Below are 55,831 nucleotides of genomic sequence, written 5' to 3' on the forward strand. Positions count from 1 at the left end.
GCGAGCTCATCGAGCTCGCCGTGCGCTACAAGGACCGGGTGAACGTCGAGGCGATCCGCTCGAGCGTCGACTGGCGCTCGACCCGCTCCCAGGTGAGCGTGCCCGGCGGCGCCGCCGGCGAGTGAGGGGGGCGGCCCTCGCCAGCGAGGGTATCGGGGAGCAGCCTCGAGGCGAGGTCGACCCGAAGGGCCGGCCGACCGCCTTCGGCCCCCTGCGCCCGCTCGGCGGTCGCCGGCTGGCGGCCGTCGGCGCCGGCGTGGTCGCGGGCGCGGGCGTCCTGGCGCTCTACTACGTGCTGTCGCGCCACCTCGTGCCCGGCACCTCCGACAGCGCCACCGTCGTCCTCGAGGGCAGCGCGATGGCGCACGGCAACGTGGCGCTCCACGGCTGGTCGCTCTCCCTGGACTCGTTCTGGCTGGTCGACGCCCTCTTCTACGCCCTCGGCGTGCTCGCCTTCGGCCTCGGCCCGGCGCTCATCCACCTCGTGCCGGCCGTCCTCGCCCTCCTCGCCGCGGCGAGCGCTGCGGCGCTCGCCGCGGCCGGCGAGCGCGGCGCCGCCGCGCTCGCCGGCGCGCTCACCACCGCGAGCCTCCTCGCCTTCCCGAGCCCGGAGCTCGCCTACTTCCTCCTCCAGGGCCCCTGGCACGTCGGCACGGCGCTGTTCTGCCTCGTCGCCTTCGCCGCCCTCGCCGAGGACCGCGTCTCGTGGCGCTCGCTCGTCGGCGTCGTCCTGCTCACCGCGGCGATGCTCGGCGACCTGTTCGCCCTCGAGCTCGGGGCGCTGCCCGTGCTCGCCGCCGGCCTCGCCCGCATGGCGCGCCACCGCCGCCTCCGGCCCGGCGCGAGCCAGGTCGGCGCCGCCGTCCTGAGCATCGGTCTCGCCGTGGGGGGACGGGCCGCCGCCGCGGCGGCCGGCGGCTTCCGCCTCGTCAACCGCAACGTCGTGCTCCAGCTCGGCCAGATCGAGACGAACGTCTCCTACCTCGCGAACCGCGTCCCGGCCCTCCTCGGCGTGAAGACCATGCCGATCGGCCCGCGCGCCAACGGCGCCGTCGCCTTCCAGGTGCTGCACGTCGCGGGCCTCGGCCTCGTGCTCGTCGCCGTCCTCGCCGCGCTCTGGCGCCTCGGGCGCGGCGTGCTCGTCGCGCCCCGCGCCGGCGAGGTGCAGCCGGGATCGTTCCTCGACGACTGCCTCGTGGTCGGCGTCCTCCTCGACCTCGTCCTCTTCGTCCTCGGCGCGGGGAGCGACAACCCCGAGTACGCGAAGTACCTCACGCCCGGCGTGGTCTTCGCCACGGTGCTCGCCGGCCGGACGGTGGCGCGCTTCGTCGCGGGCGGCGGCCTCGCCCGCCTCCCGCGTGCCCTCGGCGCCGGGCTCGTGACCGGCGCCGCCCTGCTCGTCGCCGCCTTCGCCGCCGAGTCCATCGCCGACATCGGCCCAGCCGCCGCCCAGCCGGCGGTCGGGCTCGGACGCTTCCTCGCCGCCCACCACCTCACGAGGGGGATCGGCGACTACTGGAGCGCGTCGATCGTCACCGTCGAGACGCACGGCGCGGTCGTCGTGCGGCCCGTCACGACCGGCTTCGACGAACGGCTCCACCGCTACGACCGCCAGTCCGCCGTCGACTGGTACCGCTCGCAGGCCTTCCAGTTCTTCGTCTACAACACGGCGAAGCCGTGGCGCCAGGTCAACGCGACCACCGCCGAGCGCACCTTCGGCGCGCCGGCGGCGACCTACGCGGTCGGCACCTACCGGGTCCTCGTCTGGAGGAAGCCCGTCAGCGTCGGGCTGTACGTGCCGACCTTCTCGAGCCCCCTCCAGTTCTACCTGCGCTAGCCGGGCGGCGCCGGGCGCACCGTCGCGTCGAGCGACCGGGTCCGCCTCGCCGTGGCAGCATCCCGCGATGGCCTTCGCCCCGGCGGCCGCCGAGCGCTCGCCCAGCGGCGCGATGCCGCCCGCGGCGCGAGCCGGCCAGCGCTTCCACCGCTTCGGCCCCCTCGCCGCGGTGGCGGCCGCCGTCGCCTGGGGCCTCGTCGAGCTGCGCGCCGAGACGATCGACGCGGCGTACCTCAACGACAGCTCGGTCCACGAGGAGATGGCGCGCTTCGCCGCCGCCCAGCTCGCGCACGGCCACCTCCCCCTCGAGCGCTGGTACCCCTACCTCGGTCTCGGCTCGCCGCAGTTCCTCCACTACCAGAGCCTCGGTCCGACGCTCATCGGCCTCGTCGGCCTCGCGCTCGGGGTCGACCGCGCCTTCCACTGGTCGGCCTACCTGCTCGTCGCCTGCTGGCCGCTCGCGATCTACTCGTCGGCGCGCCTTTTCGGCCTGGAGCGCTGGCAGGCCGCGGGCGCCTCGGTCGTCGCTCCCTTCGTCGTGAGCGCGACCGGCCTCGGCTACGAGCCGGCGAGCTACCTGTGGATCGGCTACGGCGTGTGGACCCAGCTCTGGGGCATGTGGGCCCTCCCGTTCGCCTGGGCCACGACGCTGCGAGCGCTGCGCGACACCCGCTTCGCGCTCGCGGCGGCCGTCGCCGTCACCATGACCATCGCGGCCCACTTCATGACCGGCTACCTCGCCGTCGCGCCCATCGTGTGCTGGCCCTTCCTCACCCCCTCCCGTCTCCCCGAGCGCCTTCGGCGCGCCCTGCTGCTCCTCGCCGGCTGCGCCGGCGTTGCGGCCTGGGTCGTCTACCCCGTGCTCCACTTCGCGCCGTGGGCCTCGCTCAACGAGTTCCTGCAGCACACCCCGGCAGCCGACTCCTACGGGGCCCGCCGGGTCCTCAACTGGCTGGCGGAGGGCGACCTGTTCGACTTCCGGCGCTGGCCGGTCGTGACGCCGCTCGTCGGCCTCGGGCTCCTCGCGAGCCTGCGGTCCTGGCGCGCCGACGAGCGCGGGCGCGCCCTCGTCGTCGCCTTCGCGCTGAGCCTCGTCCTCTTCTTCGGGCGCCCGACCCTCGGGCCGCTCCTCGTCCTCCTGCCGGGGGCGCGCGACCTCTTCCTGCGCCGCTTCCTCGTCGGCGTGCACCTCGCCGGGATCTACCTCGCCGGCATGGGCGCCGTGGCCCTCGTCGACGCGCTCCGTGCGCTCGCTCGGCGTGCGCCGGCTGCCCTCCGAGACCTCGGGGCGCGCCGAGGCGCGGCGCTCAGGCGGCGCGCCCTGCTCGCCGGGGCGGCCGTGGCCTGCCTCGCGCCGGCCTGGCGCCAGCTCCACGCCTACGAGTCGCTCGACGCCGCCGCGATCCGAGCGCAGGCGGCCGCCGAGCACGCCTCCCAGCGCGAGATCGGCCCGCTCCTCGCGCAGATCCGCGCCCGCGGCGGCGGGCGCACCTACGCCGGGCTGCCGACGAACTGGGGCGCCGACTTCCTCGTCGGCTTCGTCCCGGTGTTCAAGTACCTGGCGAACGAGGACATCGACGAGGTCGGCTACACGCTGCGCACCGCCTCGCTCATGACCGACCCCGAGGCCCACTTCGACGAGCTCGACCCGGCCGACTACCAGCTGTTCGGCGTGCGCTACCTCCTCCTCCCCGCGACGCGCACGCCGCCGGTGCGCGCCGAGCTCCTCGCGCGGCGCGGCCCGTACGCGCTGTGGACGATCCCGTCGATCGGCTACGTCCAGGTCGTCGACACCGTCGGGACGATCACGGCGAGCCGCTACGACCTCGGCGCCGCCACCGCGGCGTTCGTGCGCTCGGCCGGCGCCGCCCTCGACCGCTACCCGACGGTCGCCTTCGACGGGTCGGCGGCGGCCGCACCGACCTCCCCGGCGGGACGGCCCCTCACGGGCCCGCCCGGTGCCGTGCGCCGGGTCGACGCCGACCTGGCCGACGGCGTCGTGCGCGCCGAGGTCGTGGCGCGCCGGACCGCCGTCGTCCTCCTCAAGGCGTCCTACGACCCCGGCTGGCGAGCGACGGTCGACGGGGTGCCCGCTCGGCCCGAGATGGTGGCGCCGGCCCTCGTCGGCGTGCGCGTCGGGCCGGGCCGGCACGCGGTCGTGTTCCGCTACGTCGGCTACGGCGGCTACCCGGTCCTCTTCGGGCTGGCGCTCGCGACCCTCGCCCTCCTCGCCGCCGTGCCCCTCGCCCGGCGGCGCCTCGGCGCTCGGCGCCGCCCCCGGGCGCCTGGACCGCGGTCGCCCCCTCGGGCTGGTGTCCGCGGTGCCGGCAGAGGGTAGGGGTGTGCCGTGGAGGGCAGGTCGTCGCGTCGGGTGGCCGGCAGGGCCGCGTAGTGCGCTGCTTCGCCTCCTGGCAGCTCGCCCGCGACGAGGACCAGCCCTGGCCAGGTGGCGACTGGCACCACTGCCCGGGCGAGGCGGTGCGCGCCCGCATCCTGCCGGTGACGCCCGAGGTCATCGTCGTCCTGCACTTCTGCGCCGCGCACGACGAGCTCTTCGCGCGCGCCGGCGTGCTCCCCGGGCTCATCGCGGGCCCGCTCCACGACTGAGCGTTTTGTCCACCAAGCGCGTGATCCTTACGGATTTTATTAGGATTGTGTTAGCTCAGCTGCCCTAGTGCATGGCCGGCCGGAGGCGGGGGAATGCACCGACCATGGCCGCTGTCCCGACCGCCACCGTCCGAGCCCCCCGAGCCCGCTTCTCCGCCAGCTCCTGGCGCCTGCCGCCCGCCAGCCCCGGGATCCTCGTCGCCGTCGTGGCGAGCGATCCCCTCCTGCGCAGCGGGCTCGCCGAGCGCCTCGACGCCGAGCCGGAGCTGCGCGTCGCGGGCGTCGCAGGCGCAGCCGGGGCCATCGACCGCCTCGTCGAGGCGCACGAGGCCGCCGTCGTCGTCCTCGAGGTCGGCCGGGCCGCCGGGGCGGCACGCGAGGTGCTCGAGCTGCGGGCGCGCCGGCCCCTGGCGCGCGTCGTCGTGCTCCTCGGGCCGGGAGAGGTCGACCTCGACGCCGTCGTGCGCGCCGGCGCCTCCGGCCTCGTGCTGCACAGCGCCTCCGTCGGCGAGCTCGTCACCGCGCTGCGCTGGGCGGCACGCGGCGAGATGTGGGTCTCGCCGCCGCTCCTCGCCCGTCTCGTGCGCGCCGCGCGACACGAGGACGGCGGAGGGCGGCCCCCGGGGAGGCTCGCCCAGCTCACTCGGCGCGAGTTCGAGATGCTCCGGCTGCTCTCGCACGGCTGCGACAACCGGGAGGTCGCTCGCCGCCTCTTCCTGTCTCTCAACACGGTGCGCACCCACGCCCGCAACATCCAGCGCAAGCTCGGGGTGCACTCCAACCTGGCCGCCGTCGCCGTCGCCTTCGCCGAGGGCCTGCGCCCGGTCGAGGCGGCCAACGGCGACCTCGTGCTGCGTCGCACGACCTGAGCGTCGCCGGACCCCGGCAGCAGCGCGGCAGTCGCCCTCCGAGGGTCCGGTATCCTCCCGCCGTGGCCCGCCAGCCGAGCGCGCCGACGGTCGGCGCCCTCGTGGCACCGGACAGCTTCAAGGGGACCTTCAGCGCGATCGAGGTCGCCGAGGCGCTCGCCCGGGGCGTCGAGACGGCCACCGGCGAACCGGCAGACCGCTGCCCGCTCGCGGACGGCGGCGAGGGGACCGGCGACGTCCTCGCCTACCGCCTCGGCGGGCGGCGCGAGCCGGCGGCGGCCCACGATCCGCTCGGTCGCCGCCGACCCAGCTGGTTCACCCTCCTGCCGGACGGCACGGCCGTCGTCGAGGTCGCTGCCGCGAGCGGCCTCGCGCTCGTGGCGCCGAGCGAGCGCGACCCGCTCGCGGCGACGAGCCGCGGCACCGGCGAGCTGGTCGCCGCGGCGGCCAGCGCCGGGGCGGGCACGATCCTCGTGGCGTGCGGCGGCTCGGCGACCGTCGACGGCGGCGCCGGAGCGCTCGAGGGGATCGAGGAGCGCGGCGGGATCGGCCGGGCCCGCCTCGTGTGCCTGTGCGACGTGCGCACGCCGTGGGAGCGCGCGGCCGAGGTGTTCGGCCCGCAGAAGGGCGCCAGCCCCGCCGCGGTCGCCCTCCTCTCCCGCCGCCTCGACGAGCTCGCGGCCCGCCTCCCGCGCGACCCGCGCGGGCGGGCCATGACCGGGGCAGCCGGCGGGATCTCCGGAGCGCTCTGGGCCGCCTACGGCGCGGCCCTCGTGCCGGGCGCCCGCTACGTCATCGAGGCGCTGGACGTGCCGATGCGGCTGCGCCGGGCACGCTTCGCCATCGTCGGCGAGGGCCGCCTCGACGCCACGACGCTCGAGGGCAAGCTGGTCGAGGCGCTCGCCCGGCGGGCGGCCGTCGCCGGCGTCCCCGTCTTCGCCGCCGTCGGCGCGAACGCCCTCGACCCCGACGCCCTCGTCCGGCTCGGGCTGCGCTCGGTCGTCGAGGCGACGACGCTCGAGGCGCTGGAGCGCGCCGGCGCCGAGCTCGCCCGCCTCGGCCTCGAGGCGCCTCGGCGCCCTACAGCTCCTTCACGGCGGCGGTGAGCTCGGTGACGGACTGCTTCGCGTCGCCGAAGAGCATCGCCGTCTGCGGCTCGTAGAAGAGCGGGTTCTCGACGCCCGCGTAGCCGGTGGCCATCGACCGCTTCAGGACGACGACCGACCGGCTCGCGCTGGCGTCGAGGATGGGCATGCCGTAGATCGGGCTGTCCGGCTTGTTCTTCGCATCCGGGTTGACGACGTCGTTCGCCCCGATGACGAGGGTGACGTCGGTGCGCGGGAAGCGCTCGTTCGCCTCGTCGAGCTCGATGAGCTGCTCGTAGGGGGCGCCGGCTTCGGCCAGGAGCACGTTCATGTGCCCGGGCATGCGCCCGGCGACCGGGTGGATCGCGTACTCGACCTCGACGCCACGGTCCTCGAGCAGGCGGGCCAGCTCGACCACTGCGTGCTGTGCCTGGGCGACGGCCATGCCGTAGCCGGGGACGACGACGACCCGGTTGGCGTAGGCGAGCTGGACGGCGACGTCGTCGACGGAGGTGGCGCGCGCGACCCGCTCGCCGGCCTCGCCGGAGGCCGCCTCGAGCGCCACGCCGCCGAAGCCGCCGGCGACGATGGCGCGAATGGAGCGGTTCATCGCCACGGCCATCTCGTTCGTGAGGATCGAGCCCGACGCGCCGACGATCATGCCGGCGACGATGAGCGCGGTGCTGTTCAGCGCGACGCCCGTCGCTGCGGTCGACAGTCCCGTGAAGGCGTTCAGCAGGGAGATGACGACCGGCATGTCGGCGCCGCCGATCGGCAGCACGATCGCGTTGCCGAGGAGCGCCGCCGCGATGAGGAGCCCGAGCATGAGCCAGACGTCGCGCTGACCGGCGAGCACGCTGATGCCGCACCCGAGGGCAGCGAGGAACAGCAGGGCGTTCAGCGCCTCCTGCGGCCGGCCGAGGGTGATGGGCCGTCCCGGCAGGAGCCCCTGGAGCTTGCCGAACGCGATGTTCGAGCCCCAGAAGGAGATCGACCCGATGAGCGCGGCGAGCAGGCTGAAGCAGGCGACGTAGAGCGGGTCGCCGGCGTAGCCGCCGGACTTCCGGAACTCGACGAGCGAGATGAGGGCGACCGCCCCGCCGCCGACCCCGTTGAACAGCGCCACCATCTGGGGCATTGCCGTCATCTTCACGAGGCGGGCCGCCGGGGCGCCGACGAGGGCGCCGAGGACGATGCCGAGGGCGATCAACCACCACGAGCCGAGGTGCGGCACGAGCAAGGTGGCGACGAGCGCGATCGCCATGCCGAGGGCCGCGACCCGGTTGCCGAGCACGGCCGAGCGTGGGGCGCGCAGCCCCATCAGTCCGAAGATGAGCAGGGCGAAGGCGACGAGGTAGAGGAGCGAGACGTAGCCCGGCTCGTCGAAGAACGCCGACGCGAGCGTCACCGATCGCCCTCCTCCTCGGACCGGCGCGCCGAGCGGGACTTGAACATCTCGAGCATGCGGTCGGTGACAAGGAAGCCGCCGACGACGTTGATCGTGCCGAAGGCCAGGGCGACGACGAGGAGCACCTTGTTGAGCACGCCCGCGGCCCCGAGACCGAGCACGAGGATCGCTCCCATCATGACGATCCCGTGGATGGCGTTCGTGCCCGACATGAGCGGGGTGTGCAGCGAGCGCGGCACCTTGGAGATGACGAGGTAGCCGACGAAGCCGGCGAGCACGAGGATGGCGAGGTTCGTGAGGAACATCAGGAGTCCTCCCTCCGGCCGGGCCCACCCGCCACGCAGGCCTTCGCGACGATGTCGTCCGAGAAGTCCGGGGCGAAGGCGCCGCCCTCGCCGACGAGCAGCTCGAGCAGCGCGACGACGTTGCGCGCGTACAGCTGCGAGGCGTGCTCGGGGAGGCTGGCCGGGAGGTTGAGCGGGGCGGCGATCGTCACGCCGTCGCGCACGACGGTCTCGCCGGGCACGCTGAGCTCGCAGTTGCCGCCGGTCTCGCCGGCGAGGTCCACGACGACCGAGCCCGGCCGCATCCCCCTGCAGGCATCCGCCGTGACGAGCTTCGGCGCGGGCCGGCCCGGTACGAGCGCCGTCGTGATGACGACGTCGAAGCGCTTGATCGCCTCGCCGAGCGCCTGCTGCTGCGCGGCGCGCTCCTCCTCGGTGAGCTGGCGGGCGTAGCCGCCCTCGCCGGCGGCCTCGATGCCGAGGTCGAGCCACCCCGCCCCGAGCGAGCGGACCTGCTCTGCCACCTCCGGACGCACGTCGTAGCCGGTGGTCTGGGCGCCGAGCCGGCGCGCCGTCGCGAGCGCCTGCAGCCCGGCGACGCCCGCCCCGAGCACGAGCACCCTCGCCGGCGGGACGGTCCCCGCGGCGGTGACGAGCATCGGGAAGAAGCGCGGCAGCAGCTCGGCACCGATGAGCGCGGCGCGGTAGCCGGCGACGCTCGCCTGGGAGCTGAGCGCGTCCATCGACTGGGCCCTGCTCGTGCGCGGGATCGCCTCCATCGCGAAGGCGACGGCGCCCGCGGCCTCGATGGCTGCGAGGAGCTCGGGCGAGGTGAGCGGCGCGAGGAAGCCGACGAGGGCCGCGCCGCGCCGGAGCGACCGGACCTCCTCGAGCGTCGGCGGCCCGACGACCGCGACGAGGTCCGCCGCCCACGCCTCGGCACCGGAGACGACGGAGGCTCCCGCCCCCACGTAGGCGTCGTCGGGAAAGGAGGCGCCGAGCCCGGCGCCAGACTCGACGACCACCTCGTTGCCCCGGCCGACGAGGCGGCGTACGGAGTCGGGCACGAGCGCGACCCGCCGCTCGCCCGCGCCCCGCTCCCGGGGAACTCCGATCCGCATCGAGGCCTCCCTCCCTGCCGCCGACAGCCTATGGAGCGCGGCCGGGCGAGGGGGGGAATGGCGCACGGAGGTGACGAAGTACCGGGCCGAAGGTCCCAGCGAACACCGCCGCGCCCGGGAGCTCGCCGTTGAGCGGTGAGCGGGCGGCGCTGCGGCGCGCGCTCGACTTCACGGACGCCCGGCCGCTCGCCGCTCGCGAACGGGGAGGCGACGCTGCTGACGACGGGGACGCTGCGGCGTGCACCTCGCCGACCCGGCCCGCTGCCCGATGGCGAGATCAGCCTCAGCGCTCGGCGCGAGCGTGCTCCTCCGGCTTCGCGACGACGACGCGCACCCCGAGCCTCGACAGCGCCTCGACGTCGGACGAGGCGGTGCGGGAATCCACGATGACGTGGTCGAAGCTGGCGAGGCTCTCGAGCCGGTGGAGCGCCCGCCGCCCGAACTTCGTGTGGTCGACAAGCAGGACCTTCACCTTCGCGGCAGCCATGAGCGCCCGCTTCACCTGCACCGTCTCGTGCGACTGGTGGTAGCAGGCCCCATCGACGATCGCCGTCGTCGAGAGGAAGGCGATGTCCGCTCGCAGTGGCCGAATGGCCTCGACCGCCTGGATTCCCAAGAAGGCATCGTAGGCCGGGTAGTACACACCACCAATCGCCATGAGGTCGATTCCTGCCTCGCCGGCGAGCGCGTTGATGATCGCGAGGAAGTTCGTGACGACCGTGAGGGGGCCGACCGACGGCAGCAGGCGCGCCAGGTGGAGGACCGTCGTACTGTCGTCCAGCATGAGCACCTGCGCATCGCCGACGAGGGGCAGCGCCGATCGGGCGAGCTCCTGCTTCGCCTCGGTCTCCGCCTGAAGCCGGTAGCGGACATCGCCGTGGTAGAGGGCCGAGGGCCGGCTCGTCGCCCCACCGCGGATCTTCCTGAGCCAACCCTGCCGCTGCAGCTCGTCGAGGTCGCGGTGCACGGTCATCGTCGAGATGTTGAACTCGCGCGCGAGCTCCTCTAGGCGCACGAACCCTTCGGCGAGGACGCGCTCGCGGATCGCTTCCTGCCTGCGCCGCGACCCCCTGGAACGCCGGCCACCGTCCCTGCCGTCGACTGCCGACGTCTGCATCGGGTCGTCCACTCCACTCCTGGGCCCAGCGATCGCCACTGAGCCTACCTGCGACGACCTCGCTGATGTGAGGAAGCAGCGCCCAATCGGAGCCAGCCTGCTCAATCCCACGTTTTACAGAGCCTATCACACTTAGTTATGTGATATTCACATCAAAAGTTGACGTTACGCGGGAGTTGTGCCACACTCACAGCGTGAGTAGGCGGTCCCGGTGCACGGCAGCGCACCAGCAGATTCGGCTCGCGCTCTTCGACGTCGGTGGCCCCATCTACGACGACGAGTACTTCTTCCAGGCCGTGCACCGCGCCGCCTGCGAGATCAGCGGTCAGGACATCCCGGAGGAAGCACTGCGTGAGGTCTACGACGAGGTCCGCCAGCGCCAGGCTGGCGGACTGCGCTCCGCGATCGCCGAGCGCTTCGCCCCCGGGCGCCGAGCCGACCTCGTAGCGCTGTCGGAACGCTACTGGACCTACCCGGCAGACGCCCTCTTCGACGACGTGATCCCGACGGTGAAGCTCCTCAGCTCGAACTACGAGCTCGGGCTGGCGGCCAATCAGCCGGCGTCGACCCTCGATGCCCTCCGTCGCGACGGTCTCCTCGAGTACTTCCGCGTTCAGGCCCTCTCGTGCCAGGTCGGGATCGAGAAGCCCGACGCGGGGCTCTTCCGCTATGCCCTCGAGCAGGCAGGGGTCGAGGCACAAGAGGCGGTGCACATTGGGAACCGCCTCGACAATGACATCCGCCCCGCGGCCGCGCTCGGTCTCCGGACCGTCTGGGTGCTGCGCGGCGAAGCCCCGCCAGCGCCGACGCCGCAGCAGCTCGCCGAGCCGGACGCCACCGTCACTTCGCTCACCGAGTTGCCGGCGGTGCTTGAGCGCCTGCCACGTGGGTGGCGGGAGGAAGTGGCCTTGCAGTCGCCGGAGCGCTGAGGCAGCGCAGCGCTCGGGCGACGAAGCGCGCAGGAGACATCGATCGAGCAGTTGAGAACAGGGGGAGGAGAGATGCGACACCGATACCTCGTGGCCATGCTCGCCGCGCTCATTGGTGCAGGCCTCGCGGGGCTCACCTCGGGCGCGGCCGGAGCGAGCACGGTGAAGAAGTCGGGTGGCGGGAAGCTGACCGTTGCCCTGAGCGAGCCACCGATCTCGCTCAACGCGTTCGGTCCGAACGACGCTGATCCCGACACGTTCGAGATCAACAAGCAGGTCTTCAATGCGCTCGTCGATCCCGGGAAGAAGCCAGGGACCTACGTCCCCGACCTCGCGACGCGGTGGGTACGCCAGGGACCGAACACGTGGCGCTTCACGCTCAACACGAAGATCCGTTTCGCGAACGGCAAGCACGTGAGCGCGCAGGACGTCGTCGCGGACCTGGACACCCTAACCAAGAGCGGAACGGCACTCTCGGCGCTGTGGACATCCTTTGCCTCCGCATCCGCCGCTGGACCACGGGTCGTCGTCATCCGGACGACCCAACCGATGGGCACAATGCTCGACGCGCTGTCCCTGCTGCCCATCGTTCCTGCGGCAGACGTCAAGAACACGAGCTACTGGAACAAGCCGTTCGGAACGGGGCCATTCGAGGTGACGAACTTCGTTCCCGACCAGTCGGTGACCCTCAAGCCGAATCCCCGCTACGCAGGGCGACGTCCGGCAATCACCAGCCTCGACTTCGTCTCGATCACGAATCCCGCTGACCTCACGAGCTACGTGAAGTCCGGGCAGGTGGACGTCGTCCTCCAGGCGCCTCCGAGCCAGGCGTCCCAGCTCTCGGGCCACGGCATCAAAGTGGCGATCGTCCCCTCGTACTCCTACGACTTCGTGTGGTTCAACTGCAGCAAACCGCCGTTCAGCAACCAGCTCGTCCGCCAGGCGATGCTCTACGCGCTGCCGCTGCGGCAGATCATCAGGTCTATCTGGGGAAAGTACGGGACGATCGGCACCGCACCGATTCCGTCAACGATCTTCGGCTACTCGAGGCAGACGCCGTATCCCTACGATCCAGCCAAGGCCAAGCAGCTGCTCGCGCGGGCTGGCTACCCAAACGGCTTCTCGACTTCGCTTATGTGGGAATCGGGGATGGCACCAAACCTCGACACCATGGCCGCGGCCTTCACCTCCGCGTGGTCGCAGATCGGCGTGCACGTCCAGCTCCAGCCGCTTCCCCCCGCGACGTGGCTGTCCAACCTGGATAGCCTCAATTTCTCGATGGACCTGCAGTCGAACACGGACGTCACGGGCGACGCGGACTACACGCTCGGGCGCCTCTACACCGCGACCGCTGATCGGTTCGGGTTCAAGAACGCCTACCTCACCTCGCTGCTTGAGGATGCTCGCAGCTCCGTAAACCCAGCGCTGCGGAAGAAGCTGTACGCGCGAGCGATCTCCTTCATCTGGAAAGAAGCGCTCGGCGTCTTCCCAGTGCAGACGAACAGCATCTTCGTCTGGCGTGACACCGTGCGCGGCGTGACGTTCCCGCCGAGCGGCATCGTGTCGTTCGCGAGCGCCAGCGTACAGAAGTAGTGACAGGGGGGAGCCACGCGCAGGACACCGCGTGGCTCCCCCGCCACCGGCGAGGAGGTAGCGTGGAGCCACAGAGGGCGCGATCCCCTGAGCCAGCAGGCGCGGTACGGTCTCACCGCCGACCGAGCTCTCCAAGCAGGTAGGACCGGTGGTCTTCTCCCCTGCGAACATCGGCGCTCCTCACGCGGTTGGCGACATCGATAGCGTGGATCGCCCAATGCCAGAGCGCGCGCAGTCGAAGGCCGAGGATGGAGCTCTGCTGCGCATCGATGGCCTGAGCGTGTCGGTGTCACAGCAGCCTGGCATGCTCGTCCTCGACGACGTCTCGTTCACGATCGGGCGCGGCGAGTCCGTCGCGCTCGTCGGAGAGTCCGGTTCTGGCAAGAGCACCGTGGCGCTCGCCGTACTCGATCTCCTCCCGGCACCACTCGCGCTCAGCTCTGGCACGATCACGTTCGCGGGCGCGCCCATCGTTCGCCCCGGCCACGCGATCCCCCAAGGGGTACGGGGGAAGCGAATCGGGATCGTCTTCCAGGATCCGCTCGACGCGCTCAACCCCACCATGCGCGTCGGCGAGCAAGTGGCCGAGACGCTCACCGAAGGTGCCGGCATGTCGAGCAGGCAGGCTCGTGCGCGCACCGTTGAACTCCTGGCCGAGGTCGGCATTCCTCAGCCGCGCGACAAGCTCCGGGTGTACCCCCACGAGCTCTCGGGGGGCCAGCGCCAGCGCGTCATGATCGCGATCGCGCTCGCCCTCGAGCCAGATCTCCTCATCGCCGACGAGCCGACGACGGCGCTCGACGTCACGATCCAGCGCCAGGTCATCGATCTCCTCCTACGACTACGGGAGGCGCGGCAGATGGCGATGCTGTTCATCTCCCACGACCTACCTCTCGTGGCCGAGGTGGCGAGCCGAGTCGTGGTCCTGTACGGGGGCCGAGTCATGGAGTCCGGATCGGTCCGCGACGTCTACGAGCACCCTGCAAGCCCGTACACGACCGGGCTCATCGCCGCGTCCACCAGTTTCGACGAGGCGCACCTCGTCGTCGGACGGCCGATTCGCGGATCGGCGCCCAGCCCAGCCGAGGTGATACCGGGGTGTCGCTTCCACCCGCGCTGCGAGCGCGCCGAGGAGGTCTGCGTGCTCGAGCGACCCATGCCGCGGCTGCTCCCTGCGTCACGGTTCGGCGAGCGGCACGAAGCGGCTTGCCACTTCGCCGGGATGCCGGACCGCAAGGAGGCGCATGGCGCCTGAGGCGATCGCGAGCGACAACGTGCTTGAGGCGCACAACGTCCATGTGGTCGTGCGCGACCGGAGTCAGCGGTCCTTCCTGCGTCCGCGCGAGGTCGAGATCCTTGCCGGCGTGTCGCTCAACCTTGGCCGCGGCGAGACGCTTGGCCTCCTCGGCGAGTCCGGGTGCGGCAAGACCACGCTTGCGCGATCGCTCTGCGGCCTCATGCCAATCCAATCCGGCAGCATCACCTTCACGAGCAGCCTCGGCCGTGGCTCACAGCGTCCACCGGTCCTCGCGGTGCAGATGGTGTTCCAGGACCCCTTCGGCTCGCTCAATCCGCGTCGCAGAATCCGGGAGATCATCGCCGAAGGCTGGGAGATCAACCCGCGACTCGTTCCGAGGCATTCCTGGGAGGACAGGCTCCATTCACTCATGCGCGACGTCGGCCTCCCGGCTGAGCACCTCCACCGGTTCCCCGCAGCGCTGTCCGGAGGCGAGAGGCAGCGAGTCGCGATCGCTCGTGCGCTCGCCGTCGACCCGGAGGTCGTGATCTGCGACGAGGCCGTCTCAGCGCTCGACGCGTCGGTCAAAGCGCAGATCATCGAGCTGCTCGCGGAGGTCCAGGCGCGGACCGGTGTCGCTTACATCTTCATCTCGCACGACACGTCCTCGGTGCGACGGCTCTCAGACCGCGTCGCCGTCATGTACCTCGGGAAGATCGTCGAGTCTGGCCCGTCGAGCAGCGTATTCTCGTCGCCCGCTCACCCCTACACGATGGCACTGCTCGCTGCGATTCCGCGGCTTCGCCCGTGGCGCTCGCGGGCGGAGCAGCGTCGCCTCGTCGCCGGCGAGGTCCCCTCCTTCGCCAACCCGCCATCCGGCTGCCGCTACCGCACTCGCTGCTGGATGGCAAAGGAGATCTGCGCGCAGTTCGAGCCACCGGAAGTCGAGGTAGGAGATGGTCACGTCGCCGCCTGCCACTTCGCGACCGCCCAGCAGCCCGTTCCGGCGAACGGGGACACGGTGGCCCTGTGATCGCCTACGTCCTCCGACGCATCGTCTTCAGCGTGATCGTCATTCTCGTCGCCGTCTCGACGATCTTCATTGTCGTCCGGTCGCTGCCCGGGAACCCAGCGCAGCTGCTACTCGGGCCCGACGCGACGCCTGCCGCGATCGCCAGGCTCGCGAGGCAGATGGGGCTCGACCGAGGGATCTTCGTCCAGTACGGCTACTTCCTGCGCGACGTCCTCCACCTCGACTTCGGGAACTCCAGTCAGTTCGGTCAGCCGGCGCTATCCATCGTCATGGCGCGCGTGCCAGCGAGCCTGGAGCTGGCCGGCGTCTCAATGACGATGGTCCTCATCGTCGCCTTCGTTCTGGGCCCACTCCTCGCATGGCGCCCTGACTCAAGGCTTGATCAGCTGGTGAGTGGTGCGCTCATGTTCATCCAGGGCCTGCCGGGTTTCTGGGTCGGGGTCATCCTCCTGCTCGTCCTGGTCGACAACCTCCGGCTCCTTCCACCTGGCGGCAGGTCGAACTGGGAGAGCTTCATCATGCCGGCGATAACGTTGGGATTCCCGTTTGCCTGCGTCCTTGCGCGTCTCACGCGAGATGGCTTCGTCGACGTGCTCCAGAGCGGCTACGTGCGCACAGCACGCGCGAAGGGCTTGTCGGAATGGCGGGTCCTCCGAAAGCACTGCCTGCGCAACATGCTCATCCCGATCGTGACGGTGGGAGGCGTTCAGCTCGGCATGCTCTTCTCGGGAGCGGCGATCGTCGAGACGATCTTCAACTGGCCGGGCATCGGCCAGTCACTCCTCAACGGGATCCTCAACGACGACTATGCGATTGTCGAGGCGGACATCTTCGTCTTCGCGGTCGGCTTCGTCGCCGTGAACTTCATCGTCGACGTACTGTACGCCTACATCGACCCCCGGATACGGCTCGGGAGGAGCTGATGGCAGTTCCCGCGTCAGTCGTCATCACGTCGGATGAAACGCCTGTGCCGGTGCGGCCCCGCCGCTCGCGCGTCGCCAGCAGGCATCGGGCGCGATTCTGGGTCTGCTCGGCGATCGTCCTCGCGTACGTCCTGGCTGCGATCTTCGGCCCGATGCTCACTCACTTCAACGCATCACTCAACAACGTCACCGAGAGCCTCGTTCCGCCTCTCGGCCACAAGGGCCAGTCAGGCTTCCAGCTGCTCGGAACCGACTGGCTTGGAAGGGACATGTTCGAGGAGATGCTGCAGGGAGCACGCACCTCGATCCTCATCGGTGCGACCACTGTCGGCATCGCCGCCGTCGTTGGCACCCTCGTCGGGATCGTCGCCGGAGTACGTGGTGGCGTGATCGACGGCATCTTGATGCGGCTCGCCGACGTTCAGCTGGCATTCCCCTCAATCGTTATGGCGATGCTCATTGTCGGCGTGCTCGGCGTCTCGATCCTCAACGTCGTGCTGTCCCTCTCGCTCGCGAGCTGGGTCGTCTTCGCGCGCGTCGCAAGGGCGGAGGCGGTCCGCGTCCGGGCACTCCCCTTCGTCGACGCGAGTCGCCTCCTCGGCGGCGGCACGATCCACATCATGCGCTCGGCCGTGCTCCCCGCCTGCGTTGCCCCGGTAGGGGTCTACATGACGGTCCAGTTCGCCTTCGTCGTCGTCTCCGAAGCGGCCCTGAGCTTCCTCGGCGTCGGCGTCCCCCTCTCCGACGCGAGCTGGGGGACGACCATCGCGGGCGGTGAGCAGTACCTTGCGACTGCCTGGTGGATCGCGACGTTTCCCGGCCTCGCTCTCGCGATCCTCGTCACCTGCATCAGCATCATCGGCGCGGAGCTCCGCCGAGAGATCGGCCGCGAATCGCCGACGCAGACGGTTCGATGACCTTCGAGGTGGAGGGCGTGAAAATGAGAGCTCGGTGGGCGTACGACAACGTCAAGCTCGAGAGGTTCAACCCACTCGGGAGGATCCTGTCGTTCGATGACTTCGACGAGGGCGTCAACGGCTGGGCAGAGCTGCTCGGCAACTACGACGGTACGAGCAATCTCGACACCGTAGCTCGCCACATGCGCGACTTCAGGCCACCGCAGCTCAGTACCTGCACCTTCTTCGACATCGGCACCCACGGCCCGATGAGCGGTAGCTACGCACTGAAGCTCGCGACCCGGCCCGTCGCGGGCCACACGGCGACAGCCATCAAGCGTCTCACAATGGTGCAGCGCGGCCGCGTGCAATTCGAGACCTACTTCACCTATTCAGCCGAGGCAGCGGTACCCGGCAGCCGTGCAGGCGACGACGGCTGGGACGCAAACGCCCACCCCTCAGAGCGCGAGTTCGGCTGCTTCACCCTCGGGAGCGACCTCGCGGACACCGACGGCGTCCGATACCACTGCGTCATGCGCTACATGAACACGGACCTCGATGGCAACCTCGAGCAGCGATGGCGCTATCCAGTCGTCGTCGAGCCGACACCAAAGGAGATCCTGGAAAGCGGTGACGAGCTCGATCCACTCGCCGACTTCACCGCACCGAACCCGCACGACTGGCGAGCGCTCGACGCTGCACCCCAGCCGCTGTGCTACAACGAGCTGCCTACGAAGGTGAACTGGCACTACCTTCGGTGGACTATCGATACCGGGCGGCGCGCGAACGTCGAACTCCAGCTGAACGACCGAGTCTACGATCTACACCACGTCCCCGTACCTTCGTATGTTCAGCGCTACGAGGCGCTCGACGGCCTGCTGAACCTCTATGTGACCGTGCGGACACACACGGCAACACGTAACTTCCTCTGGCTCGACGCTGCCGTCATCTCGGTCGACTGGTAGGGGGGCGCAGTGCGGTACTCGTACACGGCGGTCATCGAGCGCGGCGCGATAGTTCGGGGCGAGCTCGCCACCGAACCCTTCGAGGTCGGGTGGGCGGACGAGGCTCGCTGGTTCGTCAAGGTTCGCAATCTCGACGACTCGACGCTTGAGATGCGGACGGAGGTGTCGCCGGACGGCCTCGTCTGGGCGCCGCACGAGCAGCCCGGCACCACCGTGACCCGAGCAGGGATGGCGACCTGGCCGGTGCGGGAGTTCGGTCAGTGGCTGCGGCTCCGGCTCGTCTGCGAGCAGGAAGCTGCACCTGAGGTGATGGTGTACCTCGTGTTGAAGGGCTAGGTGCCGATGCCGTGGGCGCGTCGGGCGTACGTCGCGAGCTCGGATTCGATCCATCCTCGCCGCGCCAGCTCGTCGATGAACCGCCGGTAGTTCGAGGCGAGCGCCTCGTTCTCTTCGGGAAGCGGGTCGATCGTCGAAACCTCTCGCACCATGGCAGCAGTCGCCGCGGGGACATCGTCGAAGACGGTTCCGGCGGCCGCGAGGACGCATGCACCGAACGACGTGTCCGGGTGCGCGACCCTCGCAAGCGGCGCGCCGAGCGTGGTTGCCCGGATGGCCGACCAGAGCTCGCTGCGGCTACCCCCTCCGGCGCTCAGAATCGGGGCGACGACCTGCATGCCGAGGTGCCGAAGGTGGTCGTAGGCGAGCCGTTCGACGAACGCGACGCCCTCAAGCGAGCTGCGGAACGACTCGACCTCGTCAGAAGGAGAGCCGAGATCGAAGGCCCTGGCCTGCGGCGCGACGAAGGGGAAACGCTCCCCGGCGCGCAGCAGCGGGTAGCGCACAACGCTTGCCGGCCCGCGCCGCGCTGCAGCCCGCTCGAGGTCCGGAAAGCGGTCCTGCGCGAAAACCGAGAGCGCCTCGCCCCCAGTGTTCGAGGCACCACCAGGCAGCCACCATCCGCTCGGGTGTCGGTGCGAGTAGACCGCTCCGGTGGGATCGGGGTACAGGGCGCCCTGAACGCCCTTCACGACAAGTGTTGTACCCAGCACCGTCACGAACTGGCCTACGTGGCTGGTCCCGCACGCGACCTGCGCGGCACAGCCGTCGGTCATCCCGAGGACTACCTCCGTGCCCAGTGGCAGGCCTGTCTCAAGCGCCGACGACACGCACACGGTGCCGACGACCGACGTCGGCGCCTCGACGTCCGGGAGAACCTCCCGCGCGACGCCCAGTGCGTCGAGCGCCTCCCCGGCCCACTCGCCCCGAAGCGGGTCGTACCCGGTCTTCAGCGAGTTGCTCCAGTCGCTCGGAGTCGGTCTGCCTACGAGCTTCCACACGAGGAAGTCGGCAGCATGGGCAACTCGTAGCGCGCCTGAGATGAGGCCACTTCGCGCCATCCAACCCACCTTCGCCAGGCTGAAGGTTGGAGTGATCGTGAGCCCGAGCGCACGCCACCTCGCGGCACCAGCTTCCTGGGCGATCCTCGCCTCCGTCGTTGCGCGGCGGTCGTCGTACATGAGAGCAGGACCCTCCGGTTCACCGTCTGGCCCAACGAGTACAACCGTCCCCGAGGTCGCCGCGACCGAGATCGCGCGGATTCGCGAGCGCGCTGCGCCGAGGGCGTCGGTCGCCGCGCGGATCGTCGCGCGAGCAGCCGGCCACCACGAGCTCGGGTCCTGCTCCGAGGTGCCAGAAGCCGATCGGACCGGAGCCGGGATCGGCGACTCGGCGCTCGCCATGACCTCGCCCATGACGGTCGAGCACGCCACACGCACGGCGGCCGTGGCCAGGTCGACGCCGACGACGATGGACCCGCTCGCATCGGCGAGCGGGCCGGAGTGTGCACGCGTCACCCTGTCTGCTGCTCCCGCTCTCCAGAGGGCCCCGGCCACGCAGTGATCCGGCCCGTTGGCCACGAGCGAGCGATCTGCAAGCTCGTCTGAACCGCCACTAACCATTGTATCCTGCGATATTCTCACGAAGAGACGTTAAGATTTGCATAGAAACTCCCAAAGGAACAGTTCGATCGTGACAATCCTCAGCGTCGACGCGGGCACGTCGGTCGCGAAGTGCGTCGCCTACGACGACGCCGGCGCGGAGCTGGCGGTGGAGCGCGTCCCGACCACCGCTGAGAAAGGCCCCGGTGGCCGCGTCGAACAGGACATGGAGGGCGTGTGGGGTTCCGTCGCGACAGCGATGCGCAGGGCGCGCGAGGCGGCCGGTGGCAGGGTGGCTCTCGTGACGGTGACGGGGCAGGGAGACGGGGCCTGGCTCGTGGATCTCGGGGGACGCCCAACGGGCCCTGCGCTGCTGTGGAGCGATGGGCGCGCCAACGAGATCGTCGAACGCTGGCGCCAGGACGGTGCGCTCGCGCGAGCCTTCAGGACGACGGGCTGTGCCACCTTCCCCGGGCTTCCGCACGCGCTGCTCGCATGGCTCGCCGCCCACGAGCCCCAGCGCGTCGAGGCCTCGGCCTTCGTCCTCAGCTGCGATGGCTGGCTCTTCCACCGGTTGACTGGCGAGATCGCCTCCGACCTCTCCGACGCCTCGAACCCCTTCCTGGACGCGACCACGCGCACCTACGCGCTCGACCTGCTCGAGGAGCTCGGACTGGGCTGGATCGAGCGCCTCTTGCCACCGCTCGTCGACGACGAGCACCGTCTGTCAGCCCTCACTCCCTCCGCCGCGGCCGATCTCGGTCTCCCGGCGGGAATACCCGTCGTGCTCGCCCCCTATGACGTCGTGTCGAGCGGACTCGGCGCCGGCATGTCGATGGGGAACGTCGCGGCGGCGATCCTCGGCACGACGTTGTGCGTAAGTGCGATTGTCGAGGTCCCAGCCCTCGACGGCCCTCCCGTCGGCCTGCACCTGAGCGGCGGGGTCGGCGAACGCTGGACACGCGCACTGCCGACCCTGTCGGGCGTCGAGGTGCTCGAATGGTTGGCCGGCCTGGTCGGCCGACCGGATGCACCTGCCATCACCGAACTCGCCGCTGCCTCGCCGCCTGGCGCGCGCGAGCTGGCCTTCCTTCCGCACCTCGCTGCTGGCGGCGAGCGGGCGCCCTTCGTCGATCCCGGCGCGTGCGGCGTCCTGGCCGGCCTCCGCCTTGAGCACGAGGCCGCCGACATCGCGCGCGCCGTCCTCGAAGGGCTGACGGCTACCGTGGCCGACTGCGTCGACCTGCTGCCTGCGCGACCCGACGGCCTCGTCCTCGCTGGTGGCGGCTCACGTAGCGACCTGTGGTGCCAGCTCCTCGCCGACCTAACCGGAGTCGTCGTCCGGCGCACCTCCTCCGCTGAGCCCGGCGCGTTCGGTGCCCTCCTTGTGGCGCTCACCGCGAGAGGCGACTTCCGCACCACGGCCGAGGCAGCCGCTGCGCTGATCCGCTTCGACGCGCGCTTCGAGCCAGGGGCAGACCGATCGCCGTACGAAGCCCTGCGCGCGCGCCAGCACGCCCTGCGCGCCTCGGCGCAGGAGGCCGGCTGGTGGCGACAACCTCGCGGCTGGGTTGCACCGCGCTCGTGATGCGAGCTGCGATCCAAGTGGACCGACCGAGAGGAGGCGCCCTGAAGCGGATCCTGGTAGCTGGCGATCACTTCATGCGCCCAGAGCTCATTGAGGACGCGCTGCGCGCGTTGGTGACCGAGCCCGTCGAGTTCAGCACGCTCCTGCTGCCCTGGCCGCACGAGCCGTTCAGGTCCATCGGCGAGGTGAATGAAGCGTCCGGATCAGAGGACGACCTCATCGCCGCGCTGGAAGGTATCGAGATCTGCGTCACGCAGATGGCACCGTTCACCGAGCGCGTCCTCGGGGCGTCGCGCTCGCTCCGGTTCGTCGCGGTCGCTCGAGGCGGGCCGGTCAACGTAAACGTGCCTGCCGCAACGAGGTTGGGGATCGCGATCGCGAGCGCGCCGGGGCGAAACGCGCAAGCCGTGGCCGAATACACCATCGCGCTGATGCTCGCGACGATGCGCCGAATTCCGGCCGTGCACGCAGATCTCCAGCAGGGCGTGTGGCGCGGCGGCGACTACGCGTACGAACGCGCCGGGACGGAGCTCGCGGGCACGACGGTTGGGCTCATCGGGTTCGGCGCTGTCGGGAGCGCCGTCGCACATCTGCTCGCAGCGTTCGGCTCGCAGATCCTCGTCTTCGATCCCTACGTCGACCGATCGTGCTTCACACACGCCTCCGCGGTCGCCGTCGGCCTGGCAGAGCTGCTTGAGCGCTCGCGCGTGGTCTCCCTCCATGCCCGGCTGTCCGAGGAGACCCAGCACATCATCGGCGCGGCACAGCTCGCCACGATGGCCCGAGGCTCGTACCTCATCAACACCGCGCGCGGCGCACTCGTCGACACGGACGCCCTCTGTGCAGCACTCGAGTCTGGGCACCTTGCTGGTGCAGCGCTCGACGTCTTCGACCCCGAGCCTCCTCCACCAGGATCACCGATACTTCGCGCGCCAAACCTGGTTCTCAGCCCGCACCTGTCAGGCGCGAGCAAGCAGACGGCGGAGCGCGCTGCTGCGATCGTCGCGCACGACGTCGCTCGCTACCTCGCCGGCGCGCAGCCGTACAATCTCGTCAACCCCGAGGTGTTCGCGGGACCCGCTGCCGCGGCGCCACGGCGCGCGCCAGACCGCAACCGACCCGCACACGGTTGCAACGGCCGGTAATGAGCCCATCGGCCGCGCCCGCCCCGTGAGGCTCGTCTTCTCTCCTCCACACCCGACAGTAGCCAAGGCTTGAGCCAGGCCCGCGGCACTCCATGACGTTGCGATGCGTCGGGCCTATAGCGCTGCCCACGCCCAGGCTCCATTCCAAGCCATCGAGGCTCCGTACAAGCTCGCCAGCGGCCGCCGACGTGGAAGCGATCGGCTGCTGTCCTGCTTCGCGGTACGACGCTCGCGATTCACCGCGCTGCGACATCGCCGCTCGACTCGGCAACGCGAGTTGAACGGGTCACCGCTGGGCGGTCGAGGCCTCGCCCCCGGCGTCGTTGGGCGCTGCGAGGCTCGTCCCAGGGGCCGGCGGGCCCCGGAACGGACCGAGCACGGCGCGGCAGAACTCGCGGGACGCGTCCGGCGGGTAGACGTTGAAGGCGAGCTCGGTGACGCCCGGAACCTGCGCGAGCGCTGCCACCTTGTCCCGGCAGGCGACCGCGGTCCCGGCGATCGTCAGCTCGAAGAACAGGGACTCCCCGGCGACATCCAGGACCTCCCGGCCGAGCCGCCGCTCGTCCTCCTGGCTCGCCGCGAGCTCGGCGATCCTCGCACGGACGTTCGCGTCGAGCTCCCTGGCCCCCTCGTGCCACGCCGGGGAGCGGGCGAGCACGGCCGCGGCCAGGGAACGGCCGACTTCGGGCAGCACGGCCTCGAGTGCCGCTTCGTCGGTCGGGCCGCAGCCCCCGTGCAGCCAGCCGCAGACCTCGAGCGAGCTCGGGTCCCTCCCGGCCTTCGACGCGGCGTCGCGGACGAGGTCCGCTGCGCTTCGCAGCGCCTCGACGCGAGCTGCCATCGGGACGATGGCACCGTCCGCGAGCCGACCCGCGAGCTCGCAGGTGCGGGGGCCCTCCACCGAGAGCAGGATCGGCACGTGCCGGCGAGGCGGGTCCGGCAGCCGGAAGCGGCGACCGCCGAACTCGACCGGCTCGCCGTCGAGGAGCGCTCGCAGCGTGACGACGCGGCGCTCGAGCTCGGCGAGCGGCGTCGGACGCAGCCCGAGGAACTTGAGCGCGCTGTCGCCCCGGCCGAGGCCGAGGACGACCCGGCCGCCCGACAGGTTGCTGATCGTGGCGATCGCGTTGGCGAGGACGGCGAGGTGCCTCGTCTCGGTGTTCGCGACGGCGACGCCTACCGTGCGCGCCGGGTCCTCGCTGGCCACGAAGGCCATGCTCGCGATCGCCTCGATGCACCGGCCCGAGTCGTAGACCCAGACCCGGTCGAGCGCCTCGGCTCGCGCGACGTCGGCGAGCTCGCGCAGCATCGCGGCGGATCGGGCACGCACGCCCAGGCTCAAGCGCATGGCGGCGCGGCGTCGCGCGGGCAGCCGAAGAGCAGGCGGGCGTTCTCGGAACCGATCAGCGCGCGCTCGCTCGAGGAGAGGTCCAGGCCGGCGAGGCGCTCCCGGTCGCGGAACTTCATCCGACCGCCGGGGTCGTCGTGGGGGTAGTCCGTGGCGAACAGGAACCGCTCGGCCCCGAGGACTGCGATCGCGTCGAGCAGGCCCCGCTCCTCGGTCTCGATCGTCCAGTAGTAGTTCTCCCGGAAGTAGGTGCTCGGAGGACGCAGGTTCTTCGGGCGCAGCCGCTCCGGGTCGACGAAGCGGTCCACGCCCTCGACGGCGATCCCGACGCGCTCGGGAGAGCTGCGCGCCTTCGCTGCCCCTCGCACCGCTGCCGGGGTCGCCTCGTCTGCGTCGTAGGGGACCGAGTAGCCGCCACCGAAGTACTGGTCGAGGTCCTCGACGAGCTGCGGCAGGTACCCGGTGCCGGACTCCGCCTGGACGATGCGCAGCCTCGGGTACCGGTCGAGGAGACCCGTGGTGATCATCGCGACGAGGTTCATCCGTGGCTCGGAGATCGCGAAGAAGTCGAGCCCGTCCGAGAGGAAGCGCGGACAGTTCAGCAGCCGGTGGCCGTGCGACACGTTGTGGATCACGACCGGGAACCCGTGCGCCTCGCACCAGGCGAACACGGGCCAGAACTCCCGGTGCGTCGCGAGCGTGCTCCCGTAGGGGTGGTCGGCCTCCGGAACCGTCTGGTCGAGCGCCACCCCGACGAAGCCGGCCGAGCGTGCCCACTCGAGCTCCTCGAGACAGGACTCCAGATCCTGGAGCGCGACGATCGCGACGCCGGAGAAGCGGTCGGGGTGGCGCTCCACGACCTTGCCGATGGCGACGTTCCAGGAGTGCGCGATCGCGCTCGCGAGGTGGGGCTCGATGAGGTACGACCACCACCCGGAGAACTGCGGCAGCAGCAGCTGGTGATCGACGCCCATGCGGTCGAGGTCGGCGAGTCGAGCATCCACGTCGCTGTCGCCGTCGAGACGCGACCCGCTGCTCGGCCCTGCGGCCGGGAGTGGGGTCGTCCCCGGGACGTAGGGCGGCGCGCCGGGGAAGTCCAGGCCGACCAGGTGACCTCCCTCGTCGAAGGTCGCCGTCGGCGCCGCCTCGCGAAGCTCGGCCGGGACGTAGTCGAACGCGTCCTTCGGGAACACGTGCGAGTCACAGTCGATGAGCACTCGACGTCCTCCTTCCATCCGCCGTCACCGAGCGAGGCCGGACCGGCGAGCCTCGAGGCGGGGACGCTGCCGGCCCGCCGGCCACTCCGGTACCCGGCGCGGGTGGCGCCCGGCGCCTCGTTGCCGCCCGCCCGCGCTCGAGCGGGGTGGCCTCCCGGCGCGCGTCGGCCGCGGCCGTCTCCGGCGCGGCCGAGTCGCGGACGTCGGGCGCCACGGGCACGGCGTCCTCGCCCCGGCGGCGCATCGGGCCGGTCCTCTCGCGCTCAGGGCGCGGCGGGTCGTGCGATCCCCGAGGCATTGTCGGAGAGGATCCTCGCCTTGCTGGCCGTCGGCAGGTCGCTGTGGAGGATCTCGGCGAGCGAGTACGGGAAGCAGAAGGGCTTCGGGACGACGGCGTAGTCGCTCCCGAACACGAGGCGGTCGTCGCCGTTCGCCTCGACGAAGCGCTCGACGAGGTTGCCGTAGGAGGAGAGCACGGCGGTGTCGAGGACGACGTTGCGGTGCGAGCGGGCGAGCTCGATCATGCCCTGGCCGTGGTGCGGGCTCGACAGGCCGTCGAGCACGACGAAGGTGACGTCCGGGAAGTGCCCGCAGAGCCGGCTCAGCCGCCACGGCGCCTCGAGGAGGGACGAGGCGACGACGTGGACGAAGAAGACGTCCACGCCCGCGGCGCAACAGACCTCGACGGCCCGCACGGTTGCGGGCGAGTCGAGGAACTCCCCGAGGAACAGGTGGTGCCAGGCGATGCCCTGCAGGCCGAGCTCGCCGGCACGACGCACCTGCCCGAGCGTGGCGCGCTCGCTCGCGCCGAGCTCGACGGTGCCGATCCCGACGGGGAAGCGCTCCCGGTCGATCTCGCAGTACGAGGCGACCCGCTCGTTGAGCCGGTCAGCGCTGGCTCGGGCCGAGCCGAGGACCGGCGGCAGCAGGAAGGCCGCGTCGATGCCGAAGCGGTCCATGAAGCGCCGCCGGGCGCAGGCGTCGGCACGGTCGTCGTCGGCGTCATCGCTCAGGTGCTGGTGGACGTCGACGACTCGGTAGCCGGTACCGTCCGGGTCGACCGCTCGACGCGCCGGCAACTCGCCAGCGCGCACCGTGCCCGTCGCGCCTCGGCCCGCGCCGTGCGCCACGCCGCGGGCGCGGCCCGCGTCACCCGGGGATCCAGGCGACGCCATCGGCGAGCACGGTGCAGCCGGGCACCTGCAGCGGGCCGGGCACCACCGTCACGCACACGCAGGGAGGGTCGTGCGGGATGGCCTTCTTGACCGCGCCGTAGACGGCGTAGGCGTCGCCCGGCTCGGTCACGAACGCCCGCAGCCGCAGCAGGTTGCGCAGCGACGACCCGGCAGCCTCGCACGTCTCGTCCAGGCGCTCGAGGATCTCCGCCATCTGGACACCTGCCGGCCGGCGCGGGCCCGGTCGCTGCGGGTCGCCGGCGACCGCCTCGGAGATCCACAGGAGGTCGCCCGCGCGTACCGCCTCCGACTCGTGCCCGAGGACGCCCCGCCCCGTCGAGATGGGGACGGCGTCGATGCCGAACCCCGGGCGCAGGAAGCGGTACTGGATCTCCATCTTGCACGCTCCCTGCGCCTGCCCCTTGGCGCCCTCCTGGCGCGGCGTGCCCATGCCCCGCACCGGCACGACGGTGCGCGAGGGTGCGAACTCGCCGAGCGTCTCGCGCCAGACGAGGTCGAACTCGTAGAGGTCCTCGAGGTCGGTCAGGTAGAGCGTGTAGTTGACGACGTGGGAGACGTCGGACCCGACGGCGTCGAGGCGCCGCTTGAGGACGCGCGCGCCGTACTGCGCCTCCTGCCGGATCTCGCTCCCCCACCAGATCCAGTCCGGCGCGCGCGCCTCGGGGTGGATGCCGGTCTGGTAGTCGATCGGGTAGTAGGTCGCGAAGCCGTAGGGGCCGCCGGTCACGATCTCGGCGAAGCCGAGCGAGGGGTTCCCCCGGTCCCCGGCGACCGCGGGATGGCCCTCCTCGCCGGGTCGAGCGGAGACGAACTGCTCCTTGACGATGCCGCGCGCCGGATCGGGCACGAGGGCCATGCCCGTCGTGCTCACCACCGCGCCCGGCGGGAGGTAGTGGCCCGCCTGGATGAGCAGGCTGCCGGGACGGTTCTTCTCCATGAAGCCGGGCCCGCGGGCGACCTGGACGTAGCCGTCGGCGTGGGCCTTCAGCTCGATGTACTGCTCGAGCTGCACGATGTCGTCGATCGAGGAGTCGAGCGCCTCGAGACCCTCCCGGTAGCGCTCGAAGATGTAGCGCGTCTGCGCACGCACGACCGCCGAGGGCGATGCGTGGTAGGGAGGCGGGACGCTCACCTCCGCGGGGATCCCGCCCGTCTCGTCGAAGGCGGTGCTCGCCAGGAAGATGAAGTCCCCGCCGCCCGCCAGCCGAGAGGTGTAGATGCCCCCGGCGTCGACGGTGCCGACCACCCGACGTCCGCGCCGAGGACCAGGCGTCTCGCTCATCGTCGTCCCTCTCCTCCTCGTTCCCGCCGAGCCCGGGCGATCTCGCGCCTCATCACGAGCCGGTCCTCGGCCAGTACAGGTCCTGCTCGGCGAAGAGCGCCGGGGTGCCGCCGGTGTGGACGAACACCACCAGGTCGTCGGCGTCGAGCAGGCCGCGGCGCCGGTCACCGAGGACCGCCGAGAGCGCCTTGGCGGTGTAGACGGGATCGAGGATGATGCCCTCGGTCCGCGCCGCGAGCGAGAGCGCCTCGGTGGACAGCTCCGTCGGCCTGCCGTAGCCCTCGCCGAGGTAGTCGTCGCTGACTCGCAGGCGGTAGGGCGGGACGGCGACGCCGAGCAGGGCGGCGGCCTCCCCCACGAGTGACCGCACCTGGGCGACCTTGTCCGGCACCCCGCGCGAGATGGAGACGGCGACGACCTCGGTCGCGAGCCCGCCGAGCGCGAAGCCGAGGGCGAGGCCGGCCACGGTCCCGCAGGATCCGGCGGCGCTGTAGGCGGCACGCGCCGAGATGCCGAGCTCGGCGCACTGCTGGGCGATCTCGAGTCCGGCCTTCACGTACCCGAGGACCCCGCGGCCGTTCGTCCCGCCGGAGGGGATGACGTACGGCCGGCGGCCCTCCTCACAGAGGGCCTCGGCGATCTCCTCCATGCGTTCGACGCTCGACTGGCCCGGCTTCGGGAAGGTCCAGGTCGCACCGAGCAGGCGGTCGAGGACCATGTTCCCCTGCTCGACGAGGATGGGCTCGCCGTTGAAGACGAGGCGCGCCTCGAGCCCGCAGGCCGCAGCCGCGGCGGCGGTCATGCGGCAGTGGTTCGACTGCGCGCCGCCCATCGTGATGAGCGTGTCCGCTCCCTCGGCGAGCGCGTGGCCGAGGTGGAACTCGAGCTTGCGAGCCTTGTTGCCACCGAGCGCGAGGCCGGTCTGGTCGTCCCGCTTGATCCACAGGTCGACGCCCGCGGCCGCCGAGAGGCGCGGCGCGCGCACGAGCGGCGTCGGCACCATCGCGAGCGGGTGCTGCGGCAGCTTCGCGAAGTCCACCGCCGCCAGGTCCGCCGTCATCGCGGCCCCCGGCTGCAGCCCGCCCGGCGACGCCGCGGGCTCGCTTCTGGCGGGCGAGCCTCGCCGATCGCGGACATCAGCGCGCCACCCGCGGCCCGCCGCGGCGCGCCTCCTCCTCGGCGCCCTCGGCGGTGTGCTCGTTGCGGGCACGGATGTCCTCGAGGTCCTCCGGCTGCATCGAGGCGAGCCAGTGCGCGTGCTTCTTCGACGCCGGGAGCGCGATGTAGAAGAACAGGATGTGGTCCTCGCCTTCGGGCACGGCCAGGCTGACCCTCGTGCCCGACGGGATGTACACGAGGTCCTTCGGCCCGAGGCGCTCGTCCCACGACGCGCCGCTCGGCCGGTCGAGCGCCTGGACCTCGGCGTGCCCCTCGAGCACGACCCAGAACTCGTCGTACCAGAAGAAGGTGCTGAACCCCTGGCCCCGCGCGACCTTCGTGTAGCCCGCCCGGTAGTCGAGGTCGCGGTGGGTGACGAACCTCCGCATGCCGCTGCCGGCCTGGAACAGCCCCGGCAGCGTCCGCTCTTCGCCGGTCTCCACCTCGTCCGCGCTCGCCGTGATCTTCTGGAACTTCTGGGTCGACACCGGAGGCACTCCTCTCCTCGTTCCCGCTCTGCCGCACGCGCCCCCCTAGCGGGAGCGCGCGTCCTCCTCCTTCGGGCCCGTGGCGACGAACTCGCCGTAGCCCGGGCTCCCGACGACCTCGCGGTGCGCCATGACCACGCGGCCGCGCACGATCGTGTACTCGGGGACCCCCTTCACCTTCAGCCCCTCGAGCGGGGTGAAGCCGATCTTCGAGAACACCGGGTAGCTCTCGCCGAGCACGGCCTCGCGGTCCAGGTCGACGAGCACGAAGTCGGCGTCCGAGCCAACACGCAGCGCACCCTTTCGCGGGTACAGCCCGATGTTGCGGGCGGGGTTGACCGCTGACAGCTCGACGAAGCGCCGCAGCGAGAGCCTCCCCTCGTTCACGCCGGTGAGGAAGATGGACGCCCAGTGCTCGCAGAGGGGGTAGCCGGCGACGACCGAGTCGAAGGCGTCGACGCGGCAGTGCTCGTGCTCCTCCCTCGTGTGCGGCGCGTGGTCCGAGCCAATCAGGTCGATCGTCCCGTCCTCCATCGCCTGCCAGTTGGCGGCGACGTCCTCGTCCCCCTGCAGGCCGATCGGGTCGATCGGCACGACGGCCCACGGGTTCGTCTCCGCCACGAAGGGGTACCCGTTTGCCTTGAGCGCACGAGCGATGCGCAGCTGCGGCCTCCCCTGGATGTGCAGGATCCGCAGCCTCGCTCCGACCGCCCTCGCGAGGATGGCGAGCGTCGCGATGGCCGTCGTCTCCACGACGTCGTCGTCCCCGTACGTCGCGTCGGACCAGGCGGCGAGGTCCCGCCTGCCCTGCGCCTGGCGGGCCGCGACGCGCTGGTCCCAGAGCATCTGGTTGTGCGGGTGGACGACGGTCATGAGCCCCGTCCGCGCGATGGCGCGCATCGTCTCGAGGATCTCGCCGTGGTCGGTGATGGAGATCTCCCCGCGGTAGGGGTAGTGGGCAGCCTTCATGAAGAACTTGAAGCCCGGGCACCCGGCCTCGGCGAGGCGAGGGATCTCCTCGAGGCGCGTCGGCGACGCCCAGTGGTTGAAGTCGACGTACGACTTCGCCTTGGCGAGCTCGTTCTGTGCATGGAAGCGCTCGAGGGTGTTCGGCGGCGGCTCGAGGTTCGGCATGTCGACGAACATCGTGATGCCGCCGGCTGCCGCGGCGCGCGAGCCGGTCTCGAAGTCCTCCTTGTACTCGTAACCCGGCTCCCGGAAGTGGACGTGGGTGTCGATGAGGCCTGGCAGCACGAGGAGGCCGCTGGCGTCGATGTCGACCGGCGCGGCCGGCGCCGTGCCCGCCTTCGCGAGGCCGACGATGCTCGGCCCCTCCACGAGGACGTCCGCGGGCGTCAGCTCCCCATCGGAGAACACCCGCCCGTTGCGAATCACGAGGTCGACCACGCTCCACCACCCTCTCAGTCGTCGTCCGTCGCCGGGTCGCTGCCCGCCGATCGCACCGGCCGGCGTGCCATCAGCGCGCCATCGTTTGCCACGGCGCGTAACGCCTCGGGCCGAGGCTCGGCCCGATCACCTCCTCGAACGCGCGCAGCTCCGGCTCCGGGTACTGGAACGTCCAGCACGGGTAGAGGTAGAGGTTCTCGCACCCGAGGCGCTCGAGGTCCCTGATCCGGTCCCGCACCTCCTCCGGCGTGCCGACGACGGCCATGCGGTCGGCCATCGCCTCCTGCAGCTCGTAGGGGATGACCTGGCAGATGCGGACCGCCGCCTCCCAGTCGAGGATGTGGATCTCCTCGGGGTACAGGCGCCGGAGCGCCCGGTGCACCGCCCGCACCGCCTCGCGCAGGTCGTCGGTCAGCTCGAAGTCGATGTGGTTCTTCTTCAGCCACTCGTCGGCGCGCGGGCTGTCGAGCACCGCAGGGAGGTTCGGGCTCCAGGACCGAACCGCCTCCTCCCTCGTGTCGCGGACGAGGCAGCGCATCTGGTACCACTCGTGGATGGCGCGAGGCTCCCGCTCCGCGCGCGCGGCGCCGTCGGCGACCCACCGCCGCGCCTCGCCGATGTCCTCCTCGCTCGGCCCCGCGCACAGCAGGACGCCGTCGCAGAGCTCCCCGGCGAGGCGACCGGTGAGCGGGCCCCCGACGGCGAGGTAGATCGGGACGGGGGGCCCGCCCCCGAGGTACATCTTCGGCGCGAAGCCCTCGTCGAAGTAGGGCCGCCGCTCCCCGCCAGGCTCCGCGATCCCCTCAGAGGGCTCGAAGTCGCAGGGCTCCCCGGCCAGCAGGGCGCGCAGCCGGGTGATCGCCTCGCGCATCTCGCCCACCCGCAGCTGCGGGAGCCCGACGGCGCGGCTCGCCGAGCCCCCGCGGCCGAGCCACAGCTCGAAGCGGTCCGGACCGAGCTCCTGCACGGTCTTGGCCGCCGACGCGATGACCGAGACGTGGCGCGGCCCGGGGCAGGTGAGCGCCGGGTGCACGCGCAGGGTCTGCGTCGCCTGCAGGACGTGGCTCATCACGACGTAGGCGTCGCGCAGGTACAGCTGGGAGTCGACGAAGCCGACCCCCGAGAACCCCGCACGCTCCGCACGGACGCAGAAGTCCACGGTCGCGGCCACGGACCCGCACGGGGGGACGCGCAGGTCTACGCGCACGTCTGCCCGTCGCCCACGTCGCCGGCTCGGCTCCCGTCTCCTGCGGTCATGACTTCCCGGGCAGGTACGCGTTCGTGTACAGCTCGCCGGGCGTGACGGCCCTCGCACCCGGGATGCCGCCTCGCCGGAAGAGCGCGAGCGACTGGCGCACGAGCGTCGAGTTGAACCAGCCGTAGCCGTGCAGGTCGAAGTCGAGCACGTTGCCCTCTCCGGCCGTGACCTGGATCTGGTGGGCGACGACGGTCGGGTTCAGCGACGGCTGCGCGTCGAGCGTCGCCCGCACGGCAGCCGAGGTGTGCGAGCGCATGTACAGCTCGGCGCCGACGAGGGCCTTCAGGAACCGGCGCACGACGCCCGGCCGGTGCGCCAGGGTCGCGTCGCTCGCCACGACGACGTCGTCGTAGGGGTTGACGCCGAACTTGGCGAAGGGCAGGACGCTCAGCTTCTCGCCGAGCTTCGCGGCCTCCGCGCTGCTCACCCAGTAGGACTCGTTCAGGAAGCACGGGATCACGTCGACCTCGCCGTTGAACAGCGCCGAGACGTACAGGGACGCTGCGATGTTCTCGGGGTGGATCGAGTTCACCGGGACGTGGTTGATCCGCAGCAGGACCGGCGTGAAGACCTGCGTGGTCGACCCCTGCGGCAGGGCGATCGTCAAGCCCTTGAGCGACGCCGGCTTCGTGAGCTTGTGCTTGCTCGCGAGCGCGCACACCGCCATCGCGGTGTGCTGGTACCAGAGCATGATCGCCTTCACCTTCGCGCCCGCCTGGATGGCGGCGGGCAGCAGGCTGAACGACGTCAGGGCGAAGTCGACCTTGCCGGCGATCACGTTCGTCAGCCCCGTCGCCGCGACCTGGCCGGGGATGATCGTGACGTCGAGGTGCTGGCGCGCGAAGAAGCCGTCGTACTTCGCGACGAAGAACGCGGCCTGCGTCCCGTCGAAGGCGAAGTTCGTCTGGACCGTCACGCTGGCGGTCGGCACCGCCCTCGGCGCCTTCCCGGCGGACGCCTTCGGCGCCCTCGTCGCGTAGGCGCCGCTCGAGACGCCGAGGACCACCCCGAGCGCAACGGCCATCGCCGCTGCGAAGCGACCCCTCCTCGCCGGTGACATCTGGCTCACCTGTGACATCTGGCCCCCCTTTCCCCTGCTGACCTGTGCGAGCTCGGCTGGCCTCCGGTCAGTCCAGCCCGACGTTCACGCGCCTCGCGCCTGGCGACGGCTCGTCCGCCGGCAGCCCTCTGGACGCAGGCCCCGGGCGCACCTCGAGCAGCCGGCGGATGTGACCGGCGACGCGCGCGAACTCGGGATCCGCGAGGACCGAGAGGTCGCGCTGGCGCGGCAGGTCGACGTCCAGCTCCGCCGCGATGCGTCCCGGGCGCGCGGTCATCGCCACGACGGTGGTCCCGAGGAGGACGGCCTCGGGGATGCTGTGGGTGACGAGGACCGCCGTCTTCTCCGTCTTCAGCCACACGTCGTGCAGCTGCATGCCCACCTGCTCGCGCGACATCGCGTCGAGCGCCGCGAAGGGCTCGTCCAGGAGGAGCACCTGTGGGTCGGTGATGAGCGCGCGGCACAGCGCGACGCGCTGCTGCATCCCGATCGAGAGCTCGTGCGGGTACGACGTCTCGAATCCGGCGAGGCCGACGTCCGCGAGGAGCGCCTTCGCCCGCTCCTCGACCTCGACCGGCATCCTGCCCTTGCGGCGGCGATCCTCGATCTCGACGGGGAAGAGCACGTTCGCGAGCACCGACCGCCACGGAAGCAGGACCGGCTTCTGGAAGACGATCCCGAACTTCGCGCTGACCGGCGCCCCCTCGGCGTCGACGAAGGCGACCGACCCGCTGCTCGGCTCGAGGAGGCCGGCGATGATGCGCAGCAGGGTCGTCTTGCCGCAGCCGCTCGGCCCGACGATCGAGACGAACGAACCCGGCGGGACGCGGAAGGACACGGCCTCGAGGGCCGTCAGGGTCCGCCCGCGCTGCGCGAAGCTGCGCGAGATGCCTCGAACCTCGATGCCGCAGCCCACCTTCGGCGGCTGCTGGTGCAGGACCCGCATCGCCCCTACTCCCGTCCGGCCTCGATCGGGAACTTCCGGACGACGAGGCGCTCGAGGGCGATGGCGATGGCGTAGAAGAGGCCCGTCGCCACCGTGACGAAGAAGATCGCAGCGAGCGTCAGGGGCGTCTGGAGGTTCTGGCTCGCCGAGAGGATTACGAAGCCGAGACCCTTCTGGGCGGCGATGAACTCCGTGATGATCGCCCCCAGCATCGCGAAGGGCACCGCGATGCGCAGGCCGGTCGCGATCGACGGGATCGCCCAGGGGACACGGATCTTCCGGTAGAGCTGCCACTTCGTGCCGTGCAGGCCGCGCACGAGGTCGACGTACTCACGCTCGACCGTCCGCAGGCTGCGCGCGGTGTTCATGAAGATCGGGAAGAAGCAGATGCTCACGACGGTCGCGATCTTCGAGGTCACGCCGAGGCCGAACCAGATCACGATGAGCGGCGCGACCGCGACCTTCGGGACGGCCTGGAGGGCGATCACGGTCGGCAGCACGGTGACGCTCGCCCAGGTCCAGTACGCGAGGACGAGCGCGAGGGCGACGCCGAGCAGCAGGGAGATGCCGAGGCCGACGAGGCTCTCGTAGCTCGTCACCCACGTGTTGGTGAGCAGGAGGTGCGGCTGGGTGACGATCTCGTGCCACACCTCCGTCGGCGTCGGCAGCACCACGCTCGTCGTGTGCGACCACCGCACGGCGTACTGCCAGATCACCAGGACGGCCGCGACGTAGACGACGAAGATGGCGGACCTCGTGGCGACGGTGCGCCGCAGGCGCCCCGTCTCCGCCTCGACGAGCGCGACCGCCGGCGGCGCCGAGCCCTCGTCGCGAACCTCGCCCGCCTCGCCTAGCGCGGAGGGCACGCCTTCTCCTCCGACGACGGTGTGGCGGGCCTGGCAGCGCTCCGAGCGCCGCGCCGAGCGCACGACGAGGTCGGCGCCGCGCCGAGGAACCCATCGCTACGAAGCGGTCCCCAGCCACCGGGGCTGGGCGCTTCCCATCGTGGCCTGCCTCGGTCCTCGGGAGCCAAGCTGCCGAGCCTCCCCCGCGAGGAGCCTCCTCAGAGACGCCCCCTCGCGCCGTGCCCCCCACTGGCAAAGTTTCACGGTACCGGCGATCTCCTGCGCTGTCAAGACGAAACGTTCCGTCTTGCGACGACGCGAGCGGGCCTCGTCAGCGCCAGCGCGGCCGCCCCGGGCGCTGGGCGCGCGCCGCGCGAGCTGAGCGCGTGCTTCCATCGGGGCAGACGAAGGAGGGCCGGGCCGTCAGCACGAGATGGGAGCGCAGCCTCGCGGCCCTCGCGGCCGGTGCCCTCGCCGGGTCCCTCGCGGCCTGCACCGCCTCGCCCTCGGCGAGGCCGGTTCCGAGCACAGTGGCACCGAGCACGGTGGCACCGAGCACGGCGCCGAACACGAGCGGGCCGGCGCGATCTCGCCGACCGGGCACGCCACCGCACGTCATGGTCCTCGTCATGGAGAACCGCTCCTACGGCGAGGTCGTCGGGAGCCCGAGCGCGCCCTACGAGACGCGCCTCGCCCGCCGGTTCGAGGTCCTCACCGACTACTACGGGATCGGCCACTACAGCCTCGACAACTACCTCGCGCTCGTCAGCGGCCGCTTCTTCCCCTGGGCGACGGCGGACTGCCAGCCCGGGCCGGGCTGTCGCGCGAGCGGGCCGAACCTCGCCAGCCAGCTCGATGCGGCGTCGATACCCTGGGCCGCCTACATGGGCGGGATGGCAGGAGACTGCAGGGAGGCGAACAGCCCGGGCGCGCTCCCCGCCTACGGGGTGCGGCACGACCCGTTCGTGTACTTCCCCGCCGTCGTGCGCGCCGACTGCGCGAAGATCCGGCCCTCCTCGAGGCTGCTCGCCGACCTGGACAGCTCGGCACCGCCGGACTTCGTCTGGTACAGCCCGCAGATCTGCCACGACGGCGGCGGGGACGAGCCGTGCGCGACGGTCGCCGCCGGCGACCGTTTCCTGGCGCGTGAGCTGCCCGCCATCGAGGCGACCCGCTGGTACCGCGCCGGCGGGGTCGTCGTCCTCACCTACGACGAGGGCGACAGCGCCGGTCAGGGCCTCGGCGAGCACCTCAGCGGGCAGGGAAACCACGTGCCGACTCTCGTGATCTCACGCGCGACCGAGGGAGCTGGGGCCTTGCGCAGCTACGTCAACCACTTCGGGCTCCTCGGGAGCATCGAGGCCGCCTACGGGCTCGCGTGCCTCGCCGAGGCGTGCGACGCGTCGAACGGCCGCGTCGCCCTCGTCCCCCGCCCGTAGGGAGGTCAGGCGCGCCGGAGCTCCGCCTCGAGGTGGAGCCCGAGGCGATGGCCGACGGCCGCCATCTCGAGCCGATAGGTGAGGACGTCCCCGTCGACGCGCACCGTCCTTCTGACCTGGTCGACAGCCTTCGCGCTCGAGGTGCGCCCGACGAGGCGGCTCGAGAGCGACAGCGTGGTGCCCTCCAGCGTCCCCTCGTCCACCTCGACGAGCCCGGTCGGCTGGGCGACGACGAGCTCGACGGCGCGTCCCGCGCAGCGCAGGTAGCCGACCTCGGCGTGCAGCGGCCGGCCGTCGTCCTCGGCGAAGGTCTCCTGGCGGTACGAGAGGAAGGGCCGCCCGGCGTGGGAGAACGCCACCTCCTCGCGGTAGGCGAAGGGTGCCACCGTCGGGTACCGTCCCCGCCCGGTCCCCGACCACGTCCCAAGGAGGAACCCGAGGGCCTCGACCGCAGGGTGCACGCGCACGGCGCCATGATCGCCCGGCCGCGCTGCGCCCGCCAGCGGCGCCCCGGCCCTCGACCGGCGCCGGACCCGGCGCGAGGATGGGTGTGTCGCCGGTCGGCGACCCGGCGCGAGGAAGGTGGCCACGAGTGCGCGACGAGCCGTGCTTCGTCATCGTCGGCGCGAGCCTCGCCGGTGCCAAGGCGGCCGAGACGCTTCGCGCCGAGGGCTTCGAGGGGCGCGTCGTCCTCGTCGGCGAGGAGGAGGCCCGCCCCTACGAGCGACCGCCGCTGTCCAAGGACTACCTGCGCGGCGAGGCCGGGCGCGACAAGGTCTACGTGCACGACGCCTCCTTCTACGACGCACACGAGATCGAGCTGCGTCTCGGCACCTCGGCGAGCGCGCTCGACCTCGACGGGCGCGAGGTCGTCCTCTCCGGCGACGAGCGCCTCGGCTTCGACGCCCTCCTCCTCGCCACCGGGGCCGCGCCGCGTCGCCTGCCGGTCCCCGGCGCCGACCTGCCCGGCATCCACTACCTGCGGGACCTCGCCGACGCCGACGCACTGCGCGAGGCGATTCGCGCCGCCGAGCGCGTCGTCGTCGTCGGGGCGGGCTGGATCGGCTGCGAGGTGGCGGCCTCGGCCCGCCAGATGGGCGCGCCCGTCACGATGCTCGACGTCGCGGCGCTCCCGCTCGAGCGCGTCCTCGGACCCGAGCTCGGCCGCTTCTACCGCGACCTGCACGCATCGCACGGCGTCGACCTGCGCCTGTCGACGGGCGTCGAGGAGGTCGTCGGCACCCGACACGCCGAGGGCGTGCGCCTGAGCGGCGGGGACGTCGTCCGCGGCGACGTCGTCGTCGTGGGCGTCGGCGTCGCGCCGCGCACCGAGCTCGCCCGCTCGGCCGGCCTCGCCGTCGACAACGGCATCCTCACCGACGAGCACCTGGCGACCGCAGCGACGGGGGTCTTCGCCGCCGGCGACGTCGCCAACGCCTGGCACCCCGTCCTCGACCGGCGCGTCCGCCTCGAGCACTGGTCGTCGGCGCTGCACCAAGGTCCCGCCGCGGCGCTCGGGATGCTCGGCAGGCACGCCCCCTACACGCGCCTCCCCTACTTCTTCTCCGACCAGTACGACGTCGGGATGGAGTACTCCGGCCTGGCCCGTGACTGGGACGAGGTCCTCGTGCGCGGCGAGATGTCCGACGGCGCCTTCATCGCCTTCTACCTGAAGGACGGCCGCGTCGCCGCAGGGATGAACGTCAACGTCTGGGACGTGGCCGACGACATCGCCGCCCTCGTGGCGAGCGGACAACCCGTCGCGCGCGACGCGCTCGCCGACCCCTCCGTCGAGCTGGCCTCCCTCGTCCAGGCCACCTCGCCCTGATCGCGCCCGGACGCCGGGCAGCAACGGCGCGCTACCGCTTATTTCGGGCGTAGACTGAAAATTCGTGGACGCGGCGTCGGACGAGTGGCAGCGGCAGGCGCGCGCGCTCGGCGAGCCCACCCGCTACCGGCTGTTCCGCTACATCGCCGAGGCCCACCAGCCCGTCGCCGTGCTCGAGCTCACGAGCTTCGCTCGCCTCAACCACAACGCCGTGCGCCAGCACCTCGCGGTGCTTCGCGACGCCGGTCTCGTGCTCGAGGAGCTCGAGCGGCGGAACCGGCCCGGCCGCCCGCGCCTGCTGTACCGACTCCACCCCGAGGCGGCGGGGCGCTTCGGGACCCCCGGTGCCTACGTCTGGCTCGCGACGCTGCTGAGCGAGGCCGTGCGCCGTCGGGAAGGAGCCCGGGCGGCGGGCCGGCGCGAGGGCCTGCGCCGCGCCCGCGCCCTCGGCCCGAGCGAGGACCCGGCGCGCCTGTTCGAGGAGGAGATGGTCTCGCGCGGCTTCCGTCCGCTGCGGCGCGACCGCGGTCAGCTCGTCGAGTTCGTGCTCGGGCGCTGCCCGTTCGCCGCCGTCGCCGAGGGGGACCCCGAGACGGTCTGCCAGCTCCACCTCGGCCTCGCGGAGGGGCTCGCCGAGGGACTCGGTCGCCTGCGCATGGAGCGGCTCACGACACGCGATGCGCGGCGAGCAGGCTGCCGTGTCGTCGTGCGCCGCGCCGGCGCGGAGGACCTCGAGCCGGCGCGAGGGACGTCCGGGCGCGCCTGACCGCTGCCAGCGCCGCGAGGTCGGCCTCGGGTCGGCCTCGGGTACCCGTGCCACGACCCGGGGGGGGAGGCGCTCGCCTCGCCGTGGGCGACATGCTGCGGTCTCGAGCTGGCAGGCCCCCGAGCGCCGTTGACCCGGCCGGAGCGGGGCGAGCATAATAAAACCGACTTTCACGATGCGAACTTCGGGTCGGCGCGGACTGCCGGCCCCGTCGCGCCGGGCGCAGGGAGGGGAGCGTGGGGCCGCAGGAGCGGGCAGCTGCAGGGCCGGGCGACCTCGGCCTGGCCGGCCGCCGGGCGCTCGTCGCCGGGGTGGGCGGCATCGGGGCGGCGTGCGCGCGTCTGCTCGCCCGAGCCGGCTGCGACGTGGCCCTCGCGGACCGCGACGCGGAGCGATTGAAGGCGCTCGCCGCGGAGCTCGGGACCCTCGGCGCCGGTGTCGCGACCTTCGCCGGGGATCTCCGCCAACGTGCCGACTGCCGCGCCGCGGTCGCGGCCGCGTGCGCGCAGCTCGGCGGGGTCGACATCTGCGTGCACGCCATCGGCGTCAACTACCGGCTCCCGGTCCTCGAGATCGACGAGGCCCAGTGGGACGACATCCTCGCTGTCAACCTCTCGAGCGCCTTCTTCCTCGGTCAGGCGGCCGGCGAGGCGATGCGGGGGTCGGGCGGCGGTCGGATCATCTTCGTCTCCTCGGTCTCGGGGCTGCTCGCGCACCCGCACCACGCCCCCTACGCGGCGACGAAGGGCGGGCTCAACCAGCTGCTCAGGGTGATGGCGCGCGAGTGGGCGGGCGAGGGGATCACCGTCAACGCCGTGGCACCCGGCTACGTCGAGTCCGACCTCACCCGCGAGTACCTCGAGCGCGACGGGCACCGGCGCGAACTCGAGTCGCTCGTGCCCGCGGGCCGTCTCGGGACTCCCGAGGAGGTCGCCGGGCCGGTCGCCTTCCTCGCGTCCCCGCTCGCCAGCTTCGTCACCGGCCAGATCCTCTACGTCGACGGAGGGAGGACGCTCGTCTGATGGCCGCGCCAGGATCCACCGCGTCCACCGACCCCGCCGAGCCCCCCGCGTTCCCCCGCTTCGCCGGCCGGTGGGTGATGGTCACCGGCGCCGGCACCGGCTTCGGGGCGGCGCTCGCGCGCCGCGCCGCGGCCGAAGGCGCCGACGTCGTCGTGCACTACAACCGCTCGGCCGAGGGCGCCCGCCGCACGGTCGCTCGGGTCGAGGCCACCGGGCGCCGGGCGGTCCTCGTCCAGGGCGACCTTCGCAGCTGGGACGACATCCGGCGCATGGCGGACGAGGCGTGGGGCGCGTCGGGCGGCATCGACGTGCTCGTCAACAACGTCGGGGACATCGCGACGGACCAGATGTCGTGGCGGGACATCGACGAGGCGGTGATCGACCGCGTGCTCGCCGTCGACATCAAGGGGACGATGCTCATGATCCACGAGCACGGCACGAGGATGCTCGAACGCGGCCGGGGCAGCATCGTGAACATCGGCTCGACGGTCGTCGTGCGCGGCAGCCCCCGCGCCCCGCAGTACGCGGCCGGCAAGTACGGCATGCTCGGGCTCACGAAGTCCTACGCGGCCGCCTTCGCGCCGACCGTGCGGGTGAACGCCTTCGGCCCCGGGTTCATGGCCACCGAGTCGACGCTCGGGCGCGAGGACTGGCTGAGCGGCCGGCGCGAGCGGGTCCTCAGCCAGACGCCGATGGGGCGAATCCCCGGTCCCGACGAGCTGGCGGCCGCCGCGCTGTGGCTCGCGAGCGACGAGGCAGCCCACATGACGGGCAACTTCGTCATGTGCGACGGCGGCTACTCGATGATCGGCGCATGAGCGAGCGCGGCCAGGCGCCGACGCCCCCCGCCGAGCCCGAGGCGGCCGCCGCCGAGGCGCGCGCCGGGCGCCTGCCCTGGCTGCACCCCGACGAGCTCACCGCCGAGCAGCGCGCGGTCTACGACGCCATCGTCGCCGGCCCCCGGCGACGTGACGCGGCCAGCTCGTTCCTCGCCGACGCCACCGGGCGGCTCGAGGGCCCCTTCAACGCGATGCTCTTCAGCCCGGCGGTCGGCGCCGCGGTCCAGGCGCTCGGCGCCGCCCTGCGCTACCGCTCGGCGCTCAGCCCCCGCCAGCGCGAGGTGGCCGTCCTGGAGATCGCGGCACGCCTCCGCAGCGACTTCGAGTGGCTCGCCCACGAGCCGCTCGCGCGGCGCGCCGGCCTCGCCGAGGTGGACCTCGCTGCTCTGCGCACGGGGGTGCGCGCCCCCGGGCTCGAGCGCGACGAGGCGGCGGTGCGCCGCGCCGTCGCCTCGCTGGTGGAGACGGGCGACCTCGAGGACGCGCTCTTCGCCGAGCTCGTCGAGGCGCTCGGGATCGCCGGGTGCACCGACCTCGTCCACCTCGTCGGCTACTACCGAATGCTCGCGCTCAGCCTGCGCGCCTTCCGGACCCCCCTGCCGGCAGGCGCGCACGGCGGAAAGGCAGGCACACCATGAAGCTCGTCACCTTCGACGCCGGGCGGACCGGACGCGTGGGCCGGCTCGAGGACGACGTGATCGTGGAGCTCGACTGCCCGTCGATGCGCGCCTACTTCGAGGCCGGCGGCGCGGTGCGAGAGACCGGCGAGGTCGTCCCCATCGGCGAGGCGCGCCTTCGAGCCCCGATCGTCCCGAAGAAGTTCTTCCACACGGCCGGCAACTTCCGGGAGCACCACGAGGACCTCGCCCGGGTCAACTGGTCGCACCCGGTCAACAAGGGGATCGTCTTCTTCCAGAACGTCGACGCCATCATCGGGCCGGACGACCCGATCGTCTACCCCGGGGCGCTCACGAACGAGCTCGACTACGAGCTCGAGATGGCCATGGTGATCGGCAAGGCGGGCGCCTTCTTCAGCGCCGAGCAGGCCGTCGAGCACGTCGCCGGGTACCTCGTCTTCAACGACGTGACGGCGCGCGACATCCAGCGGCGCGAGATGGCATCGGGCGTCTTCTCCTTCTGCAAGGCGATCGACACCTTCTGCCCGATCGGGCCGTACATCGTGACTGCCGACGAGGTGGGCGACCCGCACGACCTCGACATGGAGCTGCGGGTCAACGGCCAGGTGCGCCAGAAGTCGAACACGAGCCGCATGTCCGTGTCCGTCTACCAGCTCGTCGCCTACCACTCCCCGCAGACCTACAGCCCCGGCGACCTCCTCACGACGGGGACGGTCGCGGGCGTCGCGGCGAGCAGCGACGACCCCTTCGCCAACTACCTGCGGCCAGGCGACGTCGTCGAGGCCGAGATCGAGAAGCTCGGCATCCTGCGCAACCCGGTCGTCGCCTGGGAGGCGGCCCACGACACGCCGCGCCCGACGAGCGAGTCCTGGCTGTGAGGGCGCACGCGCCCGGGAGCCGGCGCCGTCGCGCTCAGTGCTGCGGCCCGGCGAGCGACGCCGCCTCTCGCCAGACGCGCTCGAAGGCCGCCCGACCCCGGCGCAGCAGCTCCTCGTGGGGGAGGCGCCACAGCGAGTCCGGGAGCGGCGTCCCGTAGGTGCCGTCGTCGGAGAGCACCTCGAGCTCGAACCACCCGTCGAAGCCGCCCCGAACGAGCGCGGCGACGAAGCGGGCGCACACGGCGCGCCCCTCCCCGGGCAGCGCTCGGTCGGCCCAGCTGCGCTCCTCGTAGCGGACGTCGTTCACCTGGAGGCAGGCGACGCGCCCGGCGTGGCGCGCGAGCTGGTCGTGGACGCCCGGGTCCGACCAGCTGTGCCACACGTCGAGGAACAGGTCGACGTTGCGCCGCCCCGTCGCGTCGACGAGGGCCGCCAGCTCGTCGATCGAGCGGATCGGGCAGCCTCGCCGGCGGGCGAGGATCTCGAAGGCGACGCGCTGGCCGTGCTCGGCGGCGGTATCCGCGATGAGCACCAGCTTCTCGGCGACGGCCTCGAGGGGGCCCGCCGGACGGGCGGGGTCGCCCGAGCTGCCAGGTCCGACGACGATGCCCACCGGGTCGAGCGCGGCGAGCCGGGCGATGCTCGCGCAGATCGCGTCGGCTCGCCGCTGGAGGTCGCGCTCGGCGGGCGCGTCGACCGGACCGGGCAGGATGGTCCACACGCGGGGCAGGCAGAAGCTCGCTCGCAGCCCCGCCGTCGCGAGGGCGTCCGCCAGCTCGCCGTCGCTCGTCGAGCCGAACTTCGCCTCCCACAGCCCGATCCCGTCCGCGCCGACCCTCGCGACCTGCTCGATGTCCTCGAGGATCGTGTTGTGCGGCGTCATGAACGTCGCGACGCTGTACCTCGGCTCGTGCACCGCCGCCCTCCTCGCCCGTGGGCCTCAGCCTCGCCCGCGCGCCCGTGGCGCGCGCCCCCCGTACTCCAGCAGGACGCCGAGGGCCTCGTCCGGAGACCGGTCGCACAGGGCGTAGGCGCTCGGGGCGTCCTCGAACGCCACCGTGTGGGTGACGAGGCGGTCGACGTCGAGGCGCGCGAGCTCGCGGCAGGCGGCGGCGCGCTGGCGCGCCACCGTCCAGCGCCGCGACGCCTCGGTCGCGACGAGGCCGACCCAGCTCGAGACGAGCCGGAGGCGCGCCGTGTGGAAGCGGCTGCCGAGGTCGAGGACGACCGGGCGCGTCCCGTACCAGGAGACGACGCCGATGGTGCCCTCGGTCGCGCTGCAGTCGATCGCGACCTGGAGCGCGCCGGGCGCGCCGCTCGCCTCGATGAACACGTCCGTCCCCCGCCCGTCGCTCAGCGCGCGCACCGCCTCGCGGGCCTCCTGCGGCTCGACGAGCGCGTCGGCCCCGATCCAGGAGGCGAGCGCGCGCCGACCGGGTGCCGGGTCGACGAGCACGAGCGAGCCGGCGACCTTGGCGGCGAGGTGGGCGCAGAAGGTGCCGACCACGCCGAGGCCGGAGACGGCGACGCAGTCTCCGGGACGGACCGGCACGTCGTGCAGGCAGTTGAGCGCCACCCGGTACAGGCCGATGAACGCGGCACGCGCCGGGTCGAGCTCGTCGGGCAGCCGGAACAGGGTCCGCTCGTCGTCGCGCAGCGTGAAGCGGTCCTGGTGCGGGTGCTGGGCGAACACCCGGTCGCCGACCCCGAGACGCGTGCACGGCCCCGTCTCCACGACGCGGCCGATGACTTGGTAGCCGAACTTCACGGGAAAGCGGAACGACCCCTCGACGCTCTCGATGCCGACGTCCGCGTCGGCGGGGAGCTCACCACGGTACGCGGCGAGCTCGCTGCCGGCGCTGACGAGCGAGCAGACCGCCTCCACCTGGACCTCGCCGGGCCCGGGGTCGCGCGCCACCTCGTCGCGCACCACGGCAGTGCGCGCCGCCTCGAACCAGAGCGCCCGCGCCGGGCGCCCGCCGGCGCCGCTCACCCGCCCTGCCGGGCGAGCTCGGCGAGCAGGCGCCGCTCGTAGCGGGCGACCTCCGAGGACTGCTCGGGCACCCACCACTCGCTTCGGTCCTCCACCGCGGCGAAGCTGTCGCGCAGGTCCTCGAGGGTGTGCGACGGGTTCAGGTAGCCGCGCGTCTCGACGAGGAGGATCTCCGCCACGCGCCCGGCGCGCGCCTCGAAGGCCCTGCCGCGCGCCGGGCAGTCCGGGTGCACGAGCCAGAGGGCGGCCGGGGTCGTGAGCTCGGGACGCATGTGCTCGCGCCACCACTCGAGCTCCCCCGAGCGCGCCGCGAAGACGGCGCTCGAGAGCATCGCCTCCATCATCGGCGTGAGCGCCGCCACCGCGAGCGCGTTCGCGGCGATCCCCACCCCAGCGCCCTCGAGGCTCACGACGCGCGCCAGGGACACGAGGCCGGCCTTCGACGGCCCGTAGTGCGCGAAGCCGGGCGCGCCGTACAGGCCGGCGGCGGACGAGATGTACACGATCCGACCGCCACGGCGAGCGAGGTGCGGCCAGGCGGCGCGCGTCAGGTGGATGGCGCCGAGCAGGTTCACCCCCACGACCCGCTCGGCCTCGGCGGGTTCGAGGCGCGCGACGGGCACTGCCGAGGCGACCCCGGCGTTGGCGATGAGCGCGTCGAGGCGGCCGAACTCGGAGAGCGCCCTCTCGACGAGGCGCTCGCAGCCCCGGGGGGACGACACGTCGGCGCCGACCGCGATCGCCTCGCCGCCGGCGGCGGCGATCTCGCGCGCCACGGCGGCGGCGCGCTCGGGGACTGCCGAGCCGCGCTCGGGAAGGTCGTTCACGACGACACGCGCCCCGCGCGCGCCGAGCTCGAGGGCGTGCGACCGCCCCATCCCCTGGGCCGCGCCCGTCACGACCACGACGCGCCCCTCGAAGCGCACCGGCTCGCCCATGTGACTCCCCTCCCGCCGCGGCGGCGCCTAGCCGGCGCGCCCCTCCTCGCGCACGAGCCGGAACACCTGGGCCCGGCGCTGCACGAACTCGGGATGCTCCTTCGTCTCGACCTGACGCCTCGGGCGATCGAGCTCGATGTCGACGATCGCCTTGGCGACCGCGGGGGAGCGCGTCAGTACGAGGACGCGGTCGCCGAGGTAGACGGCCTCGTCGATGTCGTGGGTGACGAGCAGGACGGTGATGCGGTAGTCGAGCCACACGTCCTGCAAGAGGTCCTCGAGGTCGGCGCGCGCCTGGGCGTCGACGGCGGCGAACGGCTCGTCCATGAGCAGGATCCGCGGCTCGTACGCGAGCGCGCGGGCGATCGCCACGCGCTGCTGCATGCCGCCCGACAGCTGCCAGGGGAAGCGGTCGGCGAAGCGCTCGAGGCCGACGCGCGCCAGCACGGCGAGCGCCTTCGCGTCGCGCTCGGCGCGCCCGAGGCCCTTGGACCGCAGCGGCAGCGTGACGTTCTTCAGCACCGACATCCACGGGAGCAGGGAGCGGCTGTAGTCCTGGGAGACGAGCGCCAGCTGCTCGGGCGGCTTCGCGATCGCCTGGCCGTCGAGGAAGGCGGCGCCGCTCGTCGGGCGCAGCAGCCCCGACAGGCATCGCAGCAGCGTCGTCTTGCCGCACCCGGAGGGCCCGACGATGCACATGAGCTCGCGCTCGCGCACCTCGAAGCTCAGGCGCTCGATGGCCCGGAACCCGCGGCCCGGCGGACCGTAGGTCTTCGACAGTGCGTCGACCTTCAAGACCGCGGCGCACTCAGGCGGCAGCATCGGCTTGCGAGCTCCTCCAGCCTCGGTGCCAGCGCAGCACCTTCCACTCGATGGCAGCGTACGCCCCGTTGAGCACGTAGGAGAGGATGGCGAGCACGAAGATCCCCGACCACATCTGCGGGATCTCGAAGAGCGTCTGCGCGTTGAGCGTGAAGTAGCCGACGCCGTTCGTCGAGGCGAACATCTCGGCGTAGATCACGAGAAGGACGGCTACCGAGACGGCGATGCGCAGGCCCGCGAAGATCTGGGGGATCGCGGCGGGGATGGAGACCGACACGAGGCGCCGGACCGGCCCGAGGTGGTAGACGCGCGCGACGTCGTGGAACTCCACGTCGATGCCGCGTGCACCCTCGATCGTGTTGAGCAGGATCGGCCACACCGCGCCGAAGGCGATGAAGGCGACCTTCGACACGTTCGTGATCCCGAGCACGACGATGAAGGCAGGGAGCACCGCCGTCGCCGGGATCGCCCGGATGAACTCGAGCGCCGGCTCGACCGTCGTGCGCACCGCCGGCGAGAGCCCGATGACGAGCCCGAGCGAGACGCCGACGACGATCGAGAGCCCGAGGCCGAGGCCGATGCGGTAGAGGCTCGGCACGAGGTCGCTCGTCGCGTGCGCGAAGAGCCACTCGTGGCGGAACACGGATACGATCGTGCTGAGCGGCGGGTAGTAGGTCGAGCGGCTGCCGGCCGACGCGAACCACCAGATGGCAGCGATCCCGGCGAGGAAGCTCCAGGTGACGGACCACTCGACGAGGCGCCTCCTCACGCCGGTACCGCCGATCGCTGGGACGCGTGCCAGCGCAGGACGCGCCGCTCCACCCGCCGCGTCGCGACGTTGATGGCGAGACCGAGCAGGCCGCAGGCCGCGACGTAGGCGTACAGGTGGGGGATGTCGCCGGCGACCTCCAGCTGGTCGATGCGCATGCCGATGCCGCCGGTGCTGCCGATCAGGAGCTCGACCGCGATGGTCACGTTGAGCGCGACGACCGCTGCGATGCGAAGGCCCGTGAAGAAGTAGGGCAGGCAGCTCGGCAGGACGATGGAGCCGAACCGGCGCAGCCAGCCGAGTCGGAAGACGCGGCCCATCTCGAGCGCCGCGCCGTCGACGTTGTGCACGGCGTAGATCATCTGGATGAGCAGGGGCCAGAAGGCGCCGGCGGCGACGAGCACGACCGCGAGCCGCAGGTGCACCCCGAGCACGAGCACCGCGAGCGGCAGGACGGCGATGGACGGCACGGCGCGCAGCAGCTCGATCGGCGCTTTCACCGCCGCGTACACCAGCCGCAGCGAGCCGATGGCGAGCCCGAGGACGACCGCGATGGCCGCCGCCGCGGCGAGCCCGATGGCCCAGGTCTCGAGCGTCTGGGCGACGTCCACCCAGAGTCGAGCGGTGCCGGCCTCAGCCCCCAGGTCGGCGAGCACCGTCGCCGGCGCCGGCAGGGCGCCCCTCGGCGCGAGCAGCGCCGTCGACCCGAGCACGTACCACAAGAGCGCGAGTGCGACGGCGAAGGCGACCGGGCGCGCCGCACGGCCGAGGCTCGCCCGGACGGCGCCCGACACGCCGCCCGCTGCCCCGGGGCCGGCCACCTCCCCGATCGTCTCGCTCGCCGAGCGCACCGGATCGTCCCGTCCCCTCGAGGCCTCAGACGCCGGCGCCAGTCACCTCCGCCTGCTTGCCGCGGGCTTCGCCGCCGTCTTCTTCGCCGGCTTCGTCGTCGGTGCGCCGGCCCACAGCTCCCTGGTCACCGGGAACCGCTTGGAGACGATGCCCTCGGCGGCGGAGCGGTCCAGCACGAGCTGGAGCAGCTTGACGTTGAACGCCGTCGGGTACGAGCCGAGCGGCGTGTGCGCCGCCTGCGCGCGCGTGACCCCGAGGAAGTCCGGGAGGACGTCGATCGCAGCCCTCGGATGCTTGCGCAGGAACTGCTGCGTCGCCATCATCGCGGCGACGAAGCGCTCGACGACGGAGCGGTGCGTCGCCACGTAGCGGGCGCTGCCGAAGTAGGCGGTCGCCGGCGAGCCGTAGGGGCCGAAGAACAGGTTGTCGTCCCCGATCTTGCGGATCTGGCCCGCCGCGAGCGCCGCGCCGGCGTAGGGGGCGACCACGTCGCACACGTCGGCCTCACCCGTCTGGAGCGCGGAGACCATCGCCTGGAAGGGGATGGCGATGAACTTCACCGACGACGGGTTCACCCCGTTCTGGGCGAGGAGCCACTTCGCCTGCGCCTCGTCCTGCCCGTTCAGCACGTTGACGCAGAACGTCTTCCCGGCGACCTCCTTGAGCGAGGTGATCGGGCTGTTCGCCGCCACGGCGGTGACCTGCAGGTTGGGCTCGAGGCCAGCGTTGGGCGCCAGGATCTTGAGGCCGATGCCCTGCGACTCCGCCTGGAACTCGGTCGTCAGCGCACCGGCGCCGAACTGCATCGACCCGCTCTGGATCGCCGCCACCATCGCCGGCGTGCTCGCGACGATGACGGGCGCCACGTTCAGGTGCTCTCGGGCGAAGAACCCGTGGAGCTCGGCGACGTAGATCGGCGCCGAGATCCACAGCGCCGCGAGCCCGACGCTGATCGAGGCGCTGCGGGCGGCTGGCGCCCGGTGCCGCGGCGGCGAGGCGACGGCGGCGCCGCCGGCGCTCGCGACGAGCGAGCCGGCCACGAGCGCGGCGGCGAGCGCCGCCGCGCGACTGCGTGAGACCTGCCTGTTCACGGCCTTGACCCCCCGTTCCGCACCGCCGCGCCGCCCTCGCCGAGCTGCGCTCGTCGCGTCGAGCCCGGCGGCCCGAGCCGCGCAGCGTCGCTCTCGCTCTCCGATAACCGCTCTCGCAAACGGTACCCCCGGAGCCGGGACGTGTCAACCGCCCCTCAGCGACCCCCGATGAGGACCGGCAGCGTGAGGCGGGACGGGTAGCGGCCCCCGGTGCGGATGACGTGGGTGCCCACGCGGTACGAGCCGTGCGCCATCACCCGCGCCTCCGGGCCGTAGGCGAAGGTGTCGCGTCCCTTGAGCACGAGCCGGAGGGTCTCGCCGGCCCGAAAGCGCGTCGCTGTGGGCCACACCTCGACGGTCACCGGCACGGCGCGCCCGGCCAGCAGCTCGTGGCGCCGCTCGTGGCGCAGCACCTCGAGCGCCTCGTCGCCCTCGGCGTTCGCCCGGTGCGAGGCGCGCAGCCAGCCGAGTGCGACGTCGCCGTCGTAGAACGTCGTGTAGAAGGGGAAGCCGACGCGCTCGCCACCCGCGTCGAGCTTCTGGAGGGCGACGAACACGTCGGCGTCGTCCGAGCCGCGGCACTCGAGCCAGATGGTGCACGCCACGGTCCCGACGACGTCGGTGTCCTCGGTGAAGACGTGCTCGAACACCGCACCGGTCGAGTCCACGGCTTCGTAGGCGACGTCCGCCTCCTGCGGTGGAAGCGCCTCGGCGAGCCGACCGCGAGCCGCGTCGAGGTAGAGCGTGCGCTGCTCGACGTCCTCGGGCGGCCAGCTCTCGCGCGCGAGGAGAGGGCCCACCGTGCCCGACCCCGTACGGACCTCGAAGCGCACCCGGGGCCAGCTCGACACCTCGGTCTCGCGCCCGAGCAGGAAGCGGTCGAAGAACTGCCGCTGACGCTCGACGCTGGCGGGCTCGTAGTAGTAGCCCCACTTCTGCTGGCCGTGGATCTCGAGCCACTTGTACTCGGAGGCGATGGCGCGGAACCCCTCGATCGTCCCCCGGGTGTGCAGCCCGTGGTCCCCCCACCCCGCGACCACGTACGCCGGGACGTCGATCGAGGACAGGTCGGGGACCTTGTAGCGCCAGTAGTCGTCGAACAGCGGGTGCGCGGCGGCCTCCGCCACGAGGTCCTCGACCCGCCCCGTGCCGTACCCGACGCGCGACGCGAGCCACAGCGTCGAGAAGCCGACCTCGGGGATCCCGCCGTGGAAGGTGTAGTCGCGGTACAGGTCGGTGAAGCCCTCCCACGGGTTGATCGCCGCGAGGTGCGGCGGATGGAGCGCCGCGACGTACCACTGGACGATCGCGAGGTAGGAGACGCCGGTCATCCCGACCTGGCCACTGCACCACGGCTGGGAGGCGATCCACTCGATCACGTCGTAGCAGTCGAGCGCCTCGCGCGGGTCGTGGAAGACGCAGTCGCCCTCGGAGCCCCACGTGCCGCGGGGGTCGACGTGGACGAGCGCGTAGCCGTGGCGCGTCCAGTAGACGGGGTCAGGCCCCTCGAAGCTCGCGTGGTCCGACACCCAGGCCGCCTCGACCCCAGACCCCGCGATGTCCTTGCAGCGCAGGGGGCTGTGCTTGCCGTACGGTCCCCAGGCGATGAGCGCGGGCAGGGGCGAGGAGTGCGCGTCGGGCAGGAAGAGGTCGACACGAAGGCGCGTGCCGTCGCGCACCGGCACGGCCACGTCCCGCTCGACACGCATGGCGTCCACGAGCTCGACGCCCGGGCGCAGCCCCGGGTAGCCGCCCTCCTCCGGGGGCCGCGCGACGCGCCAGATGGTGAGGGCGTCGCCGCGAGCCCGCGTCGCCCGCCAGTCAGCCGCGTCCCGTGGTCCTGCCAGCGCGTCCATCGCCCCCCGCCTCCCACTCGCCACCCGCCGCGGCGTCGCTCACGCCTTGCGGCGCGGCGGACCGGCCCGTCCTCGCGGCCCCGAGCGCCGGTAAGCTCTGGCGGGCTCTCGGATGGAGAAAGAACGTATCAAGATGACGCGCGGACCGGGGCTGGGCGGGGCCGGGCGTGCGCCGCGTCCAGCGGCGGGCGACGGGGAAGCCGACCGCGCCGGCTACCGGATCGAGGCGCTCGCGAAGGGCCTGCGGGTCCTGTCGCTCTTCTCCGAGCAGCGCCCCACCTGGCGGATCACCGACGTCGCGGCCGAGGCGGGCATCCCACTGCCGACGGCCTACCGGATCATGATGACGCTCACCGCCGAGGGCTACCTCGACCGCCTCCCCGACGGCGCCTACCGGCCGGGCGTCCGGGTACTGACCCTCGGCATGTCGGCGCTGCGCAACCTCGAGCTCGTCGAGCTCGCGACCCCGCCGCTCCAGGGCCTGGCCGACGCCACGGGCGAGACGGTCAACCTCGCGGTCCTCGCCGACGACAAGGTCCTCTACCTCGTCCGCATCCGCAACTCGAACCTCGTCACTGCGAACATCCAGGTCGGCTCGATGCTCCCGGCCGTCCACACCTCCATCGGCAAGCTCCTCCTCGCCTACCTCGACGACGAGGCGCTGGCGCGTCGCATCGGCGCGACCTCCTTCGCCGGCGGGCAGGGACCGAACGCGCTGCGCTCCCTCGAGGCGCTGCGGGCCGAGCTCGCCGGCATCCGCGAGCGGGGCTGGGCGACCCAGGACGAGGAGCTCGCGTTCGGCCTGCGCTCCGTCGCGGCGCCGGTACGCGACCGCTCGGGTGCCGTCGTGGCCGGCGCCAACGTGGCCGTCCAGGCGCGCGACTGGCCGATGGAGCGGATCCACGCCGAGCTCCGACCGCCCCTCGTCGCGACCTGCGAGCACATCTCGGCGCTCCTCGGCTACTCGCCGGCCGCGCCACGCCCGCGCGCCGTGACACCGCCCGGCCCCTGAGGCCGTCTCGGGCCGCGCCGGCTCCGCTCGCACCTGCGCGCCCCGGCACGCTCAGACCGCCGCCCGCTCGTAGGAGATGGCCTGCGTCGGGCACCCCGCGACCACCTCGCCCACGAGGGCTTCGTCGGCCTCGCCGACCTCGGCAACGAGGAGCCTCGCCTGGCCGTCCTCGCCGAGCGCGAACAGGCGCGGAGCCGCGACGACGCAGCACGCATACCCCTGGCAGCGCGCGAGGTCGATGCTGACGCGCATCACGGCGGCTCCCTCAGCCGCCCGCCGGCTCGAGCACGACCGGCAGGCGGCGGACGCCGAGGTGGCGGCCGCCACCCTCGAGCCCGGTCCGCTCGACCGGCCCGGCGAGCCGGTAGCGAGGGAAGCGGGTGAGGAGCGTCTCGACGGCAAGGCGCAGCTCCGTGAGCGCGAGGAACCTCCCGGGGCAGGCGTGGATCCCCGCGCCGAACGCGAGGTGCGGGTTCTCCTCCCGGTCGAGGTGCACGCGCTCGGCATCGGCGAAGACGGCCTCGTCGCGGTTCGCGCTCGCGTACACGAGCAGGACGGGGTCCCCGGGCTGCATCCCGACGCCCCGCACGCACGTCGGCCGGGCGACCGTGCGCCGGAACTGGTGGAGAGGGGTGTAGAAGCGCAGGAGCTCGTTCACCGCTGCAGGGATCCGCGAGCGGTCCTCGAGGAGCCACGCGCGGTCCTCCGGGTGCTCTGCGAGGTGGGCGAGGACGTTGCCGAGCGAGAGCGCCGTCGAGTCGTGGCCGGCGTAGGTGAGCGACCACATCAAGATCGCGATCGTCTCGTCGTCCATCCGCCCCTCGTTGAGGGCGAGTACGCGGCTGACGAAGTCGTCGCGGGGGTCGGTCTTGCGCTCGGCGACGATCTCGAGCCAGTAGTCGACGCCGCGCTGCAGCTCGGGGCTGCCGCCGCGCAGGAAGGCCATGGAGTACCGCCGGGCGTCCTCCCCCTGCTCGCCGGTGAGCCCCCACAGGCTCGTCATCACGTGCAGTGGGAGGGGCAGCGCGAAGCGCTCGACGAGGTCGACCGGCTCCGCCGGCTCGATCGCCCCGAGCAGCGCGTCGATCGTCGCCTGGATGTCGGGCTCGAGGCCCCTGGCCACGGCGGCGTTCGTCATCGGGCTGATGAGCCGGCGCATCCAGGTGTGCTCGGGGGGGTCGTACTCGATCGGCGGGATCCGGATCTCGCTGTACGCCGGGAGGAACATCCCCGCCGCCGATGAGAACGTCTCATGGTCCTGGGCAGCCGCCTTGACGTCCTCGTAGCGGCTGAGCACCCAGTACCCGCCGTAGCGCTCGCCGCGCGCCACGGGGCAGCGCTCGCGCAGCTCCCGGTAGCGATCCCAGACGTTGCGATGATCGAGGGTCGGGTCGTGGTGGTCGAAGGGGACGGCACCCGGGTCGAAACCGGGGTCCGGGAGCACGGCGCCGGCAGCCTCCGACGCCAGCGCCGTCGTCTGCGCCTCGAGCGGTCGCTCCACTGCCACGGCAGCACTGTCGCAGCCGCGAGTTGCATGATGCAATTGCAATTACTCGATAATCTTCATTGGCAATGTCGATCCGCTTCTCGCTGCGCCAGCTCGAGTACTTCCTCGCGGCCGCGCGTCACGAGTCGATGAGCGAGGCGGCGGACGCCCTCGACGTGTCCCAGTCGACCGTCTCGGTCGCGGTCGCCGCGCTCGAGCGCGAGCTCGGCGTCCAGCTCTTCCACCGCCGCCCGGCGAAGGGCCTCGTGCTCACCCCTGCCGGCCGGCGGCTGCGCGCCGAGGCACGCCGCGTCCTCGCGGAGGCGGAGACGCTCGCCGAGCGCGCTTCCCTCGAGGGGGGCGAGCTGGCCGGCGTGCTCGCCGTCGCCTGCTTCGCCCCGCTCGCGCCCTTCGTGCTGCCGCGCCTCATCGCGGCCTTCGCCGAGGCCTCCCCGAGGGTGACGGTGCGATTCGAGGAGGGCTCGCTGCTCTCGGTCCAGCAGGCCGTCCTCGACGGCGAGGCCGAGCTCGCGATTACCTACGATCACGAGCTCGGTCCCCAGCTCGAAGCGCGCACCCTCCTCGCCAACCGCCCGATGCACGTCGTGACCGCACGGGACCACCGCTTGTCGGGCAGGCCCGCCGTCCGCCTCGAGGAGCTGCGCGGCGAACCCCTCGCGGTCGTCGACGTCGCGCCGAGCCACCAGCTCCTCCAGGCATTGCTCGCGCGCGCCGGCTTGGCCGGGCAGGTCCGCTACCGCACGACGACCTACGAGCTCGCCTGCGCCCTCGCGGGTCGTGGCCTCGCCTGCGCGCTCCTCGGCTTCGGCGCCGTCGGCGCCGTGAGTTGCGAGGGCCTACCGCTCTCGTCGGCCACTCTCGAAGCGCCCGGGCCGCACTTCTCCGTCGTCGCCGCGAGCGCCACTGGGGCGCGCCTCACGCGCCGAGCAGAGGCCTTCCTCGAGTGTGCCCACGCGACCCTGGTGCACGAGATCGGGAGCGCGACGCGCTAGCGCCGCTGCGTCCACGTTGCGCCGAAGTCGTCCGACGCGGGACGCGCAGCCACGACGACGCCACGCACCACACGATGCGCAGCTCTCGCCGTCGAGGAGCATCGACGATAGGTTCGATCTTCTCGCGCGCGAGCGAAATCCTCCTTCTGCGCGCCCGAGCCACCCAATACCCTCGCTCCAGCTCCCCCAACGAGCCACGAGGACCGGCCATGCACGAGTACCGAAGAGCCCGTGTGCTCGCTCCTCCCGTCCCCGTCGCTACCCGCTCGACCCGAGGCCAGGAAGCGAGCGCCGCGCAAGCCCTCCTCGAGCTCCAGCGTCGGGCCGGAAACGCCGCGGTCACCACGCTGCTCCACGCGCACCCCGCAACCCCGACGCCTCCCGCCGGCATTCCGACGCCCCCCTCGCCCGCCCCCCAGCTCCTTCCCGTCCAGCGTGCCGGTGACAAGATCGCCTTCGAGCCTGCCTCGTCCCCCGGTGACGTGCAGCTCACCGACGAGGAGAACGCGCAGCTCGCAACCCTGCGGGAGATCATCGAAACAGCCCGCACCGAGAAGCGGCGACGCAAAGCCGACATCGAACACACGAAAGAGGAGCAAATCCGCGAGATAGACGACAAGACACTACATGAAAGCAAGCGAATTCCTGAACTCAAGAAACGACTCAAGACCTATCACAGTTCCATTGAAGCTTCTTCCGGCTGGCGATGGTCACAGATCTACACCACGATACGCTCGAGACTCGGCGAGGGAGTGACGTTTGACAACCTTCCGACCGGTTCTACCGACGCGTCCCGTCCCAACACGCCGAGCCTGAAGGTGACCGTAAAGAGCTCGCGTGGCACACCGCTCCTCTACGTCCACTTCGGGGACAGCCGCTTCGGCTCGCCACCTCCGACGGGATCTCAGCAGTCAGGCGTCTCCCGGCCCGGTGGAACCTCGATCTCCACGAGCAGCGGCTCGGCCAACGTCCACTACAAGCACGGATACTTCGAGTCCTCCGAGTTCTGGGATCGCGAGCTTTCTGCGCGGCCGACGGGCAACGACGCGGTTCCCGAGCGCAAGCAGTTCATTCTTGATGACAACAATGTCTACACGCGTCGTTTCGTGACACGTGCGATCACGCTCTATCACCTCGCGAACATGGTCGGCCTCAGGATTCAGCCCCCGGAAGGATTCGAAAGCATGGACGACTCAGCCCTCAGTACCGCGGAGCCGAAGGTGGAACAACTCATCGTGAATCAACAACAACTCTTCGCTCAGTTGCCGCGGTACATGAAGGGAACCTTCGGCCCCCATGCGGACGACTTCGATATCAATACGGTTGCAGCCATTGCTGGGTCACCTCAGAGCGCAAAGTATGACCAAGACCAAATTCGCACCGGTAGAGAGACTGGCTTCAAGATCACGAGCGGACCTCGGAAGACAACCGCGACACCAAGCAGCACGATGGATGTCAACGAAATGGCGAGCATGCAGGTTCGGAACGGTAGTGGCTCCGGCCAACCGTTTCTCTCGACTACGAGTACACAACCACCACTTCTTCCCAACCAGCCACCCAAGGTGATCCGCGGCAACAAGGGGGAGCGCTTCGACGAAGGGGCGGAGAACCAGGCCGTCTGCAAGATCGACCTCGCCAAAGCGAAGGCCCTTGGGGTGAGGATCGTGAACCAGCACTCCGAGGAGTCGCACAAGTTCAAGACGGCCTACGACCGCTACTTCCCTGTCGATGACCTCATGAAGCTGGCTAAGCTAGCGGCCACGAAGTTTACGGACGACATGCAGATCCTGGCAGATTCGGAGGGCTCTGA

General features: G+C 71.9%; 52 protein-coding genes. 25 read left to right on the forward strand and 27 right to left on the reverse strand.

Annotated elements, in window-relative coordinates; all coding sequences use genetic code 11:
- The first annotated feature begins 121 nt into the window (after window positions 1–121).
- The 5 genes from VKV23_03580 (at window position 122) to VKV23_03600 (ending at window position 6,419) form a co-directional block, all read left to right on the forward strand.
- Window positions 122–1,837: a hypothetical protein gene (locus VKV23_03580; protein ID HLI15119.1), complete on the forward strand. Its 1,716-nt coding sequence runs from the start codon at window positions 122–124 to the stop codon at window positions 1,835–1,837.
- Window positions 1,838–1,904: 67 nt separating this feature from the next.
- Entirely contained in the window at window positions 1,905–4,175 is a 2,271-nt protein-coding gene (locus VKV23_03585; protein ID HLI15120.1) for a hypothetical protein, read from the forward strand.
- A gap of 53 nt (window positions 4,176–4,228) precedes the next feature.
- A complete protein-coding gene (locus VKV23_03590; protein HLI15121.1) occupies window positions 4,229–4,444 on the forward strand; it encodes a hypothetical protein in 216 nt (71 codons plus the stop codon).
- A 104-nt stretch (window positions 4,445–4,548) separates the two neighbouring features.
- Window positions 4,549–5,313 carry a response regulator transcription factor gene (locus VKV23_03595; GenBank protein ID HLI15122.1) on the forward strand — a complete coding sequence of 255 codons (765 nt, stop codon included), beginning with the start codon at window positions 4,549–4,551 and terminating at the stop codon, window positions 5,311–5,313.
- A 62-nt stretch (window positions 5,314–5,375) separates the two neighbouring features.
- Window positions 5,376–6,419: a glycerate kinase gene (locus tag VKV23_03600; GenBank protein HLI15123.1), complete on the forward strand. Its 1,044-nt coding sequence runs from the start codon at window positions 5,376–5,378 to the stop codon at window positions 6,417–6,419.
- On the opposite strand, the gene VKV23_03605 is transcribed toward VKV23_03600, so the two are convergent.
- From VKV23_03605 to VKV23_03620, 4 genes are all read right to left on the reverse strand, one after another.
- The gene (locus VKV23_03605) at window positions 6,394–7,806 is read right to left on the reverse strand and encodes an NAD(P)(+) transhydrogenase (Re/Si-specific) subunit beta (protein ID HLI15124.1); all 1,413 of its coding nucleotides are present in this window, start codon (window positions 7,804–7,806) and stop codon (window positions 6,394–6,396) included. The two genes, VKV23_03600 and VKV23_03605, sit on opposite strands and share 26 nt — an antisense overlap.
- Window positions 7,803–8,111: an NAD(P) transhydrogenase subunit alpha gene (locus VKV23_03610; GenBank protein ID HLI15125.1), complete on the reverse strand. Its 309-nt coding sequence runs from the start codon at window positions 8,109–8,111 to the stop codon at window positions 7,803–7,805. The genes VKV23_03605 and VKV23_03610 overlap by 4 nt, the downstream gene beginning before the upstream one ends.
- Window positions 8,111–9,211 (reverse strand): Re/Si-specific NAD(P)(+) transhydrogenase subunit alpha, encoded by a 1,101-nt coding sequence (locus VKV23_03615; GenBank protein ID HLI15126.1) that lies wholly within the window; start codon window positions 9,209–9,211, stop codon window positions 8,111–8,113. Before VKV23_03615 ends, VKV23_03610 begins: the two co-directional genes overlap by 1 nt.
- Window positions 9,212–9,494: 283 nt before the next feature.
- Window positions 9,495–10,328 (reverse strand): DeoR/GlpR family DNA-binding transcription regulator, encoded by an 834-nt coding sequence (locus VKV23_03620; protein ID HLI15127.1) that lies wholly within the window; start codon window positions 10,326–10,328, stop codon window positions 9,495–9,497.
- A gap of 194 nt (window positions 10,329–10,522) precedes the next feature.
- On the opposite strand from VKV23_03620, the gene VKV23_03625 reads away from it, so the two are divergent.
- The 8 genes from VKV23_03625 to VKV23_03660 all read left to right on the forward strand — a co-directional run bounded on the left by VKV23_03625 (window position 10,523) and on the right by VKV23_03660 (window position 18,240).
- Window positions 10,523–11,257 carry an HAD family hydrolase gene (locus VKV23_03625; GenBank protein ID HLI15128.1) on the forward strand — a complete coding sequence of 245 codons (735 nt, stop codon included), beginning with the start codon at window positions 10,523–10,525 and terminating at the stop codon, window positions 11,255–11,257.
- Window positions 11,258–11,353: 96 nt separating this feature from the next.
- Window positions 11,354–12,850: an ABC transporter substrate-binding protein gene (locus VKV23_03630; GenBank protein HLI15129.1), complete on the forward strand. Its 1,497-nt coding sequence runs from the start codon at window positions 11,354–11,356 to the stop codon at window positions 12,848–12,850.
- Window positions 12,851–13,136: 286 nt separating this feature from the next.
- Complete coding sequence (locus tag VKV23_03635) at window positions 13,137–14,105, forward strand: ABC transporter ATP-binding protein (protein ID HLI15130.1); 969 nt, start codon at window positions 13,137–13,139, stop codon at window positions 14,103–14,105.
- Entirely contained in the window at window positions 14,095–15,120 is a 1,026-nt protein-coding gene (locus tag VKV23_03640) for an ABC transporter ATP-binding protein (protein HLI15131.1), read from the forward strand. The genes VKV23_03635 and VKV23_03640 overlap by 11 nt, the downstream gene beginning before the upstream one ends.
- The gene (locus VKV23_03645) at window positions 15,117–16,043 is read left to right on the forward strand and encodes an ABC transporter permease (GenBank protein ID HLI15132.1); all 927 of its coding nucleotides are present in this window, start codon (window positions 15,117–15,119) and stop codon (window positions 16,041–16,043) included. The genes VKV23_03640 and VKV23_03645 overlap by 4 nt, the downstream gene beginning before the upstream one ends.
- Entirely contained in the window at window positions 16,043–16,960 is a 918-nt protein-coding gene (locus VKV23_03650) for an ABC transporter permease (protein HLI15133.1), read from the forward strand. Before VKV23_03645 ends, VKV23_03650 begins: the two co-directional genes overlap by 1 nt.
- Window positions 16,957–17,904 (forward strand): DUF6772 family protein, encoded by a 948-nt coding sequence (locus VKV23_03655; protein ID HLI15134.1) that lies wholly within the window; start codon window positions 16,957–16,959, stop codon window positions 17,902–17,904. The genes VKV23_03650 and VKV23_03655 overlap by 4 nt, the downstream gene beginning before the upstream one ends.
- Before the next feature lie 9 nt (window positions 17,905–17,913).
- A complete protein-coding gene (locus tag VKV23_03660; protein ID HLI15135.1) occupies window positions 17,914–18,240 on the forward strand; it encodes a hypothetical protein in 327 nt (108 codons plus the stop codon).
- Here the strand turns inward: VKV23_03660 and VKV23_03665 are convergent.
- Window positions 18,237–19,862, reverse strand: coding sequence for an FGGY family carbohydrate kinase (locus VKV23_03665; protein HLI15136.1), 1,626 nt, complete (start codon window positions 19,860–19,862; stop codon window positions 18,237–18,239). The two genes, VKV23_03660 and VKV23_03665, sit on opposite strands and share 4 nt — an antisense overlap.
- A gap of 70 nt (window positions 19,863–19,932) precedes the next feature.
- On the opposite strand from VKV23_03665, the gene VKV23_03670 reads away from it, so the two are divergent.
- Together VKV23_03670 and VKV23_03675 are read left to right on the forward strand one after the other, a co-directional pair.
- Window positions 19,933–21,429: an FGGY family carbohydrate kinase gene (locus VKV23_03670; GenBank protein HLI15137.1), complete on the forward strand. Its 1,497-nt coding sequence runs from the start codon at window positions 19,933–19,935 to the stop codon at window positions 21,427–21,429.
- A 74-nt stretch (window positions 21,430–21,503) separates the two neighbouring features.
- Window positions 21,504–22,574 carry a 2-hydroxyacid dehydrogenase gene (locus tag VKV23_03675; protein ID HLI15138.1) on the forward strand — a complete coding sequence of 357 codons (1,071 nt, stop codon included), beginning with the start codon at window positions 21,504–21,506 and terminating at the stop codon, window positions 22,572–22,574.
- A 286-nt stretch (window positions 22,575–22,860) separates the two neighbouring features.
- Here the strand turns inward: VKV23_03675 and VKV23_03680 are convergent, their stop codons facing one another.
- The 11 genes from VKV23_03680 to VKV23_03730 all read right to left on the reverse strand — a co-directional run bounded on the left by VKV23_03680 (window position 22,861) and on the right by VKV23_03730 (window position 34,800).
- Window positions 22,861–23,922: an LLM class flavin-dependent oxidoreductase gene (locus VKV23_03680; GenBank protein ID HLI15139.1), complete on the reverse strand. Its 1,062-nt coding sequence runs from the start codon at window positions 23,920–23,922 to the stop codon at window positions 22,861–22,863.
- Window positions 23,913–25,139 (reverse strand): amidohydrolase family protein, encoded by a 1,227-nt coding sequence (locus VKV23_03685; protein HLI15140.1) that lies wholly within the window; start codon window positions 25,137–25,139, stop codon window positions 23,913–23,915. Before VKV23_03685 ends, VKV23_03680 begins: the two co-directional genes overlap by 10 nt.
- A 263-nt stretch (window positions 25,140–25,402) precedes the next feature.
- A complete protein-coding gene (locus VKV23_03690) occupies window positions 25,403–26,233 on the reverse strand; it encodes an amidohydrolase family protein (protein HLI15141.1) in 831 nt (276 codons plus the stop codon).
- Window positions 26,234–26,288: 55 nt separating this feature from the next.
- A complete protein-coding gene (locus tag VKV23_03695) occupies window positions 26,289–27,617 on the reverse strand; it encodes a RidA family protein (protein ID HLI15142.1) in 1,329 nt (442 codons plus the stop codon).
- A 52-nt stretch (window positions 27,618–27,669) separates the two neighbouring features.
- The gene (locus VKV23_03700; GenBank protein HLI15143.1) at window positions 27,670–28,677 is read right to left on the reverse strand and encodes a D-cysteine desulfhydrase family protein; all 1,008 of its coding nucleotides are present in this window, start codon (window positions 28,675–28,677) and stop codon (window positions 27,670–27,672) included.
- 76 nt (window positions 28,678–28,753) lie between these two features.
- Window positions 28,754–29,263: a hypothetical protein gene (locus VKV23_03705; protein HLI15144.1), complete on the reverse strand. Its 510-nt coding sequence runs from the start codon at window positions 29,261–29,263 to the stop codon at window positions 28,754–28,756.
- Between the two features lie 45 nt (window positions 29,264–29,308).
- Window positions 29,309–30,670: a dihydroorotase family protein gene (locus VKV23_03710; protein HLI15145.1), complete on the reverse strand. Its 1,362-nt coding sequence runs from the start codon at window positions 30,668–30,670 to the stop codon at window positions 29,309–29,311.
- A gap of 70 nt (window positions 30,671–30,740) precedes the next feature.
- On the reverse strand, window positions 30,741–31,841 hold the full coding sequence (locus tag VKV23_03715; protein HLI15146.1) for an LLM class flavin-dependent oxidoreductase: 1,101 nt from the start codon (window positions 31,839–31,841) through the stop codon (window positions 30,741–30,743).
- Window positions 31,842–31,923: 82 nt separating this feature from the next.
- Window positions 31,924–33,006, reverse strand: coding sequence for an ABC transporter substrate-binding protein (locus tag VKV23_03720; protein ID HLI15147.1), 1,083 nt, complete (start codon window positions 33,004–33,006; stop codon window positions 31,924–31,926).
- Between the two features lie 49 nt (window positions 33,007–33,055).
- A complete protein-coding gene (locus VKV23_03725; GenBank protein ID HLI15148.1) occupies window positions 33,056–33,934 on the reverse strand; it encodes an ABC transporter ATP-binding protein in 879 nt (292 codons plus the stop codon).
- A 5-nt stretch (window positions 33,935–33,939) separates the two neighbouring features.
- Window positions 33,940–34,800 carry an ABC transporter permease gene (locus tag VKV23_03730; GenBank protein ID HLI15149.1) on the reverse strand — a complete coding sequence of 287 codons (861 nt, stop codon included), beginning with the start codon at window positions 34,798–34,800 and terminating at the stop codon, window positions 33,940–33,942.
- Window positions 34,801–35,324: 524 nt separating this feature from the next.
- Here VKV23_03730 and VKV23_03735 point away from each other — a divergent pair.
- A complete protein-coding gene (locus VKV23_03735; GenBank protein HLI15150.1) occupies window positions 35,325–36,218 on the forward strand; it encodes an alkaline phosphatase family protein in 894 nt (297 codons plus the stop codon).
- A gap of 5 nt (window positions 36,219–36,223) precedes the next feature.
- Here the strand turns inward: VKV23_03735 and VKV23_03740 are convergent, their stop codons facing one another.
- Entirely contained in the window at window positions 36,224–36,685 is a 462-nt protein-coding gene (locus VKV23_03740) for an FABP family protein (GenBank protein HLI15151.1), read from the reverse strand.
- A 125-nt stretch (window positions 36,686–36,810) separates the two neighbouring features.
- On the opposite strand from VKV23_03740, the gene VKV23_03745 reads away from it, so the two are divergent.
- From VKV23_03745 to VKV23_03770, 6 genes are all read left to right on the forward strand, one after another.
- Window positions 36,811–38,046, forward strand: coding sequence for an FAD-dependent oxidoreductase (locus VKV23_03745; protein ID HLI15152.1), 1,236 nt, complete (start codon window positions 36,811–36,813; stop codon window positions 38,044–38,046).
- Window positions 38,047–38,110: 64 nt separating this feature from the next.
- A complete protein-coding gene (locus tag VKV23_03750; GenBank protein HLI15153.1) occupies window positions 38,111–38,812 on the forward strand; it encodes a helix-turn-helix domain-containing protein in 702 nt (233 codons plus the stop codon).
- 236 nt (window positions 38,813–39,048) lie between these two features.
- The gene (locus VKV23_03755; GenBank protein HLI15154.1) at window positions 39,049–39,834 is read left to right on the forward strand and encodes an SDR family oxidoreductase; all 786 of its coding nucleotides are present in this window, start codon (window positions 39,049–39,051) and stop codon (window positions 39,832–39,834) included.
- On the forward strand, window positions 39,834–40,652 hold the full coding sequence (locus tag VKV23_03760) for an SDR family oxidoreductase (GenBank protein ID HLI15155.1): 819 nt from the start codon (window positions 39,834–39,836) through the stop codon (window positions 40,650–40,652). Before VKV23_03755 ends, VKV23_03760 begins: the two co-directional genes overlap by 1 nt.
- On the forward strand, window positions 40,649–41,311 hold the full coding sequence (locus VKV23_03765) for a carboxymuconolactone decarboxylase family protein (protein HLI15156.1): 663 nt from the start codon (window positions 40,649–40,651) through the stop codon (window positions 41,309–41,311). The genes VKV23_03760 and VKV23_03765 overlap by 4 nt, the downstream gene beginning before the upstream one ends.
- Complete coding sequence (locus VKV23_03770) at window positions 41,308–42,189, forward strand: fumarylacetoacetate hydrolase family protein (GenBank protein HLI15157.1); 882 nt, start codon at window positions 41,308–41,310, stop codon at window positions 42,187–42,189. The genes VKV23_03765 and VKV23_03770 overlap by 4 nt, the downstream gene beginning before the upstream one ends.
- A 34-nt stretch (window positions 42,190–42,223) precedes the next feature.
- On the opposite strand, the gene VKV23_03775 is transcribed toward VKV23_03770, so the two are convergent.
- The 8 genes from VKV23_03775 to VKV23_03810 all read right to left on the reverse strand — a co-directional run bounded on the left by VKV23_03775 (window position 42,224) and on the right by VKV23_03810 (window position 50,510).
- Window positions 42,224–43,105, reverse strand: coding sequence for a sugar phosphate isomerase/epimerase family protein (locus tag VKV23_03775; protein ID HLI15158.1), 882 nt, complete (start codon window positions 43,103–43,105; stop codon window positions 42,224–42,226).
- 24 nt (window positions 43,106–43,129) lie between these two features.
- A complete protein-coding gene (locus tag VKV23_03780) occupies window positions 43,130–44,182 on the reverse strand; it encodes a zinc-binding alcohol dehydrogenase (GenBank protein ID HLI15159.1) in 1,053 nt (350 codons plus the stop codon).
- Complete coding sequence (locus tag VKV23_03785) at window positions 44,179–45,120, reverse strand: SDR family NAD(P)-dependent oxidoreductase (protein ID HLI15160.1); 942 nt, start codon at window positions 45,118–45,120, stop codon at window positions 44,179–44,181. Before VKV23_03785 ends, VKV23_03780 begins: the two co-directional genes overlap by 4 nt.
- Before the next feature lie 27 nt (window positions 45,121–45,147).
- Window positions 45,148–45,942: an ABC transporter ATP-binding protein gene (locus tag VKV23_03790; GenBank protein HLI15161.1), complete on the reverse strand. Its 795-nt coding sequence runs from the start codon at window positions 45,940–45,942 to the stop codon at window positions 45,148–45,150.
- Window positions 45,929–46,711, reverse strand: coding sequence for an ABC transporter permease (locus VKV23_03795; protein HLI15162.1), 783 nt, complete (start codon window positions 46,709–46,711; stop codon window positions 45,929–45,931). The genes VKV23_03790 and VKV23_03795 overlap by 14 nt, the downstream gene beginning before the upstream one ends.
- Window positions 46,708–47,562: an ABC transporter permease subunit gene (locus VKV23_03800; protein ID HLI15163.1), complete on the reverse strand. Its 855-nt coding sequence runs from the start codon at window positions 47,560–47,562 to the stop codon at window positions 46,708–46,710. The genes VKV23_03795 and VKV23_03800 overlap by 4 nt, the downstream gene beginning before the upstream one ends.
- Window positions 47,563–47,604: 42 nt before the next feature.
- Entirely contained in the window at window positions 47,605–48,654 is a 1,050-nt protein-coding gene (locus tag VKV23_03805; protein HLI15164.1) for an ABC transporter substrate-binding protein, read from the reverse strand.
- A gap of 155 nt (window positions 48,655–48,809) precedes the next feature.
- The gene (locus VKV23_03810; protein ID HLI15165.1) at window positions 48,810–50,510 is read right to left on the reverse strand and encodes a CocE/NonD family hydrolase; all 1,701 of its coding nucleotides are present in this window, start codon (window positions 50,508–50,510) and stop codon (window positions 48,810–48,812) included.
- A gap of 133 nt (window positions 50,511–50,643) precedes the next feature.
- Here VKV23_03810 and VKV23_03815 point away from each other — a divergent pair, with 133 nt between their 5' ends.
- Window positions 50,644–51,522 carry an IclR family transcriptional regulator gene (locus VKV23_03815; GenBank protein HLI15166.1) on the forward strand — a complete coding sequence of 293 codons (879 nt, stop codon included), beginning with the start codon at window positions 50,644–50,646 and terminating at the stop codon, window positions 51,520–51,522.
- Between the two features lie 51 nt (window positions 51,523–51,573).
- On the opposite strand, the gene VKV23_03820 is transcribed toward VKV23_03815, so the two are convergent.
- Window positions 51,574–51,774, reverse strand: coding sequence for a ferredoxin (locus VKV23_03820; protein ID HLI15167.1), 201 nt, complete (start codon window positions 51,772–51,774; stop codon window positions 51,574–51,576).
- A 13-nt stretch (window positions 51,775–51,787) separates the two neighbouring features.
- Window positions 51,788–53,029, reverse strand: a complete 1,242-nt coding sequence (locus VKV23_03825) for a cytochrome P450 (protein ID HLI15168.1) — start codon at window positions 53,027–53,029, stop codon at window positions 51,788–51,790.
- A 65-nt stretch (window positions 53,030–53,094) separates the two neighbouring features.
- On the opposite strand from VKV23_03825, the gene VKV23_03830 reads away from it, so the two are divergent.
- Window positions 53,095–54,021: a LysR substrate-binding domain-containing protein gene (locus VKV23_03830; protein ID HLI15169.1), complete on the forward strand. Its 927-nt coding sequence runs from the start codon at window positions 53,095–53,097 to the stop codon at window positions 54,019–54,021.
- Between the two features lie 209 nt (window positions 54,022–54,230).
- Window positions 54,231–55,831, forward strand: a 1,601-nt coding sequence (locus tag VKV23_03835; protein ID HLI15170.1) for a hypothetical protein, incomplete at its 3' end; no start/stop codon positions are given.

It is taken from the genome of Acidimicrobiales bacterium (genome assembly GCA_035294085.1).
Taxonomy (GTDB): domain Bacteria; phylum Actinomycetota; class Acidimicrobiia; order Acidimicrobiales; family Bog-793; genus DATGLP01.

What these genes read in the sequence shown, in the direction of transcription:
- VKV23_03830 (HLI15169.1), top strand. Translation starts at nt 53,095, where the DNA reads ATGTCGATCCGCTTCTCGCTGCGCCAGCTCGAGTACTTCCTCGCGGCC.
- VKV23_03675 (HLI15138.1), top strand. Translation starts at nt 21,504, where the DNA reads ATGCGCCCAGAGCTCATTGAGGACGCGCTGCGCGCGTTGGTGACCGAG.
- VKV23_03725 (HLI15148.1), bottom strand. Translation starts at nt 33,934, where the DNA reads ATGCGGGTCCTGCACCAGCAGCCGCCGAAGGTGGGCTGCGGCATCGAG.
- VKV23_03615 (HLI15126.1), bottom strand. Translation starts at nt 9,211, where the DNA reads ATGCGGATCGGAGTTCCCCGGGAGCGGGGCGCGGGCGAGCGGCGGGTC.
- VKV23_03820 (HLI15167.1), bottom strand. Translation starts at nt 51,774, where the DNA reads ATGCGCGTCAGCATCGACCTCGCGCGCTGCCAGGGGTATGCGTGCTGC.
- VKV23_03620 (HLI15127.1), bottom strand. Translation starts at nt 10,328, where the DNA reads ATGCAGACGTCGGCAGTCGACGGCAGGGACGGTGGCCGGCGTTCCAGG.
- VKV23_03765 (HLI15156.1), top strand. Translation starts at nt 40,649, where the DNA reads ATGAGCGAGCGCGGCCAGGCGCCGACGCCCCCCGCCGAGCCCGAGGCG.
- VKV23_03665 (HLI15136.1), bottom strand. Translation starts at nt 19,862, where the DNA reads ATGGTTAGTGGCGGTTCAGACGAGCTTGCAGATCGCTCGCTCGTGGCC.
- VKV23_03655 (HLI15134.1), top strand. Translation starts at nt 16,957, where the DNA reads ATGACCTTCGAGGTGGAGGGCGTGAAAATGAGAGCTCGGTGGGCGTAC.
- VKV23_03650 (HLI15133.1), top strand. Translation starts at nt 16,043, where the DNA reads ATGGCAGTTCCCGCGTCAGTCGTCATCACGTCGGATGAAACGCCTGTG.
- VKV23_03585 (HLI15120.1), top strand. Translation starts at nt 1,905, where the DNA reads ATGGCCTTCGCCCCGGCGGCCGCCGAGCGCTCGCCCAGCGGCGCGATG.
- VKV23_03595 (HLI15122.1), top strand. Translation starts at nt 4,549, where the DNA reads ATGGCCGCTGTCCCGACCGCCACCGTCCGAGCCCCCCGAGCCCGCTTC.
- VKV23_03680 (HLI15139.1), bottom strand. Translation starts at nt 23,922, where the DNA reads ATGCGCTTGAGCCTGGGCGTGCGTGCCCGATCCGCCGCGATGCTGCGC.
- VKV23_03610 (HLI15125.1), bottom strand. Translation starts at nt 8,111, where the DNA reads ATGTTCCTCACGAACCTCGCCATCCTCGTGCTCGCCGGCTTCGTCGGC.
- VKV23_03640 (HLI15131.1), top strand. Translation starts at nt 14,095, where the DNA reads ATGGCGCCTGAGGCGATCGCGAGCGACAACGTGCTTGAGGCGCACAAC.
- VKV23_03720 (HLI15147.1), bottom strand. Translation starts at nt 33,006, where the DNA reads ATGTCACAGGTGAGCCAGATGTCACCGGCGAGGAGGGGTCGCTTCGCA.
- VKV23_03815 (HLI15166.1), top strand. Translation starts at nt 50,644, where the DNA reads ATGACGCGCGGACCGGGGCTGGGCGGGGCCGGGCGTGCGCCGCGTCCA.
- VKV23_03770 (HLI15157.1), top strand. Translation starts at nt 41,308, where the DNA reads ATGAAGCTCGTCACCTTCGACGCCGGGCGGACCGGACGCGTGGGCCGG.
- VKV23_03785 (HLI15160.1), bottom strand. Translation starts at nt 45,120, where the DNA reads ATGGGCGAGCCGGTGCGCTTCGAGGGGCGCGTCGTGGTCGTGACGGGC.
- VKV23_03790 (HLI15161.1), bottom strand. Translation starts at nt 45,942, where the DNA reads ATGCTGCCGCCTGAGTGCGCCGCGGTCTTGAAGGTCGACGCACTGTCG.
- VKV23_03760 (HLI15155.1), top strand. Translation starts at nt 39,834, where the DNA reads ATGGCCGCGCCAGGATCCACCGCGTCCACCGACCCCGCCGAGCCCCCC.
- VKV23_03700 (HLI15143.1), bottom strand. Translation starts at nt 28,677, where the DNA reads ATGACGGCGGACCTGGCGGCGGTGGACTTCGCGAAGCTGCCGCAGCAC.
- VKV23_03695 (HLI15142.1), bottom strand. Translation starts at nt 27,617, where the DNA reads ATGAGCGAGACGCCTGGTCCTCGGCGCGGACGTCGGGTGGTCGGCACC.
- VKV23_03810 (HLI15165.1), bottom strand. Translation starts at nt 50,510, where the DNA reads ATGGACGCGCTGGCAGGACCACGGGACGCGGCTGACTGGCGGGCGACG.
- VKV23_03630 (HLI15129.1), top strand. Translation starts at nt 11,354, where the DNA reads ATGCTCGCCGCGCTCATTGGTGCAGGCCTCGCGGGGCTCACCTCGGGC.